Here is a 53078-nt window from a genome sequence, read left to right as displayed (position 1 = left end):
CGGCCGGGCGATCCGCACGTGCACACCTGCGCCACCGCCTCGCACGGGGTCAGCCGTCCTTGTCGCCCGGGCCGGCGCCCTTGCCGCCGGGACCCTTGTCGTCCGTGCCGTCGTCGGCTGCGGGACCCTGCTCCGACGGCTGCCGGTCGGCGGGCGGGTCGCTGCGCGAACGGTCTCCGGGCGCCTCGTTCTGCGCCGGGTCGGTAGACGGGCCACTCTGCTGGTCGTCGTCGTCGTCTTCGTCGTCGTCGTCGGAGTTCTGCGCGGGCGGCGTCGTCTGCTCCGGGGTGGGCGTGGGCGTCGGGGTGGGAGTGGGCGTCGGGACCAGAGCGGCGAGGTCGGCGCGGACGGTCGCGATCCGATTCAGGATGCCGTCGGCCTCCTGCCCCGAGATCTCCCCCGCGTCCCGCCGCGCGAGGACGTCGGCCTCGAGGGCGTCGAGACCGGCGAGCGCGGCGGCGTAGTCTCCCGCGGATGCCTGCGAGGCCAGCGTCTGCACGCTCTGCTGCCAGGCCGAGGGTGCGGTCGCGGGCGGGGTGCACCCGACGAGCGCGAGGGCGACGGTCACGAGCACGGCGCTCGTCACGGGCACGCGACGGATCACGGCGCGACCTCCCGATAGAGATCGTCCATGTGCTGATCGAGCGGCTGCGGCAGCGTCGGCAGGTCGGGGGGCGCTGCGGCGCCCTGACCGTTCGCGAACACGGCGGCGGTGACGGCCCCGAGCGCGAGGCCGACGGCGACGAGGGATGCCACGGTCACGGTGCGCCGCGACGGTCGCCGCGCCGCCCGGTCGGTTCCGGTGTCCCAGACCCGGGTGGGAGCGGTACCCCCCGGCAGTCCGGCCGTCGGAGCGGTCAGACGCGCCGTGCGGTCATCGCCTCCGGCCGGCGCGTCGGGGACGCCGACGTTCGCGAGCGTGCGCAGCGCGACCATGAGGGCGGCGGCGTCCGGTCGGCGCTCGGGCTCGAGCGCGGTCATGTGCTCCAGCACGTCGCGCCAGGGCGGTGGGACGTGGGCGGGGATGTCGGGTGTCGCGACGAGCCGCGCGGCGAGCGCCTCGTGCGGTGTCGCCGACGCCCACGGGCGCCGGCCCGTGAGGGCCTCCAGCAGGACCAGTCCGAGGGCGTAGACATCGCTCCGGGGCGAGGCCGGCATCCCGCGCGCCTGTTCCGGGCTGAGATAGGCGGCGGTGCCGATGACGGTGTCGGCCCGGGTCACGCGGGTGGCGCCCACGAGCGAGGCGATGCCGAAGTCGGCCAGCGTGGCCCGCGGCGTCTCGCCGGTGTGCGCGGCGGGCCGGATGAGGATGTTCGACGGCTTTACGTCGCGGTGGACGATCCCCCGCGAGTGGATGACGGCGAATGCCTCGGCGATCTCGCGACCGATGCGGCTGACCTCGGGCCCGGGCAACGGTCCCCTCGCGATGCGATCGCCCAGGGTCGGTCCCGAGATCAGCTCCATCGCGAGATACGCCGGCCTCGCCCCGAGCCGCGCGTCGTAGAGCGTCACCAGGGACGGATGCGACAGAGATGCCAGCAGGCGGATCTCGGACCGCACCCTCGCGACGTCCGCGGGGTCGGCGCCGTCCCCGTCGATGATCTTGAGCGCCACGGTGCGATCCAGCGCGGTGTCGAGTGCTTCGTAGACGCGCGCGTACCCGCCCCGACCGAGGAGTCGGCCCAGGCGGTAGCGCCCGTCGAAGAGGTCGTCCGCGGCGTCGAGTGCCGCGGTCGGTACCGGTTCCGTCATGATCTGCCTCCGGGGGTCGACCCCGAAGCCGTCAGACGAGGTCGTCGTTCGAGGAGCGCGTGGTCGAGCGGGTGACCTGGGCTCCCCCTGCTCCTTCGGTGCGGGTGACCGTATCGGTTTGGCGACGACGTACCAGCATCACCACGCCGATGAGGAACACGACGACACCGGCTCCCATCATGATGTAGCCGATCATGCTGAGGCTGACGTACTCGTTCGGCAGATTGACCGCGAACGCGAGGATGGCGCCGATGACGAACAGCGCGATTCCGGCTCCGATGCTCATGATGTAACCCCTTTCGAAGGTGGGTACAGCATCCCAACCCCCCACCGGAACCGCTGATGGTCTTGACAACGCCTGTCAAGACCCGTGGCGGTCGAGACGGTCGGGTGTGACATGGATGCCATGACGCAGAACGACGTGACGACGCGATCCAACCGTGGCCAGTGGGAGAACGCGGTCGAAGGCCGCCCCGAGCTGTCGGCGAGCTTCTCGAGCCGCGAGGAGGCGGTCGATCAGGGCCGGGCCCTCGCGGACGATCTCGGTTCGCGCCACCTCGTCCAGGACGCCGAGTCCACGGGTGCCGTCACCGACGAGGAGTGACGCCCCGATCGCAGCCGGAACGACGAAGCGCCGCCCGGGAACGGGCGGCGCTTCGTCGTGCGATGTGCCCTCGACAGGAATCGAACCTGCGACCTTTGGTACCGGAAACCAACGCTCTATCCCCTGAGCTACGAAGGCGGGCACACTCAGGTTAGCACCGCGTGGCGCGCCGACCCGACCCGCGGCGGGGTTCGCACCCCGCCGCGTGCGGCGTCACTCGTCGCCGATGACGCCGATCCCGGTCGCCTGGTGGTCGGCGTTCGGGTCGTCCTTCGAGGGGGCCTTGGCCTCTTCGTCGACGTCGTTCTCCTGGCTGGGCTTGACCGTGGGGTCGTCGCCGAGGTCACCGGCCTCGTCCGAGGTCGGCGCGCTGCGCTCGTCGCTCATGGTGTTCCTCTCGTCGCGGGGTTCCAGCCTCGCAAACCGCCCCCGCCACTGGACACCGGCTTGACCCGCCGCGCCGGTCGGGCTTATCGGTGGAACATCGCGCGGACGCGGCGGGTGAACGGCATCCGGAGCATCACGACACGCCCGTCGACGTCGACCGTGACGATCGACCCCCCGAATCCTCGGCCGGGCATGGGAGAGGCGTCGCCGCGCACGTACGCCTCGGCCACGTCGACGTAGACGGCGAGCAGCTGCGCGCTCTGGTCCTTCGACGACGACGCGTCTACCAGCTGCATGCGATGACCGGTGTCGGTCTCGACCGAGAACCACCGCGACCCGGGCGTGGACACCAGGGCCCAGCGATCCCCTCGCACGAAACGCGCCCACGCGGCGCCGTCGCGCAGCTCCGTGGTGACGGCGAGGTCCGCCTGTGCCACCACGAGCACCTCGAGCATCGCGAGGGCCTCGGCGGCGGTGACGTAGTCGGCGCGGTCGGCACTGAGTCCGCCCCACTCGAATCTGCGCTCGCTCATCCGCCGCCTCCTCGCCACGCACGTCCGCGTCGAGCGTAACCCCGCGCGCGCCGATCGGCTCCGGCGGCCCCGCGCGGGACCTCGTCAGGCGGGACGCAGGCCGCCGTCGGGGTGCAGGCTGCGCAAGGGCACGGAACCGTCGACGATGGCGCGCAGCGCGCGCGGGCTCACCTCGAGCTCGGCGGAGAGGACCTCGATCCCCGTCCCCGACGACACCGCGTCGCGCAGCGCCGACTCCGCCTCGCGCGTGGCCTGATCGACCTCGCCCGCCGAGCTGCGGACGAACGCCGCCAGGCGCGCCTGGGCTAGGCGGATCCACGCGCGTTGCCGCTCACGCGGGTCGGCGACGTCCGCGGACGGGACGCCGGTGGTGGGGTGATCACCGAGATGGTCGGACGTCATGACTCTCCACTCCGGAGGCGGGCGACGACCCGCACGGTCCGGCGGGCTCACCGTCATGCTCGTCCAGAAACGCCCCCACCGCATCCTCCGAGAGGATGATCCCGGGTGAACGGCAGGTGACGTCTCAGCCCCGGGTCGGCTGGTCGAAGTCCCAATCGATCGGCTCGTCGTCGGCATCCCGATCCCTCTCCACCGCGCGCAGGTGCGCGCGGGGGAACAGGCGGTGACCCTTGAGCTCCTCGGCGGCGCGCGAGAAATCGGGCTCTTCGTCGTTCCATTCCATCGGGGCCGACAGCACGTCGTTGCCGACGCCGATGACGAGTTCAGCCTGCGCGACCCTCTTGTCGCCGGTGACGATCGGGATCTGCACGGCCTCGGCCTGCCCCTCTTTCGCCACCGCCGCCGTCAATTCGACCAGGGATGCCGCGACATCGTCGGTGGTCATCACGGTTTCGCCGGCATAGGTCACGCATCGCATGGTTCCACCCTGCGCGAGCAGCAGCACGGACGCAGGCGGGTTGCTCCGCCGCGGCCCGTGGGATAGGGGTCAGTCGCGCCGTTGCACCGAACGCAACATGGCCTCGTCGAGCTCGAACCAGACCGCACGGATCGTGTCGAACTCCCCGAAGGGTTCTGGCTGGGGGTCGCCGAGAGACAGGCGATAACCGCGAGGCAGGTCGTCCACGTGCTGTCCGTCGCGCGGGCCGCCGACGAGCACGTAGATCACGGGGACTCGATCTCCGCGGTGTCGGTCGCCGACGACTCCACGGCGACGCCGTCGACCGCGTCGCTCATACGGTGCAGGAAGGCCACGACGGCGGCGGACTCCTCCGGCGACATGTCGATGACGGCCGCGAGCATGCGATCGTGCATGTTGCCGAGCGTCTGACGCACCTCGGCGTCGGCACGGGGAGTGGATTCGATGAAGATGCTGCGGCGATCGTCAGGGTTGGCGCTGCGCACGATGTGGCCGGAGCGCTCGAGACGGTCGAGGATTGCCGTGGTCGATGCGGTGGAGAGTCCGAGGTAGCGGGTCAGCTCGCCCGGGCGCACGCGCCGCGACGTGTCGCGCAGCAGATAGCGCAGAACCAGCAGCTCGTTCTCGCCCATCGACATCGAGTCGCGGGTGCGGCGACGCATGGCGACCTCGGCGGCGCGGTAGATGCGCAGCGCCTCGAGCACCGCCTTGCTGCGGCGCCGCCGATCGCCCGGCGCGTCGCCGTACCAATAGGTGGTCTCGTCGTCGGGCCCCGCGGGTGTTCGCTCGCGGGACGTGGTTTCGACGTCTGTCATGGCTCACTCCTTCCCGCTCGTCCCCGAACACTACATCACAAATAATAGTTAGACAAACTAGTTACTAAGCGAGTATGTTCTACACGCAGCTAATCGCTTCCGAAGGGAGTTCCTCATGGGCCACTTGTTCTACGGCACGTCTGCCGACTCGATCACCATCCCCGACCGTCTTCTCTCCCACCTCAAGGTCGTGGCCACCACCAAGCTCCGCCGCTCCGAGAGCTTCACCCTCAGCTGGACGCACGTGGACGGCACCCCCGGCCGCTCCACCCTGTGGCTGCAGCCGGCGATCCCCCTGCGCTTCGTCTTCGACTCCGCCGAGCCCGAGTCGCTCAACGCCGCGACGCTGAAGAACATGGCCGACCTGGCCAATTCCTCGGCCGGGCTCGTCGTCGACCTCGAGGCCGAGATCCCCGCCGCCGACGCGGCACCCCGCACCCCCGCGCGCGCCGCGACGGCCCCGACCGCGCGTCGCCGCCCGCTCTCGGTCGCCGCCTGACATGGAGGGCACGATGACGACCACCCCCCTCACCTCCGTGCGGGTCCTGTGGGCCGAGGTCGACACGGGGTTCTGGGTCGCACACCGCGGCGGCGAGTACTTCGGATGCGTGGACGCCGTCACCGGCGGGTACGTCTCGCGCGACGCCCACGGCGTCCCGATCGGACGCTTCGACGCGCTCGACGCCGCCAAGGCGTCGTTGCGCAGCACCGTGCACCCCGTGAACGTCCACCGCCGTGCCCGCTTCGAGCGCGCCGCGATCGTCACCGCCACCGCGATCGGCGGCACGGCCATGGCGTTCGCCCTCACCGCCGGCGCCCTGGCGCCGTACCTGTGAACGGCGCCGCGGACGGCGACCTGCGCGACGACGCCGACGCGTTCGAGGAGGCCGCGACGGCCGAGTTCGCCGCGCGGCACGGCATCACGCCGCTGTGACCTCGCGTCGACCCCCTGGACACGCGCCATGCGCCGTGGAAACGTCGCCACCCACCGGGACGAAGGGAACCCCATGACGAATAACGACGGACACGAAGACCGCGCCACGCCGGACGATGACAGCTCCGGGGCGGGGAGCGAATCGCCCGAGGAGGGCGCCTCCGCGCAGCACGACGCCGACGACGCGGCGACGACCGAGGACTCCCCCACCGGCGAGATCAGCTGACTCCGACCCCGGGCGCTCACCGCCCCGGGGTCGTGCGGTTTCGGGGCGTCGTCAGAACGCGTAGCGAACCCGGCAGTACGGGAGCTTCTGTGCGATCAGGTCGGTGAGGGCCGCCACGCTCTGCGCCTTGAGCGGATGCCGGTACCTCACGTTGACCGCCCCGTTCTGCGATCGCTTCTCTTCTTGCGTCGCGGGGGTCCACAACAGTTCTTCTCCCCGCGGATGCCACCCCAGGTTGACCTCGTGCAGCCCTTCGTTGTGCGTGAGGAAGATCACCTCGCACGCGAGCTGCGCCTTCGCGCGCGGGTGCAGGGCGGCGTCGAGCTGGTCGAACAGCTCGGCCCAGTCGCGCATCCACGTCGGGGTGAGGATGACCGGTGAGAAATTGACGTGCACCTCGTAGCCGGCGTCGACGAAATCGTTGATCGCGGCGATGCGTTCGGCCATCGGCGAGGTGCGCAGGTCGGTCACGCGCGCGGTGCCGGCCGGCATGAGAGAGAAGCGGATGCGGGTCCGCCCCGCGGGATCCCAGTCGAGCAGATCGCGGTTGACGAACTTGGTGGCGAACGACGCCTTGGCCGTCGGCAGCATGCGGAACAGGTCGCACACGTCGCGGACGTTCTCGCTGATCATCGCGTCGACCGAGCAGTCGCCGTTCTCGCCGATGTCGTAGACCCAGGCCTCGGGATCGCACTGATTGGCCTCGGTCTTGGGCCCGCGCGCCGCCACGTGGCGGGCGAGGTGGCGAGTGATCTGGTCGATGTTGGCGAACACCGTGATGGGGTTGCTGTACCCCTTGCGACGAGGGACGTAGCAGTACGCGCAGGCCATGGCGCAGCCGTTGGACAGCGACGGGGCGATGAAGTCGGCCGAGCGCCCGTTCACGCGGGTCGTCACACTCTTCTTGACCCCCAGGACGAGGGCCTCGGTCTTGATCCGCACCCACCGGCCGACGTTCGTCTCGTCGCCGTGCACCTCGGGGATCTGCCAGTGCGAGGCGACCGGGACGATCCGGGCCTCGGGCCACCGCGCGACGATCTCGCGCCCGCGCTCGAGCTCCAGTGCTGCATCCTCGGCGTAGATGCGGGTCACGCGCAGGAGGTTCTCTCGTTCGACGGGCATCGTCCCGTTCTACACCGGGGCTCCGACATCGGAGGCGGACGGGTGCGGTTGGCACCGCGGACACCACCACGTCCGCCGCTGTTCGGGATCGTTCGCCACCTCGTCCCGCACCCGCACACGGGTTCCGCAGCGCAGGCACGGTCGACCGGCGCGCCCGGCGACCCAATGCGCGAAGCCCTTACGGCGGTCCCCCGTCGTCACCTGGTACATCCCCGGCACGGTCGCCGAGACGCGCAGGCATCTCGCGGCCAGCGCGACCAGCGCCTCGAGGTCGGTGGTCCCGAGCGGCGCGAAGGGATGGATGCCGCGCAGGAACGCCAGTTCGTTGACCCACAGGTTGCCGAGCCCCGCCAGGCGCGTCTGGTCCAGCAGCGCCGCGACGAACGGACGATCCGGCTGCTGCGACAACCGGCGCACCGCCTCTGCGGCGTCCCAGTCCTCGCGCAGCGGGTCCGGTCCGAGATACCCGATCGCGTCGGCCTCGCGACGGGTCGGCAGCAATTCGACCACCGGCAGGTCCAGGCCCCACACCTCGCGACCGTCCTCGAGCGACATTCGCACGCGCGCTTGATCGCGCACCGCCGTCGGCAACCGCCGCCCCGGACCGGTGATCGTCCACCTGCCCTGCATGCGCAGGTGGGTGTGCAGGGTGGAACCGTCGTCGAAGCGGGTCAGCAGGTGCTTGCCGTGGGTGTCGTACGAGGTGATGGTCGCCCCGCCGAGGCGACGACCCGCCGCGTTGCCCGAGCGCAGCTCGCCGTCGACCACGCGGGCGCCCCGGGTGGCGGCGTCGAGCCGCTGGCGCAGGCGGAAGACGCTGTCACCCTCGGGCACGATCAGCGGGCCGCGGCGACGCGTCGGTCGTCGCGCGGTGCGAGGTCGGGCCGCAGGCGCGTCCCGAATTCGTGACGCAGGGCGCTGAGCGCGGCGTGCCACCCGGCGAGGCCGTGCACACCCGGCCCCGGACTCGTCGAGGACGAGCACAGGTACACCCCCCGCATCGGCGTGCGCCACGGGTCGGGACGGTAGACGGGGCGGCCCAGCAGCTGGGCGAGGGTGGGCGCCCCGGCCGAGATGTCACCCCCGGGGAAGTTGGGGTTCCATCCGGCGATGTCGACGGCGGTGCGCGACGACGACGCCCGCACCGTGTCGCGGAAGCCCGGGGCGAAACGCTCGATCTGTCGCACGACCGCCTCCTCGCGGTCGGCGGTGCTGCCCGAGGGGACGTGCGTGTACGCCCACAGCACGTGGCCGCCCTCGGGAGCACGGGTGGGGTCGAACAGCGTCGGCTGGGCGGCCAGCACGTACGGGGCGTCGGGCAGGTGCCCGTGATTGACCGCGTTCTCGGCCGCCGCGATCTCGGCGCGGGTTCCGCCGAGGTGGATCGTGCCCGACCGCGCCACGTCGGGGTTCTGCCACGGCACCGGCTCGGACAGCGCGAAGTCGACCTTGGCGACGCCGCCGCCGTAACGGAAGCGTTCCAGAGCGCGACGGTAGGCCGCCGGCATCCGCTCCCCCGCCAGACGCACGAGGGTGCGCGGGGTGGTGTCCAGCAGCACCGCGCGAGCGGGGGGCAGTTCGTCGAGCGAGGTGACCTCGACGCCCGCGTGCAGGACGCCGCCGTGCGCGCGGATGTCGTCGACCATCGCGTCGGCGATGGACTGACTGCCGCCCACGGGGATCGGCCACCCGCGGCCGTGGCCGTAGGTGGCGAGCACAAGGCCGGCGCCCCCCGCCGCGAGACTCGGTTGGTGCAGGATCGTGTGCGCCGAGACCCCGGTGATCATGCTCGGGGCGACCTCGTCGCGGAACCGCGCGTTCCACCACGGTCCGCCCTGCTCGAGGGCGCGCAGCCCGAAGAACACGGCGGCGAGCGGATCGCCCGGCACGCGCAGGAGGGCGTTGCCGGTGAAGTCCGCGACGCCGCGCAGGTGCGTCACGAGCGGTCGCATGAGTCGCTCGTACGCGGGTCCGTCGACGCCGAGCCCATCGGCCGCACGGGAGAGATCGCGCCAGGCCAGACCGGCGCGACCGCCGTCGAGCGGGTGCGCGTACGAGACCTCGGGCACGACGAACGGCACCCGTCGCTCCAGGCCGAACTCACGGAAGAACCAGGACTCGAGCGCGAGCGGGTGGACGGCCGATCCGAGATCGTGACGGAAGCCGGGGAGCGTCACCTCGGCCGTCGACGCGGCGCCGCCGAACTGCGCGGACCGCTCGTACACCGCGACCGCCAGGCCGGCGCGCGCGAGCGTCACCGCCGCCGCCAAGCCGTTCGGACCGGAGCCGACGATGATCGCGTCGTAGCTCTCGCTCATGGCCGCGGGAACTCCTTCTCGGCGGGCGGAGCGCCGCCGACCGCGGCCCCAGCGCCACCGACCCCGGGCGCCCCGCCCTCGGCGAGGAGGGCGAGACGGTGCAGGGTCTCGGCGTTGCGCCACCGCGTGACGGCGTCGAAGACGGTGTCGGGCAGGATTCTGGTCGGTCCGGTCATCGGCTCTTCCTGAAGGCGTACGACGCACGCGTCGCCGCGGGGCTTGACGTCGATCGCGACCCGCGCGACCCCGATCGGGCCGCCGTGCGGCTCCAGCACCACGCGGTGCGGCGGATCCCACACGCGCATCACCGTTCGATCGTTCGTCACGAGGGGCCACGGCCCGAACGAGTGGTGCAGCGTCGCCCCTTCGGCGGGCCAGTCCTCTGCCACGTCGCGGATGCGCGAGGTGCCCACCACCCACAGCGGGTAGAGCCAGCCGTTCGCGAGCACGCGGAAGACGTCGTCGGCGGTGCAGTGCATCAGGCGGACGTTGCGGGCCATGCGCCGATCCTCCCCGTCGAGGCGCTGCGGATGGATGCCGCGAGAAGCCGCCCCGACACCGCCCACGCTACGGTCCCCCACCGACACCGGCCGCGGAGGTTGCGCCCCGGCCCGCGTCCCGGTATCGACCGACCGTCCGCGACGCGCCGCTCAGGCCGCGGCAACGCCCCGCTCGGCCCTCTGCGCCGGCAGGACGAACCACGCGCGCGTGCCCCCCGCCGGTGAGGCGTCGAGGCCCATCGATCCGCCATGCGCGTCGACGATGCGTCGACACGTCGCCAGCCCGATCCCGAGCCCCGGCACGTCCGCACCGTGATTGCGCTGCAACGGCTCGAACACGCGCTCGCGCATCGTCGGGTCGATGACGTCGCCGTTGTCGTCGACGGTGATGCGCCACCCGTCGGGCAGCGCCTCCACACCCACGCGGACGACCGGGACCTTCTCGGCGGCGACGGTGAATTTCACCGCGTTGGCGATGAGGTTCTGCAGCACCACCCGCAGCAGGGTGTCGTCCGCGCGGACGAAGGTCTCGGCATCCACCGTCACCGTCGCCCCCGTCTGGACGACCGCGCCGTCGAGGTCCTCGAGCACGGCGTCGACCGTCTCGGCCACGTCGACCTCGCCGAGGTGCGGCCGTGTGCCCCCCATCCGGGCGAAATCGAGCAGGTCGGTGACCATCGCCGTCATCCGACCGGCCGCGGCCTCCGCGCGCGCGAGAGACCGGGCCGCGCGGGGCGCCGCGGCCATCTCGGGACTGTCCGAGGCCAGCTCGAGGAACCCCGAGAGCGCGGTGAGGGGGTTGCGCAGATCGTGACTGACCTGGGCCGCGAAGCTCTCGAGCTGCGCGTTGGATTCGACGAGGTCGCGCTGCACACGCCGCAGCTCGAGGACGTCGATCACCTGGTGGGCGAGCAGATCGAGGGCGCGGCTGCTGGCATCCGAGAGATCGCCGACCTCGGTGTCGAAGACGCACAGCGTGCCGATCGCCACCCCGGCGGGGGTGATGAGCGGACTCGAGGCGTAGAAGCGCGTGAACGCGATCTCACCCGTGACGAATGCGTTCCGGGCGAAACGGGGGTCCAGGCGGGCGTCCGGCACGACGACGCGTCCCGGCCTCGCGATGACCGCGGCGCACATCGAATCCTCGCGCGCGCACGTGGCCGCCTGGATGCCGACCGCCGCGACCTGGTGCTGCAGACGGTCGTCGATGATGTTGATCACCGCCGTCGGCACCCCGCACACGGTCGCGGCGAGTTCGACCAGTCCCTGCAGATCGGGCTCGGGGGGCTCGCCGACGAGCCGGTACTGGGCGATCGCCTCGCGCCTGGTCACGTCGTGTGCGGTCGACACATCTCCCCCTGCGGTCGTCTGCTCCGCCGATGAGCCTAGCGCGCGGCGGCTACACCGTCATGGCCGGATCGGGAAGGGGCTCGCGCACCCTGGCCGCGACGCGCAGAGTCGGCCCATGAGCACACCGACCCCCCTTCCCGGACCCCCCGCCGAACCCAGCGCCCCCACTCCGTCGGAGCCGACGGCGCCGACCCCCGCCGAACCCACCGTCCCGCTCACGCCCGAGACGCAGTCCGGGCCCGCGTCGACGCACGACGACGGAGCCGGTGCCTTCGCCCGCGACGAGGGCGACGCCGTCGGCTCCGCGGAGATGGATGCCGACAACGCCGTCGAATAGGACATGATCGACGCCGTCGACCCCGGCGGCAGACCCGACTGAACGCGGAGACACGAGAGGGCGGTGCCGATCGGCACCGCCCTCTCGGGTCTCAGACCGGGGTCACGGGTTTCCGCGGGTCCACAGCAGGAGGATCGCCGCGAGCTGGAGGACGATGCACCCCGTGAGGATCGCCACCCGTCGCCGCGGCGTCGACGACCACCGTTCGTCACCCAGAAGGGGCGCCATCGGCATCAGCAGGCGGAACGTGCTCTGCTGCGGGAGGAACACGGCGAGGATGTAGACGCCGTAGCTGAAGCCGTAGGTGACGACCATGAGGCCCAGCTTGCGGACGGGACGCGACCACATCAGGGCGAGGAAGCCCACGATGAGAGCGATGACGAGGATGACGCCCACGACGCCGAGATGAGTGGACGCCTGACGGAACCACGGCGTGAAGGGGGTGAACTCGTCGTTGCCGACGTAGTCGAGCCACCAGCCGAGCTCGGTGCGGATGTAGGCGTTGTGCGTCCCCGTGACGTACTGCGCGATGTGGTTCCACGACAGACCCGCGATCGCGATCGTCAGGCCCGAGGCCATGAGCGAGGCCCACTCGCGCACCGGGAACGGGTCGACCCGGCGACGGAAGAACCGGACGAGGAAGACGATGCCCAGGGCGAGCCCGAGTGCCAGGACGCCCGGCCGCGTGTACGCGGTGACGAGCCCGACCGGCAGGATCCAGAGATAGCGTCGCTTGATGGCCAGCAGCATGCCCGCGAACATCAGCAGCATGAACAGGCCCTCGCTGTAGCCGATGACGAACAGGAACGACATCGGGGCGAACGAGAAGAAGACCACACCCCACCACGCCGGCTGCGGCGCGGTGACGGTGCGCAAGAGGACGAACAGCAGCCAGGTCGCACCGAGGCTCGCACCCAGGCTGAGCAGGATCGCGATCGGCTGCCAGCCCAGACCGGTCGCCCCCGAGAGCACGCGGACGAGGGTCGGGAACACCGGGAGGAAGGCCCAGTTGTTGGGGAGGATGTCGCCGGAGACGTTCATCGGCAGCGACATCGGGTACCCCTGGGCCGCGATCTGACCGTAGCGGTCGGCGTCCCAGCCCGTCAGGTAGTCGAAGAAGGTGCCGAGGCGCTCGCTGTCGGGGCCGAAGCCCCAGCGCGCCGCCTTCGCGATCGAGTAGAAGCCCCACAGCAGGCCGAAGTTGACCACGCGCGCGACGGCCCACAGCGTGAGCACGCGGACGAAGGCGCCCCGCTCGATCGGGACGACGCCCTCGGGCGCACGCAGGACGTCGGCGCCGTATTGACGCAGGGCCCGTCCGACGCGGGAGTCACGGAGACGGTCGAGACGTCGCGGGGGACGCCCGATCACCCTCGACGGTTGCGTCGGGGTGACAAGCTCGCTCGGCGGTGCGCTCACTCGGAACCTTTCACAGGGGAAGACGTGGGCGAGTGACGACGGTGTCTGGCCCGGACAGGTGCAGTTGGGGCAGATCGTACCGGACGAAACCGAGCGTTCCATCCGGTTGACTTCGCGAGTATTCCCCTGATCAGTGGGCGTCGCCCACGATCTTCAGGCCGACGACGCATCCCACGAGTCCGAGGATGAGCAGGATCTTCACCGCCGAGATCGCCTCGGCGCCCGAGATCATCGCCACCACGACGGTCAGGGCAGCGCCGATCCCGACCCAGACGGCATACGCCGTGCCCGTCGGGATCTCGCGCATCGCGTACGCCAGGCCGCCCATCGAGGCGATGAGGGCGACACCGAAGACGACGCTCGGCCAGAGCTTGGTGAACCCCTCGGAACGGCCGAGGGCGGTGGCCCACACGGCTTCGAGGACGCCCGAGACGATGAGGACGATCCATGACATGGCGGTGCTCCCTGGCCAGTCTTGTCGCAGTCCGGGTACTGATCCCTCGTCCGGGGACGCGGGGGGCGTCCGACCTCCAGCGTAGCGAGCGCTCCTGGGCACTGCCCGTGCAGCCGATCCGCTCCCACGCCCTCGATAAACGGCACCTCTCTCGAGACACGCTCACGCGCGGCGTGTCTCGCCAGCACGGGCGTTTGTCGAGCAGGCCGCCGAGGAGGCGGCATCCGGGATCAGATCAGGAAGATGGATGCCGCGCCGGGGTTGTGCGCGTGCACGAGCACCCCGAAGACCACGGCGTCGAACAGCAGGTGCACCGTCACGACGTACCAGAGCGAACGGGTTTTGAGGAACAGGAAGCCCTGCACGATCGCGAACGGGATCGTCAGCAGCGGTCCCCACGCCTGATAGCCCAGCTCCCACAGGAACGACACGAAGACGATCGCCTGGAGCAGATTCGCCGTCAGGTCGGGGAAGTGCCGGCGCAGCAGCACGAAGACCGTGCAGATGAAGAAGAGCTCGTCCCAGATGCCGACCGCCCCGACGCCCACGAACAGGCGGGCGATGAGGTCGGGCGTCGTCACCGCGGGCCAGTTCGTGTAGACACCCGAGGTGATGAAGTAGAACGGCAGGATCAGATACCCCAGCACGATCACCCCGGCCAGCCACGCCCACTGCCACCAGGTCCAGCGGCCGCCGCCGCGCCACGGGAAACGGATCGCGTAATCGCGGTACACGAAGCGCGAAACGACGTAGGGGACGACGACCGCCCCACCGAGGGCGAGGGTGAAACGCACGAACGCGGCGTCGTCGAGCTCGGCCTGCAGCGGGATCAGGCTGACGATGAACTGGCCGATCGCGACGAGCGAGACGTCGCGGGCGATGCTCGGCTCGCTCCCGCGGACGAGGGGCACCCCGTTGCGGCGGTCCACGAGGACACCGGATGCCACGGCGACCGCGAGAAGCAGCCACCCCAGCCAGACGATCTGCGCCACGAACAGCACCGGCGCGGCGAGGCAGACCGCGAGGGCCGGGACGAGCTTGAGCGTCCACGAAGAACGTTCGCGCACCGGCACCGCGGTGTGCGCGCTCACGGCGAGACCCGCGTGTAGGTCAGATCGCGGATGTCACGGCCGACCCGCAGACCCTTGCGCTCGAAGGCGGTGAGCACGCGCCCCTCGAAGCGCGGCGCCCACTCCCCCGGGAACGCACGAGAGAAGGAGGGCGCCTCGTCGAGGACGTCGCGCATCTGGTCGGCGTAGTCCTGCCAGTCGGTGGCCAGACGCAGGATGCCGCCGGGGCGCAGCGCCTGCGACGCGATGCGCGCGAAATCGGGGGCGACGAGCCGGCGCTTGGTGTGCTTGTTCTTGTGCCACGGATCGGGGAAGAAGACCCACAGCTCGTCGACGCTCCCCGCCGGCAGCAGGTGCTCGAGCGCCTCGGGGGCGTTGGCCTCGACCAGACGCAGGTTCTTCACGCCCTCGCGGTCGGCATCCAGCATCGTGCGGGCCAGCCCCGCCGTGAACACCTCGACGGCGAGGAAGTCGGTGTCGGGATCGGCGGCGGCGGCCGAGACGATCTGATGCCCCTGACCCGAGCCGATCTCGACGACCAGACGGGCCGACCGGCCGTACACCCGCGCGGGGTCGACGGCGGTTCCGACCTTGACGCTGGTGGCGGCGGCGGCGCGCTCGACGGGCAGCAGATAGAACGGCGAGAGTTCGGCCCATGCCCGGTCCTGGGCCTCGGACATGCGGCCGCTGCGGCGCACGAACGACACCGGTTTGTCGCGGAACACGGGGGCGGCATCCATGCCTCCCAGGCTATCCGCCGCGTCACTCGCCAGAGTCTGTCGCTCCCCCGCCGTAGAAGCGACGAATTTCGGCGACTCGCGCGAGAGCGCGCGCTTGCGGCCGCTCACGGGACGGTCACGAAATCGATGAGTTCCTCGACGCGGCCCAGCAGAGCCGGCTCCAGATCGCGGAACGTGGTCACCCTCGACAGGATGTGCTGCCAGGCGCGGGCGGTGTCGGCCTGCTCCTCGGCGGGCCAGCCCAGGGCGCGGCACACCCCCACCTTCCACTCGATGCCCCGCGGCACCTCGGGCCACGCGGCGATGCCGAGCGCCCGGGGCGTGACGCACTGCCAGACGTCGACGAAGGGGTGGCCGACGATGCGCACGTGCGCGCCGTGGCGACCCCGCGCGATCTTCTCGGCGATGCGCGACTCCTTCGAGTTCGGCACCAGATGATCCACCAGGACCCCGTAGCGCCGCTCGGCGGTGGGGGGTTCGGCATCCAGGGTCTGCTCGAGCAGATCGACGCCCTCGAGGAACTCGACCACGACGCCCTCGGCGCGCAGGTCCGCGCCCCACACCTTCTCGACGAGCTCGGCGTCGTGCTTGCCCTCGACGAAGATGCGGCTGGCCCGCGCGGTGCGGGCGAGCTGGTCGGCGACGGCGAAGGATCCGGATGCCGTCCGGGTGCGCCCCCGGGGCGCGGCGGTGGGCGCGGTGAGCACCACCGGAGCACCGTCGACGAGGAAGCCGCCGCCGAGGGGGAACAGTCGCGTCCGGCCGAAGCGGTCCTCGAGCTCGACGTTCCCGCCGTCCACGCGGGTCACCGCGCCGACGAAGCCGTCGCCGGCGACCTCCACCACGAGGTCGACGGATGCCGCCACCGGGGCGGGCTTTTTGCGTCCGGCGTCGCGCCAGCCGCGCGCGAGCACGTCGGTGCCGTAGCGGTCGTCCATCGTCTACCTCCGAATCTCAGAGCCTAGGCGGCGCGCCTGCGCGGCAGGTGGGGACGCGCCGCTCCTACCCGCGTGCCGGTGGTCGTGCATAGGGTTGGATGACACCCGGTGCCGAAGGAGGATGGATGCGACACCCGAGGGTGGCCCGAGCGGCCACGGCGTTGCTGATCGCGACGGCAGGGGTGTTCGTCTCCCCGTTCAGCGCGGCGGCCGTGCCGCCGCCGGCGCTCGGCTCGAGCTACGTGCTCGATCAGGCCGACGTCCTCACCGACGCGCAGGAGGCGCAGCTGCAATCCCGCCTCATCGCCCTGGGCGATGAGACGGGCCTGGACCTCTGGGTGGTGTACGTCGACGGGTTCACCGAGCCGCCCGCCGCCCAGGACTGGGCGAACGAGACGGCGAACCGCAACAGCCTCGGACCCCACCAGTACCTGCTCGCCGTGGCCATCGAGGGCGAGGCCTTCTCGTTCTACCTCTCGGGTGACGTCGACGACGGCGAGCTCACCGCCGCGCAGCTCTCCTCGATCGAGCAGGATCGCGTGCAGCCGGCCCTCGAGGCCGGCGACGACGCCGGTGCCGCGATCGCCGCGGCCGACGGCATCCGGTCGGCGCACGCCCAGTCGGGGGGCAATGAACCCGTCCCTCCGCCGACCCCGGCCACGGACTCCGGTCCCGCCCTGGGTCCGATCGTGCTCGTGGGAGCTCTGCTCGCGATCATCGCCGGCGTCCTGGTGTGGCTCGCCGTGCGGCGACGCCGACGCGCGACGACGAGCGCTGCCGCGAACCCGGCCGAGAGCATCGACGACCTCTCGCGCCGCGCGGGGAGCGCGCTCGTCGCCACCGACGACGCCGTCAAGACCAGCGAGCAGGAGCTCGGCTTCGCCCGGGCGCAGTTCGGCGACGAGGCCGCGACCCCTTTCACCCAGGTGCTCGCGCAGGCGAGAGCCGACCTGGACCGCGCGTTCTCGCTGCAGCAGCAGCTCGATGACGACCTGCCCGAGACAGCTGACCAGCGGCGCGCGGCCTATACCGAGATCCTGCGCCTGTGCGCGGGCGCCGATGAGGCTCTGGATGCCAAGGCCGCGGCCTTCGACGACCTGCGCGCCCTCGAGGCCGACGCCCCCGCCGCGCTGAGCGCGCTCGCGGCGCGCCGCGCCGAGGTGTCGGCCGCCGTCGCCGGCGCGGCCGCCGACCTCGCGGCACTCCGCGAGCGCTACACCGATGACGCCCTCGCGCCGATCGCCGACAACCCGGACCAGGCCCGGACGCGTCTCGAACTCGCCGCCTCGCAAGAGGCCGCGGCCGACGCCGCATTGGCGGCGGGCCGCACCGGCGAGGCCGCCGTGGCGATCCGCGCCGCCCAGGCCGCGCTCGCGCAGGCCGCATCGCTGCAAGCGGCGATCGACGACCGCGGCACCGACCTCGACCAGGCGCGGCAGGGCACCGCGGCGCTCGTCGCCGAGCTCGAGGGCGACCTCGCGTCGGCGGCGGCCCTTCCCGATTCCGACGGTCGGGTCGCCGGAGCGATCGCGGCGACCCGCGCGCAGCTCGAGGCCGGCCGGCAGGCGCTGTCGGCGGCACGGACCGACCCCCTGCGCGCGATCGAGACGCTGCAGCAGGCGAACGCCACCATCGATGCGGTGCTCGAGCGGGTGCGCGACGAGACGGAGCGCCGTCGTCGCGCGCAGACGCAGCTCGATGCGACCCTCACGCAGGCCCGCGCCCAGGTGCGCGCCACGGAGGAGTTCGTCACCGCGCGGCGCGGGGCCGTCGGACCCACCGCGCGCACGCGCCTGGCCGAAGCCGGCGCCGCTCTCGTGCAGGCAGAGCAGTTGCGCCACTCCGACCCCGAGGGAGCCCTCGCGCTGGCGCAACGCGCGGCGGGGCTGGCGGATCAGGCCGCGTCGGCGGCACGGAGCGACGTCGACTCTTTCGGCGGCTCGGGCGGAGGCGGCGACCTGATGGGCGCCCTCCTCGGCGGCATCGCCGTCAACACCCTGCTGGGCGGTGGTTCCGGCTCGCGTCGCGGGGGGTTCGGGGGCGGCGGGCTCGGCGGCTTCGGCGCGGGAGCATCGCGGGGCGGCAGCTTCGGCGGCGGGTTCTCGGGCGGGGGCGGTCGCTCGCGCAGCGGAGGCGGTGGCGGGTTCTCGGGCGGAGGTCGCAGCCGCGCCGGCGGAGGACGGGGAGGACGCCGCTGAACCACCCCTCGCGCCCGCACCGTTCGATCACAGACAATTCGTAGCAACCGCCACCAGAATCGACACCGTCGCTTCCAGGAAGGAACACCCCGCATGGCCAAGCAGTCCATCTTCGGTCGCATCTCGACCCTCCTCCGCGCGAACGTGAACGCGCTCCTCGACCAGGCCGAGGACCCGCAGAAGATGCTCGACCAGCTCGTCCGCGACTACTCCAACTCGATCGCCGATGCCGAGTCGGCCATCGCCGAGACCATCGGCAACCTGCGCCTGCTCGAGCGCGACCACCAAGAAGACGTCCAGGCCGCGGCCGAGTGGGGTAACAAGGCCCTCGCCGCCAGCCGCAAGGGCGACGAGCTGCGTGCCGCCGGCAACGTCGGCGAGGCCGACAAGTTCGACAACCTCGCCAAGATCGCGCTGCAGCGTCAGATCACGGCCGAGGGCGAGGCCAAGGCCGCCGCTCCGACGATCGCCGCGCAGACCGAGGTCGTCGACAAGCTCAAGGACGGCCTCAACGGCATGAAGGGCAAGCTCGAGCAGCTCAAGGCGAAGCGCAACGAGCTCACCGCCCGCGCCAAGGTCGCCGAGGCGCAGAACAAGGTGCACGACGCCGTCAAGTCGATCGACGTGCTCGACCCCACCAGCGAGCTCGGCCGGTTCGAAGACAAGATCCGCCGCGAAGAGGCCCTGGCCGCCGGCAAGCAGGAGCTGGCCGCCTCGAGCATCGACGCGCAGTTCAACGCCCTCGAGGACGTGGGCGAGCTGACCGAGGTCGAGGCGCGCCTGGCCGCGCTCAAGGTCGGCGGACCCCAGCGGGCCGCGATCGACGCGCCCAGCCCCGACCAGGTCTGACCGGTTCGACACGCGCACCGCTCGCGCACGCGGGCGGTGCGCACCCGTTCGTCGAGGAGCTCGCATGACCCGATTCATCGTGGCCCCGCAGTGGCAGGGCTCGTCGTCGTCGCGCGCGATGCAGCTGATCGACGGAGCGGAGGCCATCGCCGGCGACCTGCCCCGCGCGTCGACGATCGTCCTCGAGGCACCGCCCGAGGCCGGAGACGCCCAGGGCACGCGCGTACAGCGCCTGAGCGCACTGGTCCGCATGCGCGAGCGCATCCACGAGGCGGTGCGGGCCGCGGACGAGGCCACCGTCGTCGTCGGCGGCGACTGCGGTGTGGCGCTGGGTGCCGTGTCCGCCGTCGCGGGCGACGACCTCGCCGTCGTGTGGCTCGACGCGCACGCCGACCTCAACACCCCCGAGTCCTCACCGAGCGGCGCCTTCCACGGCATGGTGCTGCGCGCGATCACCGGCGACGGCGACCCCCTGCTCCGCCTGGAACCCGGCATCCCCGCCTCCCGCCTCGTCCTGGCCGGAACGCGCGCGCTCGACGCCGAAGAAGAGCGTTTCGCCCGAGAGAACGGCGTCCGCGTGCTCGCACCGTCCGCTCTGGCCGACCCCGACGCCCTCGCCGAAGCGGTCGCGACGACGGGCGCGGCGCGCGTGCACGTGCACGTCGACCTCGACGTCCTCGACCCGGCCGAGATCGCCGGCGTCGCCCTGCCCGAGCCCTTCGGTGCGCGGGCCGCCGAGGTCGTGGCATCCATCCGCCGCCTGCGGGAACGGATGCCGCTGGCGGGGGCGACCCTGACGGAATTCTCGCCCTCGTCCCCCGCCGCCGCCGTCGACGACCTCGGAACGATCCTGCGCCTGGTCGGGGCTCTCGCGTGAGCCCGATCCCGGCACCGCCGACCGGGTGGCGCGAACGCGCCGACCGCGCCGTCGCCCGCGGACGGCGCCTGGACCGGTTCATCCCGGCCGCTCTGCTGGACTCCCGCATCAGCCGCGTCGGGTACCTGTACGGCTGCGCGGTCGGGTGGGTGTGGGGATCGATCTGGAGCACCGGCCGCATCGAGAAGCGGCAGGGCCTGTGGGTGTTCCGCGGTCTGCCGGCCTGGGCGTTCCCGCGGGGAGGGGTGTGCGTGGGCGGGTGCTTCTTGACGGGTGACGAGCGCCCGGGCGACGCGGTGCTGCGGCACGAGGCCGTGCACCGTGAGCAGTGGCGTCGCTACGGTTTTCTCATGCCGGTGCTGTACGCCCTCGCCGGGCGGGACCCCTTGCGCAACCGCTTCGAGATCGAGGCCGGTCTGGTCGAGGGCAACTACGTACCGCGGGGGTACTGAGTCCACGGTCGAGGCGCGCGGGTGCGCGCAACCTCCGCGATGCGCACAGACTCCGCGCGAAGACGCCCCCGCGGACGCAGGAAGCGCACATCACGGAGTTCGTGCACACGCGTGCGGCGCGAGGCCGAGGCGCGGGCGGACCCGAGGCGGAGTCGCGGCCGGATCCGAGGCGCGAGGTCAGCGCGCGGTCGACAGACCGAAGCGCTCAGGGGTGTGGATCGCGAGGGGATCCACCCCGTGCCGGGCGACGAGGTCGTCGACGATCTCGGCCGTGCCGAGATAACCGCCCAACAGGATGACGCGCGTGGCGTCGTCGTCGCCGCACAGCATTTCGCCGGCCCAGCCCGAGACGGCGCGGGCGAGGGCCTGGCCCGGCGCGCAGCCGCGACCGGTGCCCGGGGCGCCCCCGCGGAGGGAGCGGTCGAGCCACGTCAGCGTCATGCGGGCGGGTGCGGCGATGCGGCCGATCCACGACGCATCGGGAACCTCGACGAACACCCGTCCGGTCGAGCAGATCGGCAGGGTCGCCAGCAGCGCCTCGAGCTCGGCGAGCGCGTGCTCGTCGGCGGTCACGAGGTGCTGAACGCGGGTGTGCCGCGACGCGCGGCAGGCGGCGTCGTTGTGCTCGGTGGAGGGGGCCATGATGGCATCCACTCTACCACCGACGAAGGGTTGCCTAACCTGAAACGGGGGAGGTGGTCCACGAATGGATCACTCCACGAGCACCTCGCGCAGGCGCCGGAGCTCGACCTCGGTCATCCCGTGGGCGCGGAGGAATCCCGCGGGCGACCCGTGGTCGCGATCGAGGCGTTCCAGCAGCGAGCGCATCGCGCGGGCCGGTGACCGGGTGGCGAGGTCTTCGGCGTGGACGTTCCCGGGGTGCAGCGCCCGGATCGCCGCCCGCACCTTCTCATTGCGCTCGGCGGGGAGCAGCTTCTCGGTCCGGGCGTAGTCGGCGATCACCGCGTCGCGGTCGACCCCCGCCGCGGCGAGCGCGATGCCGACGGTCACCCCGGTGCGGTCCTTGCCCACCGTGCAGTGCACGAGCACCGGCTGGGCGGTCAGGATGCCACGGACCACCGCGACGACTCGGTCGGCCGAATCGTCGACGATCGCCGCGTAAAGCTCTTCGAGGCTGACGTCGCGTTCGAAGAACGACGCCACCGAGCCGAGGAAGAGGGGCTCGTGCTGCACCTCGACCGAGAGGTCGTCCAGGCGACTGGGCGCGTGCGCGACCTCGGCCGCATCGCGCAGGTCGATCACCCGGCGCAGGCCCAGTCCGCGCAGCGTCGCGAGCCCCGCGTCATCGACCTGGACGAGGTTGCCCGAGCGGTAGAGCACGCCCGAGCGGGTCCGCCCCTCCCCCGCCGCGAGCCCACCCACGTCGCGGAAGTTGGCGGCACCCGACACCAGCGTCGCGGTCACGGCGCGACAGCCGGGTGCACGTGGGCCGTCCCGCCGGACGCCGCGGCCGGGGGCGCGGCATCCGTCCCGCCGACGCCGCCCGCGCGCGGCGGTACCGGGTAGCGCCCGGCGATGGCGACGCGGTTGAAGGCGTTGATCGCCACGAGCACCCAACTGAGTGCGACGTACTCCTGTTCGCTCAGGATGCCGCCCGCCTGGTCGTACACCTCGTCGGGGATGCCGTCCTCGTGGATGAACGTGAAGGACTCGGTCAGTTCCAGCGCCGCGCGTTCGCGGTCGTCGAAGACCCCCGATTCGCGCCAGGTCGCGATCTGCGCGATCACGTCGGCGCTCAGGCCCGCCGCCACGGCCGCGTCGACGTGCACCCGGACGCAGTAGGCGCAGCCGTTGAGCTGGGAGGCGTGGATCTGGACGATCTCGCGCAGTCGCGCGTCGATCCCCGCGTCGGCGGCCAAGCGGCCCACGGTGGTCGAGAACGAGCGCAGCGCCGCGTACGCCTCGGGGGCCGATCTCGACAGATGCACGCGCCGTTCTTCACCCATGGCCACAGCCTACGGCGGCCCGCGCGACGCGGCGCGGGAACCGCGACGCGACGCTGGCGACCCCGCCCGCGAAGATGACAGGCTCTCGGTATGCCCGACCGCGACGAGTTCTCCTTCCTCCCCGGCCAGGCGGCCGACCTCGGCCTCACCGTTCCCGCGGTGCGGCGCGTGGACCTGACCCTCGCGGACGGCCGGCGTCTGAGCGGACTGCGCTGGGGCGAGGCACCCCCCGCGCTGACGCTGCTGCACGGCGCGGGGCTGAACGCCCACACCTGGGACGCCACGCTGCTGCACCTGGGCCTGCCCGCCCTCGCCCTCGACCTGCCCGGCCACGGTGACTCGTCGTGGCGTGAGGACGCCGCCTACGTCGCGCGCGTCCTGGCCCCCGACGTCGTCACCGCCCTCGAGACGTGGACCGACGGCCCGCAGGTGCTCGTCGGGCACTCCCTGGGCGGGCTCACCGCGGCGGCTGTGGCGGCATCCCGCCCCGATCTGGTGTCGAGACTCGTCGTCGTCGACATCACCCCGGGCGTCGACCCCGGCGCGGGCCCCGCGCAGATCCGCGCCTTCTTCGCGGGACCGACCGATTGGGCCAGCCGCGACGAGCTCGTCGAGCGCGCCCTGTCGTTCGGCCTGGGCGGCTCGCGCGAGGCCGCCACGCGCGGCGTCCACCTCAACTCCCGGGTGCGCCCCGACGGGCGCGTGGAGTGGAAGCACCACTTCGCCCACCTCGCCGCCGCGGCCGCCGAGTCCGGCGCCGACCCCTCGACGCCGGACGCCGTGCGGGCGGTCCTGGCGAGCACCGGCTGGGACGACCTCGCCACCGGGCACAACGTGCACGAGGAGGACCCCGCGGGCCTGGCCGCCCTCGTCCGCGAGACCGTCGGGACCACGGACCGCCCGACGCCCTGAGACGCCGACCGGCCGCAGCGGCGACGGCGCCCCGGCCTCGGGGCGGCAACCCTGCGCGCGGCGTCACCGACGGTCGTAGGGCGTCACGAACGACGTCGGGGGAATGCGGGCGAAAGTAGGCTGTTTTCACCCCTGCACGGCATCCGCAGCACCCGGATGCCCACGGCCTGCGAAAGGACCCCCGCAATGCTGCGCCGCACCGCCCTCGCCACGAGCGCACTCCTGATCGGAGCACTCCTGCTCTCGTCGTGCACCGGCACCCCCACCTCGACCGACCCCACCGGGGAGGCCGACCCGAACGCGACCCTCACCGTGCGCCTGTCGTTGGAGCCGTCGAACCTCGACATCCGCCGCACCAGCGGCGCCGCCCTCGAGCAGGCCCTGATCGACAACGTCTACCAGGGCCTGGTCACCCGCAACGCCGACGACGGCAACGCGATCGTCCCGGCCCTCGCCACCGACTACGCGGTGTCGCCGGACGGTCTCACCTACACCTTCACCCTGCGGGAGGGCGTGACGTTCCACGACGGCAGCGAGCTGACCGCCGACGATGTCGTCACCTCCCTCCAGACGGCCAAGGACGACGCCACCATCCAGAACAGCGCCGACCTGGCCGGGGTGACCTCGATCGCCTCGCCCGACGCCGCCACGGTGGTCGTCACGCTCGCACAGGCGAACATCGACTTCCTGTTCGCCCTGACGGGGCGCGCGGGCCTCATCTTCCGCAGCGGCGACACCACCGATCTCCAGACCGCGGCCAACGGCACCGGGCCCTTCCGCGTCGAGAGTTGGAACACCGGTCAAAGCCTGACACTCGCCCGCTACGACGGCTACTGGGGCGAGCGGGCCGGCGTGGCCCAGGTCGTCCTGGACTACATCCCCGACCAGAGCGCCGCGGCCAATGCCGCCGTCAGCGGCGACATCGACGTCGCCCTCGAGATCGACCCCGAACTGCGCGGGCAGATCGAGGGCACGAACGCCTTCACGATCGAGTCGGGCCCGACCACCGACAAGGGCACGCTCGCCTTCAACAATCAGAGGGCGCCCCTCGACGATCAGCGCGTGCGCGAGGCGCTGCGCCTGGCCATCGACCACGACGCCCTCATCGAGACCCTCGGTTCGGGCGAGCCGCTGTACGGCCCCATCCCGCCGCTCGACCCCGGGTACGAAGACCTCTCCGGCAGCGTGCCGCACGACCCCGACCGCGCGCGCGAGCTGCTCGCCCAGGCCGGCGCCGAGAACCTCACCCTGTCGTTGACCATCCCCAACGTCTATCCCACCACCATCCCGACCTTCCTGGTGTCGTCGTTCGCCGACGTCGGGGTGACGCTCACGGTGGACTCGGTCGACTTCACCGCCTGGCTGCAGGACGTCTACACCAACAAGGATTACGACCTGAGCTTCGTGCGTCACGTCGAGGCCCGCGATTTCGGCAACTGGGCCAACCCCGCTTACTACTTCGGCTATGACGACCCCGAGGTCCAGTCCCTGTACGCCCAGGCGCTCGCCACGACCGACGACCAGCAGTCGTCCGACCTGCTGGCCGAGGCCGCCCGCATCGTGAGCGACCAGGACGCCGCCGACTGGCTGTTCCTGTCGGCTCCCCTGACCGCCGTGGGCACCGATGTCGCGAACTTCCCGCAGAACTCCCTCAACGTGCGCCTGCCGCTCGCGGGCGTGACGGTCGCGTCGGAGTGATCCGCTACACGCTGACACGGCTGGGCCTTCTGATCCTGGGCCTGGCCGTGGCGAGCGTGCTGATCTTCGTCTCGCTGCGCGTCCTTCCCGGGGATGTCGCCCAGCTCATCGCGGGCGCCGAGGCGAGTCCGGCGCAGGTCGAGGCGGTGCGCTCGAGCCTGGGCCTGGACGCGCCGCCCTGGGTGCAGTACGCGGAGTGGATCGGCGGGCTTTTCCGCGGCGATCTGGGCTCGTCGCTCATCACGGGCACCCCGGTCGCGGCGGAGCTGTGGGACAAGGCGCGGGTGACGGCTCCCCTCGCGACGCTGTCGCTGACGATCGCCCTGCTCATCGGCATCCCGTTCGGCATCCTCTCGGCCCTCGGCCGACGTCGCGCCGGAGGGACCGCGCTGAGCGTGGGAGCCCAGGCGTTCGCAGCGGTGCCGGTCGTGTGGGCGGGCCTGATGCTGGTCGTGGTGTTCTCGGTGTGGCTCGGCTGGCTCCCCCCGCAGGGCTTCCCCCGCGCGGGGTGGAGCGATCCCGGCGCGGCACTGCGCGCCCTGGTGCTGCCGGCGTTGACCATCGGCATCGTCGAGGGTGCGATGCTGCTGCGCTTCGTCCGCAGCGCCACCCTGCAGGCGGTCGGACAGGACTACGTCCGCACCGCCGCGGCGAAGGGCCTGACCCGCACCCGCGCGTTGCTCGCGCACGGCCTGCCCAACGTGGGCCTGTCGGTGATCACCGTGCTGGGCCTGCAGGTCGCGGGGATCATCGTCGGCACCGTCGTCATCGAGCAGCTGTTCACCCTCCCCGGAATCGGGCGCATGCTCGTCGCCGACGTCGCCTCGCGCGACCTGCCCAAGGTGCAGGGCGAGCTGCTGGCCCTCACCGGCTTCGTCCTGCTCGTCGGCTTCGTCGTCGACCTCGCCCACCGCCTGATCGATCCCCGGCAGAGGGAGGCCGCATGAACACGGCAAAACGTCTGTGGAGCCTGGGCACCGGTCGCTTCGGCATCCTGGTCGTCATCCTCGTCGCCCTCACGGCGACGGTGTCGCTCGTGTGGACGCCCTTCGATCCGGGTGCCGTCGATGCGCGCGCCCGGTGGACCGATCCGTCGTGGCCGCACGTGCTCGGCACCGACAACACCGGTCGCGACATCGCGAGCCTGCTCATGGCCGGAGCCCGCACGACGGTCGTCGTCGCCCTCGGCGCCGGGATCGTGGCATCCGTTCTCGGGATCGCCCTCGCCGCTCTCGGCGCCCTCGCCGCCCGCTGGGTGCGCGAGGGCGTCGCCGTGCTCGTCGACATCCTGATCGCCTTCCCCGTCCTGATCATCGCCATGATGATCTCGGCCGTCTGGGGCGGTTCGCTCGCGGTCGTGATCTGGGCCGTGGGCATCGGATTCGGCGTGAACATCGCGCGCGTGACGCGACCCGAGCTGCGCCGCGTGCTGCACAGCGATTTCGTCCTGGCCGGCCGAGCGAACGGACTGTCGACGTGGCAGAACCTCACCCGGCACCTGCTGCCCAACGTCGCGCCCGTGTTCATCGTGCAGCTCTCGTGGGGCATGGCCGTGGCCGTCCTCGCCGAGGCGGGATTGTCGTACCTCGGCTTCGGCGCCCCCGTCACCCAGCCGTCCTGGGGGGTGCTGCTGAGCGACCTGCAGGCCTACATCGCGGTCCACCCGCTCACGGTCGTGTGGCCGGGGCTCGCGATCACGCTGACCGTCCTGGGGCTGAACCTGCTGGGCGATGCCCTGCGCGAGGCCGCCGACCCGACGCTGGCCGAGCGCACCCCCGCCGCCCGTGTCCACGTCCCGGGGGTGGTCGCGTGAGTCTTGAGGTGAAGAACCTGCACGTCGACATCGGCGGGCGCCGGGTCGTGGACGACGTGTCGTTCTCGGTCCCCGACGGCGCGCGCGTGGGGCTGATCGGCGAGTCCGGATCGGGTAAGTCGCTCACCGCCCTGGCGATCCTCGGCCTGCTGCCCGACGGTGCGCGCGCCGGAGGGAGCGTCGAGTGGAACGGCCGGCAGATCCTGGGCCTGCCCGACCGCGACCTCGCGGCGCTGCGCGGTGACGACATCGGCATGGTGTTCCAGGACCCGCGCACGGCCCTGAACCCCCTGCACACCGTGGGCCGGCAGATCGGCGAGTCCCTCCGCATCCACGAGCGCGTGTCGCGTCGCGAGGCCCGGCGCCGCGCCGTCGACGAAGCCGCGCGCGTCTCGCTGCCCGATCCCGCCGGGGTCGTCGCGCGCTATCCGCACCAGTTGTCGGGCGGGCAGCGCCAGCGCGTCGCTATCGCCATGGCCCTCGCCTGCCGCCCCCGCCTGCTGCTCGCCGACGAGCCGACCACCGCCCTGGACGTCACCGTGCAGGCCGGCATCCTGTCGCTGCTGCGTTCCCTGGTCCAGGATGCCGGCATGTCGCTCGTCTTCATCACGCACGACCTCGCGGTGCTCGCGCAGGTCGCGACCCACGCCGTCGTGCTCTCGCACGGCCGGGTCGCCGAGCAGGGGGCGGTGCGGGACCTGCTCGCGTCGCCGGCGTCGCCGGTCACGCGGGCGCTCGTGCGCGATGCGACGGCGACGCGGTGGCATCCCGAGACCCCTGCCCCGGAAGACGTCTCATGAGCGAGACCCTGATCCGCGCCCGAGGGCTCTCGCGCGACTATCCCGCCCCGCGCGCACGGGGTTTCGGTCGCGCGGCGCGCACCGCCGGTCTGGTCGACGTCGACCTGTCGATCGAGGCCGGCTCGGCGGTGGGGATCATCGGCGAGTCGGGGTCGGGGAAATCGACCCTGGTGCGTCTGCTGCTCGGGCTCGACGAGCCCACCGCCGGCACCGTCGAAGTGAGCGGGCGCCCGGTCGACGCGCGAGGATCGGCTCGATCGCTGCACTGGCTGCGCCGCGCGACCGGCATCGTCTTCCAGGACCCCTACGCGTCACTCGATCCCCGGATGAGCGTGGGACGGATCGTGGCGGAGCCGCTGTGGGCGCTGGGGATCGACGGGGACCGGCGTGCGCGCGTGCGCGAGGTGCTCGCGCAGGTCGGGCTCGAGCCCGACATGGCCGACCGGTACCCGCACGAGTTCTCGGGCGGTCAGCGGCAGCGCATCGCCCTCGCGCGGGCGATCGCCCACCGCCCCCGCATCCTGGTGGGCGACGAGCCGCTCTCGGCGCTGGACGTCACGGTGCGGGCGCAGATCCTCCGCCTGCTCGCGCGTCTGCGTGCCGAGCGGGAGCTGACGCTCGTTCTCGTCTCGCACGACATCGGCGTGGTGCGGACGGTCTGCGACCGGGTCGTGGTGATGAAGGACGGGCGCATCGTCGAGCAGGGCCCCACCGAGCAGGTGCTGCGGCAGCCGCAGGCCGCCTACACCCGGCAGCTGCTGGCATCCATTCCGACTCTGCCGGGCTGAAGCGGGGGACCGTCTCGGCGCGGCCCCCTCCTCCCCCGACGGGTGCGACGCGGGAGGGCCCACCGGATGTCGATCAAGGGATGCCGCGATGTCGGCGGTCGGCGTTAGCCTCACCCCATGACCCCCGGAATCGTCCCCCCGTTCCTGCTCGACCGCCTCGCCCAGACCGACGACCCGCGCCTCGCCCGCGCCGCCGCCGCCGCGCGCAAGACCCTGGCGATGCCGCGGCCTCCCCGCCCGGCGCGCACCCGACTGCGCCTGTCGATCGACGGGGGCGCCCTCGTCGCCGAGGCGGCGCCGGCTCCCGATCGAGTCGTCTCGGACGCGAACAACACCGAGAACCTCCCCGGGCGGCGCGTGCGCAGCGAGGACGACGCCCCCACCGGCGACGAAGCCGTCGACCAGGCGTACGACGGACTGGGGGCGACCTACGACCTCTTCTGGGACGCCTTCGCGCGCGACGGCATCGACGCCGCGGGCGGGTCGCTCCTGGCCACCGTGCACTACGGCGACGACTACGACAACGCGTTCTGGAACGGCGAGCGCATGGTGTTCGGCGACGGCGACGGCGAGGTGTTCGTCGGATTCACCCGCTCACTCAGCGTCATCGCCCACGAGCTCGGTCACGGCGTCACCGAGGCCGCCGGGGGCCTGGAGTACCAGGGGCAGTCCGGAGCGCTCAACGAGTCCCTGTCCGACGTCTTCGGCGCCCTCGCCGAGCAGCACCACCTCGGCCAGCGCGCCGACGAGGCCACGTGGTTGATCGGTGCGGGCATCTTCGCCCCCGACGTCCAGGGCGAGGCCCTGCGCTCGATGAAGGCGCCCGGCACCGCCTACGACGACGACGTCCTGGGTGCAGACCCTCAGCCCGGGCACATGCGGGACTACGTCGACACCGCGGACGACAACGGGGGCGTGCACATCAATTCCGGCATCCCGAACCGCGCGTTCCACCTCGCGGCGACCGCCCTCGGCGGCTTCGCCTGGGAGCGAGCCGGGCTCATCTGGTACCGCGCGCTCACCGCGGGCACGCTCTCGCCCACCGCGGATTTCCGCACCTTCGCGGCGGCCACCCTTGCCACCGCCGCCTCGGAGTACGGTGAGGAGTCGGAGGAGGTCGCCGCCGTCCGCGCTGCATGGGCCGGAGTCGGCGTCATGGAGGATGCCGCAGCCTGAGACCGTCGACGACGAGCGCATCGTCGTCACCGTCGTGCGCTCGGGCGGCATCGCCGGTCTGTCGAAGCAGTGGCGCGCCGAGCCGGGCCCCGATGACGAGCCGCGCTGGCGCGAGTTGGTCGAGCGGTGCCCCTGGGACGAGACGCCGCCCCCGGCGACCGGCACGGACCGGTACCAGTGGCGCATCGAGGTGCACCGGGGCGCGTTCGCGGTCCGCCAGGCGAGGCTCGGCGAGGCCCAGGTCGACGGGCCGTGGCGCGCGCTGGTGGACGAGGTGCGCGACGCGGCCGGGTCGCGGCCGCGCCGACGGTGAGGCGCGCGGGCATCGATCAGCCGAACAGGCGTCGCCTCTTCTTCTTCGACGCGATGCTCTTCTGCAGGTAGACCACGCCGAGCCACCGCCCGAACTTGAAGCCCACGCGCCCCATCCGCCCGACCTCGGTGAAGCCCAGCTTCTCGTGCAGGGCGATCGACGCGTCGGCACCCTTGTCGCTGATCGCGGCGACCATCTCGCGGATCCCCAGCTCCTGGCAGGCGGCGATCAGGGCCTCGAGCAGCGCCCGGCCGAGCCCCTTGCCCGCCGCGGCCTGCCCCAGGTAGATCGAGTTCTCGACGGTGTAGCGATAGGCCGACTTGGACTGCCACGGCTGGACGAGCGCGTATCCGAGGATTTGACCGCTCGGGGACTGCGCGACGAGGAACGGCAGCCCGAGCTTGTCGAGGGTGGCGAACTTGTCGCGCCACTTCGCGATCGACCAGGCCTTCTCGTCGAAGGTCACGACCGAGTTGCGCACGTAATAGTTGTAGATCTCGCGGATGTCGGGGATGTCCGCGGCGGTCGCCGGACGGATCTCGAACGAGAACGGCCGCTCCGGCTCGGGGGGCCGCCGCAGGTGCGACGGCAGCCGCCGGCGGCTCTTCTCGTACTCCTCTTCCAGCACCACGCCACTCTACGGGGCGCCCGGTTTCGCGCGCGTGTCCGGTCGCCCGCGCTCCCCGCGCCGCCCCCGCTCCCCCGCGCCGCCCCCGCTCCCCCGCGCCGCCCCCGCTCCCCCGCGCCGCCCCTGCTCCCCGCGCCGCCCCCGCTCCCCCGCGACGATCCGCCGCCCCACCCCTCCTACGCGACAAAACGACGCGGGGGAACAGCGACGGCGTCGAGCCCGGCGCGGGCGGGCGGGCGGGACGGGGGCGCGGGGCCGCGGGCGGGGAACGGGGGCGCGCGGCGTGCGGGTGGGGGCGCGGGGCCGGGGGCGGGGAACGGGGGCGCGGGGCCGGGGGCGGGGAACGGGGGCGCGGGGCGCCGGGGGGCGGGTCAGTCGGGGAGGCGCCAGTCGACGGGCGCGGCGCCCTGGTCCTCGAGCAGGGCGTTCACGCGCGAGAACGGTCGCGAACCGAAGAAGCCGCGGCGGGCCGACAGGGGCGAGGGATGCGGCGACGAGACGATCGCGGTGGAGCCGAGCAGGGGCGCGAGGTTCATGGCATCCTTTCCCCACAACACCGCCACGAGCGGCCGGCCGCGCGCCGCCAAGACGCGGATCGCGTGCTCGGTGACCCGCTCCCACCCCCACCCGCGATGGGATGCCGGCTCGCCCGGCGCCACGGTCAGCACTCGGTTCAACAGCATGACGCCCTGATCGGCCCACGCCGAGAGATCGCCGTGCGCGACCGGCGCGATGCCGAGGTCGTCGTCGAGCTCGCGGTAGATGTTCGCCAGGCTCCGCGGAACGGGACGCACGTGCGGATCGACCGCGAACGACAGCCCGATGGGGTGCCCCGGGGTCGGGTACGGGTCCTGACCGACGATGAGGACGCGCACGGCGTCGAGCGGGGTGCGGAAAGCGCGCAGGACCAGCTCCCCCGCGGGCAGGTACGGGCGTTCCTCGTCGCGCAGACGCGCACCCAGCGCGGCGATGTCGTCGGCCACCGGCGCGAGCGGCTCGACCCACGAGCCGTCGATGAGCCCCGCCTCGGCGAGCTGGGCGAGGGACTTCGGCGTCACGCCGCGTCTTCTTCGTGCACCGAGCCCTGGTGCGACCACGGGAAGTCGATCCAGAGCGAGGTGTGCTTCCACGCGTAGTCGGGCTGCACGACCGTCGTGGGCTTGGTGTAGATCACGGCCGAACGCGCCGCGGCGCCGTGCCGGTCGAGCAGCTTGATCGCGAGGTCGAGCGTGCGCCCGCTGTCGGCGACGTCGTCGACGAGCAGCACACGGCGACCCGACAGGTACGACAGGTCGAGCGCGGGTGGCAGAACCTCGGGGGCGTCGAGCACGGTGCCCACACCGGTGTAGAACTCCACGTTCAGCGCGCCGCAGTTCTTCACGCCGAGGCCGTACGCGATCGCCCCACCGGGCAGCAGCCCGCCGCGCGCGATCGCCACGACCACCTCGGGAGCGAACCCGTCGGCGACGATCGCGCGCGAGATCCGCCTCGTCGCCTCGCCGAAGTCGTCCCAGCTCAGTCGTTCGCGCTGCTCAGCCACCGCGGGCCCCTCTCGTCGTCTTCCCACCATAGGGCGCGGCCCGGGTCGTCGACGGCGGATGCCGGGGCCCCGGCCCAGAGGTCGGGCCCGTCGTTCCAGCCCTGACGTCAGGCCCCGACGCTCGGGCCCCGACGTTCAGGGCCGGGCGCCCACGGGCAGCAGCATCGCGGTCGTCCCGGGGATGTCGACGAACCCGGTCGCCGCCCAGTGCGCGCGACGGGTCGCGATGTCGGCGTCGTCGACCGCTCCGCCGTCCGCGGGGGCGAACGCCCCCGGGATCACCAGGGCGAGGGTGTCGCCGTCGAAGACGCGGGCCACCGCGCGGACCAGTTCATGGCTGACGAGGGTGCCCACCGCGGCGGGCACGACGTCGATCGACGAGATGACGCACAGACTCTCGGTGAACAACGACGATTCGTCGATCATCGAGATCAGTTCCCGATCGGTGAACGCCGACCCCACCTCGGCGAGGTCGGCACCGGCGTCGCCCAGTTGCGCGCACCACCGCGGGTCCGCGTAGTGGACGCGGTGGAGCGTCGCCGCCGCGAGCACCGGCGCCGCTCCGGACTCGTCCGGGGCGATGGCGACGATCCGCGCGCTCCACACCTCGGGGCCCCGACATCGTCCGGCGAGCTGGAGCGACAGCTGCAACGCCGTGGTCTCGGTCACGAGCTCATCCGGCATGGCGGCCTCGCGATCCGCCACCGGCCTCGACCATCTTCGTCTGACCCTCGTCGCGCATAGCCATCGTCCCCCGTTCGACCTTCCCCACTTCCCGCCGGCGCCCCCGCCCGTCGGAAATGGTTTCCCATCGCGCCTTTTGGCTCGAAGATGAGAGATTGCTAATCTCACTCTCAGACTATTGCCAGCTCGGCCGGCACGCCTATTCCCCCACCAGGAGCCCCGACCCCGTGAGCAGCACCTACATCGAGACGAGCGGTCAGGTCCGGGTCTACGACTCCGCCGTCCAAGCCCACGACGCTCTGCCGCTCGGCACGTATCGCGTGCGTTTCGCCCCGAAGGACGGCTTCAGCCTGGTGCGCACCGCCGACCTGAGCGTCGGAGCCGAGAAGGTCTACGGCCAGCGCGAGGCGAAGGTCGACAAGATCTTCCGCGCGTACGCGCGCCTCGAACGCAACCTCGGCGTGATGCTGTCGGGCAACAAGGGCCAGGGCAAGTCCATGTTCCTGCGGATGGTCGCCCAGCGGGCCATCCAGCAGTCCCTGCCGGTCGTGCTGGTGACCGAGGACGCCGAGGGCATCGTCGACTTCCTCGACACCCTGGACGAGTGCCTCGTCATCTTCGACGAGTTCGAGAAGGTCTTCACCTCGGGGCGGGGGCGCCAGGACGACCCGAACCGGCAGAACCAGTTCCTCACCCTGTTTGACGGCATGTCGGCGGTCAAGCGCATCTACTGCCTCACCGTCAACGACGTGCAGGACGTCAGCCACTACATCGTCAATCGGCCGGGCCGGTTCCACTACCACATGCGATTCGACTACCCCGGTCCGAACGAGGTGCGCGACTACCTGACCGATCAGGCGCCGAACGCCCGCCCGGCGGAGATCGAGAACGCCGCGCTGTTCTCGCGTCGGGTCAACCTGACCTACGATCACCTGCGCGCGATCGCCTTCGAGATGAACCACCCCGACGCGACCTTCGCCGAGATCGTCGAGGACCTCAACATCAAGGCGATCGAGCCGAGCACCTACCGCGTCGAGGCGCGCTACCGCGACGGGTCGATCCTCGCCGACGAGACGGTTATGAACCTGCACGAGCGCAGCGACGTCGCCCGCTCGGTCGAACTGCGCAGCACCAAGCGCACCCTGTTCTTCTCGTTCGCGCCGCGCGACGTGGTGTTCGCCGCCGACGGCACCCTGATCGTCCCCGTCGAGGCCATCGACGCCTGTGACGAGGACGACGAGATGCCCGACGAGCTCCCGGTGTCGCTCACCCTCACCCTGGTCGGGCAGAGCAGCTACGCGTTCGAACGCTGATCCCGCCCTCCGGTGTCGCGCGCGGTGCGGGTCGTGACCCTCTTGTTCACCTCGCGGGTCGCCGAGAACTTCAACACGGCGTAGTCGTCGACGTGACCGCGGGCGTTCGGGTCGTCGCGGATGTTCAGCACGACGTCGTGGCCCTTGTGCGACTGGGCGTAGAACTTGCCGAATCCGGTCAGCGTCACGCGGTTGCCCGCGTTCACCAGATCCAGGATCTCGTCGAAGATCGCGTCGTACGCCAACTGCGTCACGCGCAGCGACAGGCCGGTGCGCTTGGACACGCGCTGGACGAACTCGCGCTTGCTGACCTTCGGTTCTTCGGTCCTCGTGGCGGACATCTCTCACCATCCCTCGTTCTTTGCTCGCAAACGAGCGTATGCAGCAGCCGCGTCCGCCGACCGGGGTTGCGAAAACCCGTGCGACGTCCGCAGGATGCCGCCCCCGCGGAGGCGACCTCACCTCGCTCGGGCCGACGACCTCTCCACGGACGGCGCGCGGTCGACGCCACCGCGGGGTCGACGACCGCACGGCATCGCCGCCACTGCCGCCGGGGGTGAGCCATGCGACGTCGGGCGGGGCCCGACCACCTCGCCCTTCGGGTGGGCGAGAACCCCGCTTTCGGGTCGCGGGGACGGTCGGTTTCTGCTCGTATTCGGGGAGATCCTATCGCCCGGGCGGGGTGGGCGGCATCCCTGTTCTGCGAATGTGACGTCGTCCGCGCTCAGTCCCGCTCGGACACCGGGCTGCCCAGCAGTGCGCGCAGGGGGTAGGAGGTGTCGTCGAGGATGACCTGGCTCGCGCGGCCCGACTGCACGTCGATGAGCACCGGAGCGCGCAGGTTGAGCGTGACGCCCTCGTCCGAGGGGTTGGCCACCACGAAGACGCGCAGCTCGTCGGCCGGGGCGCCGACCTCGTCCGCCATCTCGTCGGTCACCGGAGGGGAGTATCCGGATGCCGCGACCGCCGCGTCCACGAGGAAGAGTCGGAGCTGCTCGGCCACGGCACGCAGCGCGTACAGGCCGTCGGCGCCCTCGATGCGGTCGAGGCGGAACGACGTCACGGGACCCAGGCCCGGCAACGACCGCACGAACTCGACGTCGAGACCGGTGAGGGTGGGCACGATTGTCATCGCAGGAACTCCAGGAGGGTGGCCTGCAGGCTCTTGGCGGTGACCTGCAGGGCGGACTGGTAGACGAGCTCGGCGGCCTGCAGGGCGACGTACACCTCGACGGTGTCGACGTTCTCGGCCTCGACGCGGCGCGCCTCGAGATCGACCGCGGCGGAGGCGTTGGCGGCGGAGGCGCGCTCGATCTGCGCCGTACGAGCCCCGATGGCGCCCCGCGCGGCCGCGAGGTCGGACACGTGCGCGTCGAGCTGCGCGAGCCGGGGGGCGACCGCGGCGCCCGCGCGGAGGTCTGCGGCGATGCCCTTCAACGTCGCGAAGACGCTCGTGGTCCCCTCGCCGAACACCTCGGCGCCGTCGAGGTCGACGCGCACCTTCTCGTTCGCCCCGACGCGACGCTCGACCGAGGCCGCGGGAACGCCCTGGAACGCGAAGGTGTCCGGGTCGAAGGCGGTGCCGGCATCCGTCGTCCCGGCGAAGATCGTGCGCCCGAGCAGGGTGGTGTCGGCCTTGGACAGCAGTTCGCGCCCGAGGCTGTCGAGCTCCGCGGCGATGGCCTCTCGCGCCGCCGGGTTGAGCGCACCGGAGTTCGCGCCCTGCACCGTGAGGTCGCGCGCGCGGGCGAGCAGGTCGGCACTCGCCGCCAGGGCGGTGTCGGCGGATCCGGCCCACGCCAGTGCGTCGGTGATGTTGCGGGCGTATTGCGCGGTGCGGGCCTGCTCGCCGTGCACATTCAGGATGGTCGCCGCCCGGGCGGGATCGTCGCTCGGGGTGCGGATGGCCCGCTGCGAGGCGGCCTGGTCCTGGAGCTTGGCGCGTTCGGCGAGCCCCGCCTGCAGGGTGCGCACGGCCTGCTGGCTGATCGTGCTGCTGGTGATGCGCGAGAGCATGTCGCCTCCGGAGTCAGCGGCCGACCAGGCCGACACGGTTGATGAGGACGTCGAGGGCCTCGTCGACGGCGGTCAGCACGCGCGCGGCGGCCTGATACGCCGTCTGGTAGGTGAGCAGGGTGATGGTCTCTTCGTCACCGTCGACGGATGCCGTCGACTGCTGCCCCGAGAGGGCGGCGATCGCCGCGCGGTCGGCCGCATCCGCGCGCTGCAGGTCACCGGCCACCGAGACGCCGAAACCGACCACGAACCGCGACCACGCGGCGTCGGGTCCCGTCGTCGACGTGTCCAGCTGCGAGAGGCGGTCTGCGACCGAGGTGTCTTTCGGGCCCGCGCCCGGCGCGGACAGGGCCAGCTGATCGACGGCGGTGATCGCCACGCGCAGCCCGCGGGCCGCGGGGACTCCGGCGGCGAAGGTGAAGACGTCGCCGCCCGCGACACCGCTCGCGGTGCGACCGCCGCGGTGCACCTCGTTCACGGCCTGCGCGAGCGACACCGCCACCTCGTCGTAGGCGCGGGCGGCCACCGCGAGCGTGCCCTGCTCCGCGGCGGGGGCGAGCACGCCGATCGTGCCGCCCACCGAGCCGCCGGTCAGCGCGAGCGAAAGGTCGGGGCGGTCGACCCACGCGAGCGTGATGGGACCCGCGGTGGTCATGTCGCGCGGTCCGGAGACCGACAGAGATCGGCTCGTGTCGCCGGCGACCAGGGCGTTGCCGTCCACGCGCAGGGTCATCGTGCCGTCGTCCTCGACACGGCCCGTCGCCCCCACCGCGGCCGACAGTTTCTGCGCGAGGAGGTTGCGCTGGTCGATGAGCTCGTTCGCCCCCCGCTCGGACTGCAGGGCCGAGCGGATCTGACCGTTCAGCGCCGCCACCTGGGCGGCGGTGACGTTGACGGCGGCGACGTCGCGATCGAGCTGGTCGCGCGTCGCCGACCACTGCCCGGCGACCTCGTCGTACCCGGCCGCGATCCGCGCCGCAAGGGCACCGGCGTCGGTGAGGACGACCTGGGCCGTGGCCGGTTCGGGGGTGTTCGCCAGATCCGACCATGCCGCCCAGAAACGGCCGAGACCCGCGGACAGGCCGTCCGTCGACGGTTCCGCCGTGCTCTTCTCGACCGCCGCGGCCGCCGCCGCGCGCACCGACCAGAGCCCGGATGCCGACAGCGCGTCGCGCACGCGGGCGTCGAGGATCTCGTCCCCCAGGCGCGCGACGCCGTCGATGGACACGCCGCCGCCGATGCCGCGGGCCCACGCGCTCGCGGTGCCCGCCGGCGACACCGCCGTCTGCTCGAGACGCTGGCGGGTGTAGCCCGGCGTGGTCTCGTTCGCGATGTTCTGGCCGGTGAGGTTCATGCCCGCGCGCGCCGCGGCAAGGCCCGACGCGGCGACCTGGAGTCCCGAGAAGGTGGACATCGCAGGTCAGACCTGCACGTCGAGCAGTCGCGAGGACGGCGCGGTCAGCCGTGACCCGGTCGCGGCGTACTCCCCCGTCGGCTCACCGAGGCCGGCGATGGTCTCTTGGGTGACGCGCAGCGCCGTGCGCAGGTGCCGGTCGACGGCCGACCTCTTCTGCGCGATCTCGTCGGCCAGTTGCGTCATGACCTCCAGGTGCGACTGCATGACCTCGCGCCAGGCCTCCCCCGGGGCGACCTCGACGAGTTCCCGCAGGGTCATCGCCTCGGGCACACCCCATTCCCGGGCGACTTCGACGAACACGCCGTCGCGCGCGAGGGCGCCGGCGCCGATCGCCTCAATCACGCGCTCGACCTCCGCGCTGGCGTGACGCACCCACCGGGTACGCCCCGTGGTCACCAGCATCTCGAGCTCTTCGAGCTTGAACAGCAGGAGCTCCATCAGCTCCCGCTGGCGCAGCAGATGCACGCTCAGATCGGTCGCGGCCACCACATCACCTCGTTCGGATATCGAGTCCGTGGCGGGTCCGCCCACCACGGGACCGACTATCGCGACGAGGCCGCGCGGGAGTAACCCGCGGGTCCGCCGGCGCTAGCGGGCGCCGCCGCCGCGCAGCACCGACAGCAGCGCGTCCTGCGCGCTCTCGGAACGGGATGCCGACAGGGCCTCGGTGTTCTCGCCGGCCACCGCCACGACGATCTCGCTGCGGTGGATGCGCGTGTCGCGCGGAGCGTCGATGCCGATGCGCACGCCCGTGGCGGTCACCCCGAGGATCGTGACCGTGACGTCGTCGCCGATCAGGATGCTCTCGTTCGGGCGTCGAGTGAGTACGAGCATGTGTGTGGTCGCCTTCCGTGGCTCGCGCTGAGCGCCGTCCTCCCCCGAATATACCTTTCCGCTCGATCACGAGCGTTTTCGCAGCCCCTCAGGGGGCGGTCAGCGCGTTCTGCTCGAGGCGGACCACGCCCACCACGTCGGTCGCGAAGCCGCCGATCGCCGCCTCGTCGTACGACAGGATCGGCATCCCTCCCGCCTGTCCCGCCGTCAGGGTGCGCACCGCGGCGCGCAACGACGGGGCGCACACCAGCACCGGCTCGGCCCCCGCGGCGTCGACGGCGGCCACGGTGCGGCGCACCCCCTCGAGCAGCTGCATGGTCGCCTCGGGACTCAGCACGATCTGCGTGCGTCCCTCGACATGACGCAGACCCTCGAGCATCTGCTGCTCGAGACCCGCGTCGAACATCACCACCCGCAGGCGTCCGTCGCGGGCGAAGCGCGCCGCCACCGCCGGACCGAGGGCGGTACGCGCGGCCTCCACCAGCGAGGGGATCTCGGTGGTCGTCTTCGCGCGCAGCGCGAGCGCCTCGAAGATCCGCCCCAGATCGTTGATCGCCACCCGCTCTGCCAACAGCCCCGCCAGCACGCGCTGGACGACCGCGAGCGGCACCAGCGCGGGGGTGAGCTCGTCCACCGCGGCCGGATTGGACTGCTTGAGGTGCTCGGTGAGCTGACGCACGTCCTCGAGCGAGAGCAGTCGCGCGGCGTGGGCGTGCACGATGTCCGACAGGTGGGTGATGATCACACTCGCGCGGTCGATCACCGTCGCCCCCGCCAGATCCGCGGCGTGCGACATCTCGGTGCGCACCCACTTGCCCTCGAGCCCGAACACCGGATCGGTCACGCTCGTGCCGGGCACGGCATCCAATCCCGTCCCCAGAGCCAGCATGTGCCCGCGCGGCACGAGACCCCGACCCGCCTCGACGCCGGCGACGAGAATCGCGTACGTCTCGGCCGGCAGCTCGATGTTGTCGCGCGTGCGCACCGGCGGCATGAGCGTGCCGACGTCGAGGGCGATCTTGCGTCGCAATGCCTTCACCCGCGCCAGCAGGTCCCCCTGTCCCCCGGCGGCGAGGTCGACGATGTCGGGAGCGAGCGAGATCTCCAGCGCGTGCACCCGCATCCGGTCCATCAGATCGTCCGGCCGCTCCACACTGGCCGCCTCGTGCGCGCGCTCCGCCTCGACGAGGGCCTCGTCGGCGGCGGCGCGGTCGGCGCCGGCTTTGACCCGGGATGCCGCGAACAACAGCCCTACGCCCACCGCCGCGAACGCGAGGAACGGCATGCCGGGGATCAGCCCCATGCCCAGGGCCGCCACCGCGGTGATGATCAGCGCGTTGCGCGACTGCAGCAGCTGGCGTCCCGCCGCGCGGCCGAGCTCGGAATCGGCGTTCTCGCGCGTGACGATCATGCCCGTGGACACCGCCATCAGCAGCGCCGGGATCTGGGTCACCAGGCCGTCGCCGATCGTCAGCAGGCTGTAGGTCTCGATCGCCTCGTCGACCGCCAACCCGTGCATCGTCATGCCGATGACGATGCCGCCGGCGAAGTTGATGACGAGGATGACGATGCCCGCGATCGCGTCGCCCTTGACGAACTTGCTGGCACCGTCCATCGCGCCGTAGAAGTCGGACTCGGCCGCCACCTCGGCACGCCGCGACCGGGCCTGGTCGTCGGTGATCAGACCGGCGTTGAGATCGGCGTCGATCGCCATCTGCTTGCCGGGCATGGCATCCAGGGTGAAGCGCGCCCCCACCTCGGCCACGCGCTCAGCACCCTTGGTGACCACGACGAACTGGATGACGGCGAGGATCAAGAAGATCACCGCGCCGATCACGAGCGAGCCGCTGATCGTAATCTGCCCGAAGGCGGCGATCACCTGTCCCGCGTGCGCCTCGCTGAGGATCAGGCGGGTCGAGGCGACGTTCAGGCCCAGGCGGAACAGCGTCGCCACCAGCAGCAGGCTCGGAAAGACCGAGAAGTCCAGCGGCTTGGTCACGAACATCGCCGTCAGCAGGATGAGCAGCGCGAAGGCGATATTCGCCACGATCAGCACATCGAGCAGGGGCGCGGGCACCGGCACGATGAGCAGCAGGATGATCCCGACGACGCCCACCGGGACGGCCGCCTTGGACAGCAGGTGGGCGATCATCGCATCCGTTCTCTCGACTGGCGGGGATGGCGCTCGACGCAGTTCACAGACCGCGTCCGAGCAGGGCGTCGGGGGGCATGGTGTGCGTACCGCGCCCGGATCCGCGCGCCCGCAGGTGCTGCACGAAGGCGAGCACCTGGGCGACGGCGGTGTAGAGGTGCTCGGGGATCTCGTGCCCCACCTCGACGGCGGCGTGCAGGGCGCGGGCCAGGACGATGTCGCGCACCATCGGCACCCCGGCGTCCTCGGCGCGCTCGCGGATCTTCTGCGCGATGACGCCCGCCCCCTTCGCCACCACGCGCGGAGCGGAGCGGCCCGGCTCGTACCGCAGCGCCACCGCGACGTGCGTGGGGTTGAGCAGCACGACATCGCTGTCGCCGACGGCGGCGATCATGCGGTTGCGGCTCACCGCCAGCTGCCGCGCCCGCCGCTGCGATCGGATGAGCGGGTCGCCCTCGCTCTTCTTGTGCTCGTCGCGCGCCTCCTGCTTGGTCATGCGGGTGTGCTGGCGATTGCGCCGGATGACCACGGCGACGTCGACCGCGGCCAGCACCAGACCGACCGCCACCGCCACCTGCAGCAGCGTCGCGACCCCGCCCCCCGCGATCTGAATCAACCACCCGACGGCGTGCCGACCGCTGACCATGAGCACGGGCACGAGACCGGCCACCACGACCCACAGCGCCGCCCCGATCGCCGCGGTCTTCAGCAGCGCCTTGAGCCCCTCCCACAGCGCCGCCTTGCCGAAGGTGCGGGCGACCCCCGCCGCGAGGTCGAACTGCTCGAAGCGCATCGGGATGCCGCGCACGCGCACGCCCCCCTGCGCCACCGCCGCAACGGTCGCGGCCACCAGCACCACCACCAGCAGCGGCAGGAGGACGCCGCCCACCGTGGTGATCGCCCCCGCCATGGCCTCGACCGCGCGAGAAGGATCGGGATCGCGCGCGGCGGCCCGGATGGCCAGCATCCGCTCGGTCAGGACCCGCGTGGCGGCGTCGATCGTGGCCGGGGTCATGACCGCCGCGGCGCCCACGGCGACCCAAGCGGTGAGGTCCTGGCTGCGGCCGATCTGGCCCTTGCGGATCGCGCGGCGCAGGCGCTCGGGCGTCGCCTTCTCGCTCCGCTCCCCCGCGTCGGCGCTCATCGGGTCACCCCGATCAGCACCTGGGCGGCGTCATCGGCAAGCGACGCGACCACGGCGGGAAGAGCCGCGAACACGAACCCGACCAGCACCAGCGTCAGGGCGATCTTGAGGGGGAAGCCGAGGGCGAAGGCATTCAGCGCGGGGGCGACGCGCGACACCAGCCCGAGGCCGACGTCGGCCAGGAACAGCACGATCAGCAAGGGCCCGGCGATCTGCACCGCGCTCACCAGCATCTGACCGACAGCGCCCGTCAGCACCTCGGCCGGACGCGCGAGGTCGATCACCCCCGACACCGGGACCGCGTCGAACGAGCGGAACAGCCCGCCCAGCACCAGCTGATACCCCTGCGAGGCGAACAGCAGCAGGATCGCCGTCATCTGGAACAGACGGGTGAACTGCGCGCCGTTGACGTTCATGCCCGGGTCGAAGGCCTGCGCGAGCTGGAACCCGCCGAAGGTGTCGACGAGGAAGCCCGCGCTCTGGATCGCGCTGAAGACCACCAGCACCAGGAACCCCAGCAGCGTCCCCACCAGCACCTGACCGGCGGCGGCGAAGAGGAAGCCCCCGGTGCCGAGTCGCTCGTAGCCGGGCACCACCGCGGGAGACACCGCGAGGCCCAGGCCCACCCCCAGCATCGCGCGGATGCGCAGCGGGATCGCGCCGTGATGGAACGGCGGGGCGACGACGAGGAACGCGGTGATGCGCACGACGGCGAGGGCCGTGGCCTCCAGCCAGCGGAAGTCCACCGCGAGGTTCACGCGCCGCCGCCCAGCAGGCTCGGGATGCGGGCGAACAGCTCGTGCGTGAAGGTCACCGTCTCGGCGATCATCCAGTTGCCGCACACCAGCAGCGCCACCCCCACCGCGAGCAGCTTCGGCACGAACGAGATCGTCATCTCCTGCACCTGCGTGATCGACTGCAGCAGCGAGATGGCGAACCCCACCACTAGCGCCGTGATCAGCAGCGGGGCGCTGAGCTTCGCCGCGAGCACCAGCGCCTCCAGCCCGATGTCCATCACCGAGGCGGGGTTCACGTCGCCACCCGATAGGACTGCACCAGAGAGGTGATCACCAGGCCCCACCCGTCCACGAGCAGGAACAGCAGGATCTTGAACGGCAGAGAGATCATCACCGGCGGCAGCATCATCATGCCCATCGACATCAGCGCGCTCGAGACCACCAGATCGATGATGAGGAACGGCACGAACACGATGAACCCGATCACGAACGCGGCCCGCAATTCGCTGAGCATGAACGCCGGGATCAGGGTGTACAGGGGGATGCCGTCGGGCCCCTCGGGGTTGTCCATGCGGGCCGCGCGGAGCATGAGGGCGATGTCGTCCTCGCGCGTGAAGTGCAGCATCCACGTGCGCAGGGGCTGCTGGGCGGCGTCGAACGCCTGGCCGAAGTCGATCTGCCCCGCGGTGAACGGGGTCACCGCGGCCTGGTTGATGTCGGTCAGGACGGGCCACATGATGAACAGGGTGAGGAAAAGGCTGAGCCCCGCCAGCACCTGATTGGGCGGGATCGAGGGCAGCGAGAGCGCGTTTCTGGTGAGGGCGAGCACCACGAAGATCTTGGTGAAGCTCGTCATCATCAGCAGCAGCGCCGGGGCGACGCTGAGCACGGTGATCCCCAGCAGCGTCGTGATGCTGTCGGACGGCGTGCCGTTGATCCCGTTGACGCTGATGCCCCCGGTGGACGCGGAGGCCGTGTGAGCGGTGACCGCGTCGAGCAGGCCTACCAGCAGCACCGCCGCCAGCACCTGCACCGCCCGGGTGCGACGGCGTCGACGCCCGTTCGCGCGCGACGGCGCGGTGACGAAGGCGGTGGGGGGCACGACGACGCTCTCGGGGTGGGGGTCCAGGCCGATCCGTAGCCGGGGTGCGAGCGATCCGTGCTCCCCCGCGACTATCGCGACGCCGAACGCGCCCGGTAACCCGCGCGCAGCGACGGCGGGTCGTCGAGGTCGACACCGCGCCGACGCGCGGGCGCCGCGGCATCCCGTTCATCGGGCACGACGACGAGGGCCCGCGGCTCGGCGGGGGCGTCCGCGGCCTCGACCTCCTGCGTGTCGACGACGTCGACGCCCTTGTCGCTCACCCCGAGGACGTAACGGATGCCGCCGAACTCGGCAACCACGAGCTGCGCCTTGGGCGTGAGCGAGGTGCGCGCGACCAGGGTGATCCGCTCCTCGCGGGGTGCCGCGGGCTGCGCGCCACCGCGCACCCACCCGAGCGCCGACGAGAGGCGGCCGAGGCGGCGCGGGACGAGGGCGGCGAGAGGACCGCGGCCCGCGGCCTGACCCGTCTTCAGACGCCTGCTGAGCCACACCAGCAACCCCAGGACGGCGGCGAGCGAGACGGCCGCGCGCAGCAGCTGCAGTGCCTCGTCCACGCTCACTCCCCGTCGACGGTGTCGATGATGCGCTCCACGCGCACCGCGAAATCACCGTCGGCGACGACGACCGTGCCGTAGCCGATCAAGCGTCCGTTCAGGGTGATGTCGGCGGGCGAGCCGGCGGCCCGGTCGAGTTCGACGACGCGGCCGGGCTCGAGGTTCAGCACATCGCGCACGGCCATGCGGGTGCGACCGATCTCGACGACCAGTTCCATCTCGACGCCGGCGATGCGGCTGAGACGGGTGGGTCCGGCGGTGCGCGAGGCGACGACGGGGTCGTCGATGCGGATGGCCGCGCGCGCGACGATCCGGCCGTCGGCGTCGACGAAATCGAACACCTGCGCGCCGGCGACCGTGAACACCCCCGCGGCCTCGACCTCTTCGCCGTCGCCGAGCGCGCCGGTGCCGAGCACGGCCACCGCCGCCTCGAACACGGGATGCAGCCGGTCCGCGAGCGGGACGCCGACGGAGCCGTCGTCGAGCGCGTCGGGCTCGGCCACCTGCACCGCGATCGTCGCTCCGGGGGTGCCGGTGAAGGCGACCGCGATCGCGCGCCCCGTCGCACCCGGATCCGAGGACGCCGTGGGCAGCACGGGGAAGGCGAAGGGGAGGGTCGCGGCCACCGCGGCGGCCATGGCGTTGGCGTGGAACGTGGTCATCGGCGGGTCTCCTCGGGGATGGCGGTGATCGTGCAGGCCAGGCGCGAGCCCTGCGCCCCGGCGACGGCGCGGGCGACGGGGGTCGTCCCGACGACGAATTCGAGCGGCGTGGTCTCGGGGTGGGCGAAGCGCAACAGGTCGCCCGGGGCGAGATCGAGGACCTCGCCCGCGGCGATGACGCGCGGCGTCACCCGCAGCGTGACGTCCAAGGGGGTGCGCTGCACGTGGTCGGCGGCCCGGCCACGGCGCGGGGCGGCGGCGGCGCCGCGGTCGGTCTCGGCCAGCTGGTCGACGACGACGGCGGTGGGCAGCATGACCGTCGTGGTCGAACGCGACTCGCCCACGCGCAGGTCGAAGCGCGCCACGATCACGGCCTCACCGGGCGAGATGACCTGGAGGTACTGCGGGGTGTAGTGCAGCCCCGAGTAGGTCACCGGCCCCGGCAGCAGCGACCCCAGGCACGTGCTGAGCAGGGCGAAGCCCTCCTGCATGAGCTGGAGGATCAGCGCCGACTCGATCGGGGTGAGCGGGCGCGGCTCGATCGGTGCGGCGGTCCTGCCGCCGAGCATCTGCACGACCCACATCAGCGCGTCGTCCAGGCCGATCTGCATGACGCAGGGCTCCTCGCGATCCGCCGTGGAGCCGGCCACCATCGCGGTGGTCGCCGGCAACGTGTCGGCGTACTCCTGATACGACACCACCTCCACGCCGCGCGGCACCAGGTGCGTGCGCATCCTCACCTTGGCGGTCAGGTGCGAGGCCCACTGTCGAGCGAACGTCTCGAACGCCGCCTCCAGGTGGCGCGCGTGCTCCCGCCCCAGTTGGGCGGGTCGACGGAAGTCGTAGGCCGGGTATCGGCGCAGGGGATCGTCACGGACGACGGCGGTCACGGTGTCCTCCTTGGAATGATCACGAGTCTCAGCCGCCCGAGCTCGCGCTCACCAGACCGGGGATGAGACCCCGCACCTGTTCCTGCTCGGTGGATTCGACGACGATGTCGACGCGGCGGTTCGCCGCCAGGGCATCGGCACTGTCGCCCTCCACCAGCGGCCTCTGGTCCGAGAAGCCGACCGCCTGCACGCGGGAGCCGGCGATGCCCTCGTGCTCGACGAGGAAGCGGGCCACCTTCGTGGCGCGACTGCTGCTGAGCTCCCAGTTGCTGTCGTACGGCGCCGCCGCCGCGCGATGGTCGGCGTGCCCCTCGATGCTGATCGGGTTGCCCGCCGCCGACAACACATCGCCGACGAGGTCGAGCACCGTGTCCGCCTTGTCGGACAGATCCGCGCGGTTGTCGGCGAAGAAGGTCTCGGCCCCGACCAGGCCGATCTTCAGTCCCCGCTCGTCGATGACGAAGTCGACGGTGTCCTGCAACCCCTGGGTCGCGAGCGCGTCGATGAGCTGCTCGCGCAGTCTCTGCATCCCGTCCACTTCTTCCGCCGCGCGCACGGCCACGTCGCGCACCCCGTCCTCGGCGAGCAGTTCCGGGGGGATGACGAGACCCTCGGTGAGGTCTCCCCCGCCCTCGGTCGGGGACTGGCCGAACGCCGCGGCCAGGCCGTTCTTCAACTGCTCGTACTTGGTCTCGTCGACGACCGACACGGCGTAGAGGACGATGAACAGGCACATCAGCACCGTCACCATATCGGCGTACGACACGGCCCACCGCTCGTCGGGCTCGTCGTGCCCGTCGTCCTCGTGCCCTCGGCCCCGCGCGCGCCGCGCGATGCTCACGCCGGATCCTCCGCCGGGGCGGCGGCGGGGGCGGCGCGCTTCCTGCCCGGCTTGTAAGTGGTGAGAGCGAGCAGGCGCTCCTCCAGCAGACGCGGCGGGCTGCCCGCCTGGATCGCGAGGATCCCCTCGCACACCAGCGTCATCCGCTCCTGCTCGAGCGCGGCCATGCGCGACAGGCGACCCGCGATGGGGTTCCACAGGAAGTTGGCCGAAAGTAGGCCCCACAGCGTCGCCACGAAGGCGGCGGCGATCATGTGGCCCAGCTCGTCGGGCTTGTCGAGGTTCTCGAGCACGTGGGTGAGCGAGACGACGGTGCCGACGATGCCGATCGTGGGGGCGTATCCGCCGAGGGCCGCGAAGAACTTCGAGGCGATGCGTCGGCGGCCGGCCACCGCCACGATCTCGTCGTCCATCAGGGTGCGCAGGTCTTCGGCATCCACTCCGTCGGCGAGGGCCTGGACGGCGCGCCGCGTGTATTCGTCGGGGGCGCCGTCGAGCTCGTCCTCGAGGCGCAGCAGTCCCTCGGTGCGCGCCTTCTCGGCGTAGCCGACGAGGAGCGGGATGACCGAGGCCGGCGTCGAGCGGGGCCCGCGCACCATCGCCCCGAGCGACCCGAAGGCCGACAGGGCGTCTTTGACCGTGTGACTGGCGATACCCACGCCGATGGTCGAACCGAGCACCAGGATCATCGGCGCCGGCAGGAAGAGGGCGCTGAGGTGGGCGCCCTCCATCGTGATCATCGCGTAGAGCGCGCCGAAGGCGATCACCACGCCGGCGATGAACGCGAAATCCACCTCAGACCCCGTTCGCTGCGGTCAACGCCGCGGCCTCGGCCAGCACGCGCGCGCGGTACGCAACGATGCGGGCGATGAGTTCGTCGAGGCTCTCCTCGACGTTGTAGACGCGTCCGTCGACCATGTGCAGGGTCGTGTCGGGCGCCTCGTGCACCCGCTCGATCAGATCGGGGTTCACCGCGAACCGCGTGCGGTCGAGGCGGGTGAGCGTGATCATCGGACGGACTCGGCTTTCGATACGGGGGCGGTGGCGACTATCGCGACGCGGGCCCCCGCCGGTAACCCGGGCGGATCGCGTCGTACCGGCGGGGCTCGCGCCCCGAGGTCAGCGCTTGAGGTTGGTGAGCTCCTGCAGCACCTCGTCGCTGGTGGTGATGATGCGGGCGCTCGCCTGGAAGCCGCGCTGGGCGACGATCAGGTTGGTGAACTCCTGCGACAGGTCGACGTTGCTCATCTCGAGCGCCCCCGACAGCAGCGAGCCGAAGCCGGCGCGACTGGCCTCCCCGACCTGGGCGGCGCCGCTGTTCACCGTCGCGCGGAAGGCGGTGCCCCCGGCCTTCTCGAGTCCCTCGGCGTTGGCGAAGGTGACCAGCGCGACCTTGGCGAGGGTCTCGGTGCGGCCGTTGCCGAAGGTGCCGACGACCGTGCCGTCGCTCGTGATCGTGTACGACTTCAGCGTCCCGGCCGCGGCGCCGTTCTGCGCGGTGATCGCCACCGTCGACACTCCCGCGAAGCCCGTGACCGCCGTGAGGTCGACGGTGACGCCGCCGGCGGCGAGAGTGAGGGGCGTCGTCTGCCGACCGTCGGCGAACGCCATCGTGCCGCTCGCCCCGCTCACGGGCTCGGTGACGTCCCAGCCCGCGGCGGTGCGCGAGAAGGTCAGGCTCAGGGTGGTCGCCGCGCCCTGCGCGTCGAACACCTGGATGTCGCGCACGACCCGGTCGCCCACGGCCGCCGTCGAGGGCAGGTTGCCCGTCACGGTCGTGGCGGTGGTGGGACGCGCCGGCGACATCAGTCCGCGCGGGATCGAGATGTCGCCGGTCGCCAAGCCGGGGTTGACCACGCCGTTCTGCGCCGTCCACCCCTGGACGAGCGAGCCGTCGGCCGAGACCATGCGCCCGGCGCCGTCGAACGAGAACCCGCCCGCCCGGGTGTAGAGCGTCTCGCCGGCCGAGCGCACCGCGAAGAAGCCGTCGCCCTGGATCATCAGATCGCCGCTGCGACCCGTGGTCTGCGCGGCACCCTGGGCGAAGGTGGTGCGGATGCCGCCCACCTGCACCCCCAGCCCCACCTGGGCGGGATTGCGGCCGCCGACCTCGCCCGCCGGCATCCCCGCCTCCGCGACCACCTGCGACAGCGAGTCCTCGAACAGCACGGACGAGCCTTTGAAGCCGGCGGTGTTGACGTTGGCGATGTTGTTGCCCGTGGCGTCGAGCATCGTCTGGTGCGAGCGGAGTCCGGAGATGCCGGAGAAGAGCGAGCGGAGCATGAGGGTCTCTTTCGTCGAAAGGGTCAGGCCGAGGCGGTGCGGAGGGAGGTGAGGGCGTCGAGGGCGACGGTGGCGCCGCCGATCGTGAGCTGGGGGACGGGTCCGTCGAAGGATGCCGCGGTCACGACGCCCGTCGCCGGGGCGCCGTTGGCGTCGAGGTAGCCCGCCTGGCGACCGAGCAGCGAGGCGGCGGTCTGGCGCATGTCGAGGGCGAAGGCCTCGGTTCCGGTGCGGCTGAGCGTGGTGAGCTGCTCCATCATCGCCAGCTGAGTGGTCTGCGAGATCATCTGGTTGGTGTCCATGGGGGTGGACGGGTCCTGGTTGGTCAGCTGGGTCACGAGCAGCTTCATGAACGCATCGGCGTCAAGCGCCTTCTTGGGCGCGGCGGGGGCGGTGGCCCCGCTGACGAGCGAGGTCGAGGAGGCCGAGACGGCGTCGACGGACATGGGCGGTCCTTTCAGGCGATGATGTCGAGCCGGCCGCCGGGCGCGGTGGTCGCGCGCGAGGGGGCCGAGGGCGAGAGGGCGGCGGCGGGCTGCGCGGAGGCGCTCGGGGTGCGGCGTTCGCGGGAGTCGGGGGCGGAGTCCTGCGTCCCCGGGTGGTGGGCGGAGGTGTCGGATGCCGTGCCCCCGCCGCCGATCGCCACGTGCGCGGTCGGCGCGATGACGGCCAGGTCGCGGCGCAGCTCGCCGAGCATGGCCCGCAGGGCGTCGCGCGCGAGGTCGGTGGCGGTCAGCAGCTCGATGCGGACGTCGCCGCCCGCGCCGATGTGGGCGCGCAGCGTGATCGGCCCGACCGACTCGGGGGCGACCACGAGCGTCAGGCGGTGCGCGCCCTCGGGCAGCTGCGCCAACCGCAGCAGCGGGGCGACGACCTGCGCGGCGATCGCGCGGGGCGTGGGCTCGGCGGGGGCGGCCGGGGTCGCCACCGGCGTCGGCGGGAGGGGGGTCGACGGGATCGCGCCCGACGGTGGGGTCTCGGCGCGGGCCGGCATGGGGGGCGCGTCCGTCCCGACGGGAGCGTCGGGGAGCGCGCCGAGCGCGAAAGACGCCGCCGCGCGGTCCGGTGCGCGGACGGCGGCCCCGTCCGGCGACGCCGGGGCCCCGGCGGACGCCTCGCCGGCCGCGGCCCTTCCGCTCGACGGCGGCCCCGCCACGACGGGCGACGCGGGGGTCGGCACGGTCGCCGGGGGCGTCGCGAGCGCAGGGGGTGTCGCGGCCGCGGGGGTCGCCGGGGTCGACGCGAGCGCGGTGGTCGTCGCCATCGCCGGGGATGCCGTGGCCGGGGCGGACGGCGGAGTCGATGCGGACTCGACGCCCGCTGCGCCGGGCCCGGCGGGCTCCGCGGGGGCCGGCGTCGCGGCCGGGGACGGGACCGGGCCCAGAGCCGTCGGCGGGGCCGGGAGCAGCAGCTCCGTCGCCACGACCGTCGCCACGTCGGGGCCCGTGCTCGCGGTCGCCGGGTCCGTCCCCGCCGCTGCCGGGCGCGCCTCGCGCGGAACCCCCGCCGAGGTGGTGCCGGTTCCGGTCGGGAGCTCGTCGGACGCGGGGCGATCGGCATCCGCTCTCCGGCGATCCGCGACGCTCGACAGCTCCGACAGCGCGCGCCGCAGACGGTCGCCGAACGCGGGTCCCGCGGGATCCGCCGATACCGGTGCGCGCACACCCTGCCCGGGGGTTCCCGGCTGCGCGCCCGGGGCGCGGACGGCGGTGCTCATACGGCCTCCCCCGCGGCATGCTGCCGCGCGGCGTGGACACGCGCGACATCCCCGCGAAAGGCGCCGCTCATGCGCCGCTCGCGGGCGTCGGGGCGGCGCGGGTGGTCGCGATCTCGTCGAGGGCGTTCTGCTCCGCGCGCAGGCGACCCTCGCCCTCGCGGTCGCGATGCGTGCTCTCGAGACGCTCCAGGCCCTTGAGGTCGCGGCGGGCGCGCACGTGCACGGCCTCGGCCGCGGCGACCTCATCGCGGCGCACCTGCAGAAGCGTCTGCAGGTCGGCCAGGGCGGCCTGCCCCGCCGATCGCGCCGCAGCCAACGCCAGGAGCGTGCCGGGTTCGTCGATCGCGGGGGCGAGGGCGGCCAGGCTCGACGCGGTCTCGTGACGGGCGGCGGCGACCGCGGCCTCGTCGGCACGGGCGCGAGAGAGGTCCTGCGCCGCGACGCGCTCCTGCACGCCGCGCACGCGCAGCAAGCCCGAGAGGGGAAAAGTCATGCGGGCAGTCCTCCGAAGGTGTCGGTCAGGGCGGCGAGCCGTCCCCACGAGTCCGCTGACGTCGTGGGGTCGTCGATCGCCTGGGTGAGGAAGCGCTCGATCGGCTCGCGGTGCGCCAGGGCGGCATCCACCAGGGGGTTCGCCCCGGGGGTGTACGCGCCGATGTCGATGAGGTCGTCGGCGTCACGACGGGCGGCGAGCACGCGGCGCAGGACGACCGCGCGTCGGCGCTGCTCGTCCGAGGTGATCTTGCCCATGACCCGCGAGACCGAACCGAGCACGTCCACCGCGGGGAAGTGCCCGCGCACGGCCAAACGCCGATCGAGCACGACATGGCCGTCCAGGATGCCGCGCGCCGCGTCCGCGATCGGCTCGTTGTGGTCGTCGCCGTCGACGAGCACGGTGTACAGACCCGTGATCGATCCCGTCGGGCCCGTGCCGGCGCGCTCGAGAAGGGAGGCGAGCACCGAGAACGTCGAGGGCGGGTACCCGCGGGTGGCGGGCGGCTCCCCCGCCGACAGACCGATCTCGCGCTGGGCCATCGCCACGCGCGTGAGCGAGTCCATCATCAGCAGCACCTCGCTCCCGCCCGCGCGGAAGTCCTCGGCGATGCGCGTGGCGACGAAGGCGGCGCGCAGGCGCGCCATCGCCGGCTGATCCGACGTCGCGACGACCACCACCGACCGCGCGAGCCCCTCGGGACCCAGGTCGTCCTCGAGGAACTCGCGCACCTCGCGGCCGCGCTCGCCCACCAGCGCGATGACCGTGACGTCGGCGCTCGCCCCGCGCGCGATCATCGACAGCAGAGACGACTTGCCCACGCCCGATCCGGCGAACAAGCCCAAGCGCTGGCCGATGCCGACGGGGGTCATCGTGTCGAGCACGCGCACCCCCAGCCCCAGCTGGCGATCGATGCGGCGACGGCCGAGGACGCTGGGCGCGTCGTGGGCCAGGGCGACCGACCCGGACGAGCGCAGGGCTCCCCCGCCGTCGAGCGGACGACCGGTCCCATCGAGCACCCGTCCGAGCAGCCCCGCACCGGTCGGCACCCGGAACGGCTGGCCCGTGCGGTGCACGCGGGCCCCGGCCCGGATGCCCGCCACCGGCCCCAGGGGCATGCAGCGCGCGCTCGCGCCGTCGACGGCGACGACCTCGGCCTCGATCGGCCGTGCGGTCGCGGTCGCGATGCGCACGCGCTCGCCGATGGCGGCGGGGATGCCGGTCACCTCGAGCCCCAGTCCCGCCACCGCCGTCACCACGCCGGTGCGTTCCGGGCGTGCGGCGTCCAGGGCGCGCCGCCACGCGGGGGTGGGGGCCGTCACGCGGGACCGTCCTCGTCGTCGTCGAGGGCCGCGCGGGCGCGGTCGAGGGCCGCGTCGATGCGGGCGTCGATCCGGCCCTCGCGCAGCTCGACGAGGGCTCCGCCGGGGTCGACCTCGTCCGACGCGGCGATCTCGAAACCCGCGATCCCGCTCGCCGAAGGGGCGTCGACCACGATCCGCGCGTCGCGCGGGTGCAGCAGCACGCGCACGTCCTCGCCCCCCGGGGCCGCGGCCGCGGCGCGGCGCAGCGCGTGGGCGGCCGAGCGGGCGGCATCCGACAGTTCCGCGCCCAGGATCACCTCGGCAAGCTCGATCGCCGCGCGCTCCACGCGCTCGGCGTCGGTGCGCACGAGACCGGCGACCGCCTCGTCCCACCGCGCACGGGCGTGCTGCAACGCGGCGAGCGCCGTGCGCACCGCCTCCCGCTGGCCGGCGGCATCGCGGTCGGCGTCCTCGCGCGCCTGCTGCAGCAGCCGATCGCGTTCGTCGCGGGCCTCGCGGCTGCCGCGGGCGAAACCGTCGGC

At 72.4% G+C, this 53078-nt stretch carries 66 protein-coding genes, 1 tRNA gene, 1 pseudogene and 1 riboswitch (1 of these 69 running past the window's edge); of the genes and pseudogenes, 18 read left to right on the top strand and 50 right to left on the bottom strand.

Features of this window, described 5'->3' with window-relative positions:
• Window positions 1-49 precede the first annotated feature (49 nt).
• Genes ACIPVB_RS06905 through ACIPVB_RS06895 form a run of 3 tightly spaced genes read right to left on the bottom strand, consistent with a single transcriptional unit; the run spans window position 50 to window position 2038 of the window.
• Window positions 50-604, bottom strand: a complete 555-nt coding sequence (locus ACIPVB_RS06905; RefSeq protein ID WP_400367776.1) for a hypothetical protein — start codon at window positions 602-604, stop codon at window positions 50-52.
• Complete coding sequence (locus ACIPVB_RS06900) at window positions 601-1752, bottom strand: serine/threonine-protein kinase (protein ID WP_400367775.1); 1152 nt, start codon at window positions 1750-1752, stop codon at window positions 601-603. The genes ACIPVB_RS06905 and ACIPVB_RS06900 overlap by 4 nt, the downstream gene beginning before the upstream one ends.
• 31 nt (window positions 1753-1783) lie before the next feature.
• Entirely contained in the window at window positions 1784-2038 is a 255-nt protein-coding gene (locus tag ACIPVB_RS06895) for a DUF6458 family protein (protein WP_400367774.1), read from the bottom strand.
• 111 nt (window positions 2039-2149) lie between these two features.
• Between ACIPVB_RS06895 and ACIPVB_RS06890 the strand changes: the two genes are divergently transcribed.
• Window positions 2150-2356: a DUF2188 domain-containing protein gene (locus tag ACIPVB_RS06890; RefSeq protein ID WP_400367773.1), complete on the top strand. Its 207-nt coding sequence runs from the start codon at window positions 2150-2152 to the stop codon at window positions 2354-2356.
• A 65-nt stretch (window positions 2357-2421) separates the two neighbouring features.
• Here ACIPVB_RS06890 and ACIPVB_RS06885 read toward each other — a convergent pair.
• From ACIPVB_RS06885 to ACIPVB_RS06855, 7 genes are all read right to left on the bottom strand, one after another.
• Window positions 2422-2494 (bottom strand) — tRNA-Arg (locus tag ACIPVB_RS06885).
• Window positions 2495-2569: 75 nt separating this feature from the next.
• The gene (locus ACIPVB_RS06880) at window positions 2570-2743 is read right to left on the bottom strand and encodes a hypothetical protein (RefSeq protein ID WP_400367772.1); all 174 of its coding nucleotides are present in this window, start codon (window positions 2741-2743) and stop codon (window positions 2570-2572) included.
• An 83-nt stretch (window positions 2744-2826) separates the two neighbouring features.
• Complete coding sequence (locus tag ACIPVB_RS06875; protein WP_400367771.1) at window positions 2827-3276, bottom strand: hypothetical protein; 450 nt, start codon at window positions 3274-3276, stop codon at window positions 2827-2829.
• An 84-nt stretch (window positions 3277-3360) separates the two neighbouring features.
• Entirely contained in the window at window positions 3361-3678 is a 318-nt protein-coding gene (locus ACIPVB_RS06870; RefSeq protein ID WP_400367770.1) for a hypothetical protein, read from the bottom strand.
• A 124-nt stretch (window positions 3679-3802) separates the two neighbouring features.
• Window positions 3803-4156 (bottom strand): hypothetical protein, encoded by a 354-nt coding sequence (locus tag ACIPVB_RS06865; protein ID WP_400367769.1) that lies wholly within the window; start codon window positions 4154-4156, stop codon window positions 3803-3805.
• A 69-nt stretch (window positions 4157-4225) separates the two neighbouring features.
• Window positions 4226-4405 (bottom strand): hypothetical protein, encoded by a 180-nt coding sequence (locus tag ACIPVB_RS06860; protein WP_400367768.1) that lies wholly within the window; start codon window positions 4403-4405, stop codon window positions 4226-4228.
• Window positions 4402-4971: a MarR family winged helix-turn-helix transcriptional regulator gene (locus tag ACIPVB_RS06855; RefSeq protein ID WP_400367767.1), complete on the bottom strand. Its 570-nt coding sequence runs from the start codon at window positions 4969-4971 to the stop codon at window positions 4402-4404. Before ACIPVB_RS06855 ends, ACIPVB_RS06860 begins: the two co-directional genes overlap by 4 nt.
• A gap of 115 nt (window positions 4972-5086) precedes the next feature.
• On the opposite strand from ACIPVB_RS06855, the gene ACIPVB_RS06850 reads away from it, so the two are divergent.
• From ACIPVB_RS06850 to ACIPVB_RS06840, 3 genes are all read left to right on the top strand, one after another.
• A complete protein-coding gene (locus ACIPVB_RS06850) occupies window positions 5087-5470 on the top strand; it encodes a hypothetical protein (RefSeq protein WP_400367766.1) in 384 nt (127 codons plus the stop codon).
• A 13-nt stretch (window positions 5471-5483) separates the two neighbouring features.
• Window positions 5484-5807, top strand: coding sequence for a hypothetical protein (locus ACIPVB_RS06845; RefSeq protein ID WP_400367765.1), 324 nt, complete (start codon window positions 5484-5486; stop codon window positions 5805-5807).
• A gap of 171 nt (window positions 5808-5978) precedes the next feature.
• Entirely contained in the window at window positions 5979-6131 is a 153-nt protein-coding gene (locus ACIPVB_RS06840; protein WP_400367764.1) for a hypothetical protein, read from the top strand.
• Window positions 6132-6182: 51 nt separating this feature from the next.
• Here the strand turns inward: ACIPVB_RS06840 and ACIPVB_RS06835 are convergent, their stop codons facing one another.
• The 5 genes from ACIPVB_RS06835 to ACIPVB_RS06815 all read right to left on the bottom strand — a co-directional run bounded on the left by ACIPVB_RS06835 (window position 6183) and on the right by ACIPVB_RS06815 (window position 11421).
• Window positions 6183-7253, bottom strand: a complete 1071-nt coding sequence (locus ACIPVB_RS06835; RefSeq protein ID WP_400367763.1) for a spore photoproduct lyase family protein — start codon at window positions 7251-7253, stop codon at window positions 6183-6185.
• Window positions 7254-7262: 9 nt separating this feature from the next.
• Window positions 7263-8087, bottom strand: a complete 825-nt coding sequence (locus ACIPVB_RS06830) for a DNA-formamidopyrimidine glycosylase family protein (protein ID WP_400367762.1) — start codon at window positions 8085-8087, stop codon at window positions 7263-7265.
• A gap of 2 nt (window positions 8088-8089) precedes the next feature.
• On the bottom strand, window positions 8090-9571 hold the full coding sequence (locus ACIPVB_RS06825; RefSeq protein WP_400367761.1) for a phytoene desaturase family protein: 1482 nt from the start codon (window positions 9569-9571) through the stop codon (window positions 8090-8092).
• Entirely contained in the window at window positions 9568-10071 is a 504-nt protein-coding gene (locus ACIPVB_RS06820) for an SRPBCC family protein (protein ID WP_400367760.1), read from the bottom strand. Before ACIPVB_RS06820 ends, ACIPVB_RS06825 begins: the two co-directional genes overlap by 4 nt.
• 150 nt (window positions 10072-10221) lie before the next feature.
• Entirely contained in the window at window positions 10222-11421 is a 1200-nt protein-coding gene (locus ACIPVB_RS06815; RefSeq protein WP_400367759.1) for an ATP-binding protein, read from the bottom strand.
• Between the two features lie 115 nt (window positions 11422-11536).
• Here ACIPVB_RS06815 and ACIPVB_RS06810 point away from each other — a divergent pair, with 115 nt between their 5' ends.
• Window positions 11537-11758, top strand: coding sequence for a hypothetical protein (locus tag ACIPVB_RS06810; protein WP_400367758.1), 222 nt, complete (start codon window positions 11537-11539; stop codon window positions 11756-11758).
• Window positions 11759-11860: 102 nt separating this feature from the next.
• Here the strand turns inward: ACIPVB_RS06810 and ACIPVB_RS06805 are convergent, their stop codons facing one another.
• From ACIPVB_RS06805 to ACIPVB_RS06785, 5 genes are all read right to left on the bottom strand, one after another.
• Window positions 11861-13177 carry a hypothetical protein gene (locus ACIPVB_RS06805; protein WP_400367757.1) on the bottom strand — a complete coding sequence of 439 codons (1317 nt, stop codon included), beginning with the start codon at window positions 13175-13177 and terminating at the stop codon, window positions 11861-11863.
• A gap of 130 nt (window positions 13178-13307) precedes the next feature.
• A complete protein-coding gene (locus tag ACIPVB_RS06800; RefSeq protein ID WP_400367756.1) occupies window positions 13308-13631 on the bottom strand; it encodes a DMT family transporter in 324 nt (107 codons plus the stop codon).
• A gap of 10 nt (window positions 13632-13641) precedes the next feature.
• A riboswitch (guanidine-III (ykkC-III) riboswitch) is annotated at window positions 13642-13706 on the bottom strand.
• A 155-nt stretch (window positions 13707-13861) separates the two neighbouring features.
• Entirely contained in the window at window positions 13862-14722 is an 861-nt protein-coding gene (locus ACIPVB_RS06795; protein ID WP_400367755.1) for a CPBP family intramembrane glutamic endopeptidase, read from the bottom strand.
• Entirely contained in the window at window positions 14719-15441 is a 723-nt protein-coding gene (trmB, locus tag ACIPVB_RS06790; RefSeq protein ID WP_400367754.1) for a tRNA (guanosine(46)-N7)-methyltransferase TrmB, read from the bottom strand. The genes ACIPVB_RS06795 and trmB overlap by 4 nt, the downstream gene beginning before the upstream one ends.
• 104 nt (window positions 15442-15545) lie before the next feature.
• A complete protein-coding gene (locus tag ACIPVB_RS06785; protein WP_400367753.1) occupies window positions 15546-16379 on the bottom strand; it encodes a DUF3097 domain-containing protein in 834 nt (277 codons plus the stop codon).
• A gap of 125 nt (window positions 16380-16504) precedes the next feature.
• Between ACIPVB_RS06785 and ACIPVB_RS06780 the strand changes: the two genes are divergently transcribed.
• The 4 genes from ACIPVB_RS06780 to ACIPVB_RS06765 all read left to right on the top strand — a co-directional run bounded on the left by ACIPVB_RS06780 (window position 16505) and on the right by ACIPVB_RS06765 (window position 20755).
• A complete protein-coding gene (locus ACIPVB_RS06780) occupies window positions 16505-18577 on the top strand; it encodes a TPM domain-containing protein (RefSeq protein ID WP_400367752.1) in 2073 nt (690 codons plus the stop codon).
• 93 nt (window positions 18578-18670) lie between these two features.
• Entirely contained in the window at window positions 18671-19426 is a 756-nt protein-coding gene (locus ACIPVB_RS06775) for a PspA/IM30 family protein (RefSeq protein WP_400367751.1), read from the top strand.
• 64 nt (window positions 19427-19490) lie between these two features.
• Complete coding sequence (locus ACIPVB_RS06770) at window positions 19491-20303, top strand: arginase family protein (RefSeq protein WP_400367750.1); 813 nt, start codon at window positions 19491-19493, stop codon at window positions 20301-20303.
• Window positions 20300-20755 carry a Fe-S oxidoreductase gene (locus tag ACIPVB_RS06765; RefSeq protein WP_400367749.1) on the top strand — a complete coding sequence of 152 codons (456 nt, stop codon included), beginning with the start codon at window positions 20300-20302 and terminating at the stop codon, window positions 20753-20755. The genes ACIPVB_RS06770 and ACIPVB_RS06765 overlap by 4 nt, the downstream gene beginning before the upstream one ends.
• A gap of 177 nt (window positions 20756-20932) precedes the next feature.
• On the opposite strand, the gene ACIPVB_RS06760 is transcribed toward ACIPVB_RS06765, so the two are convergent.
• From ACIPVB_RS06760 to ACIPVB_RS06750, 3 genes are all read right to left on the bottom strand, one after another.
• Window positions 20933-21397: an SIP domain-containing protein gene (locus tag ACIPVB_RS06760; RefSeq protein WP_400367748.1), complete on the bottom strand. Its 465-nt coding sequence runs from the start codon at window positions 21395-21397 to the stop codon at window positions 20933-20935.
• Between the two features lie 69 nt (window positions 21398-21466).
• Window positions 21467-22180, bottom strand: a complete 714-nt coding sequence (locus ACIPVB_RS06755) for a tyrosine-protein phosphatase (protein ID WP_400367747.1) — start codon at window positions 22178-22180, stop codon at window positions 21467-21469.
• Window positions 22177-22722: a carboxymuconolactone decarboxylase family protein gene (locus ACIPVB_RS06750; RefSeq protein WP_400367746.1), complete on the bottom strand. Its 546-nt coding sequence runs from the start codon at window positions 22720-22722 to the stop codon at window positions 22177-22179. Before ACIPVB_RS06750 ends, ACIPVB_RS06755 begins: the two co-directional genes overlap by 4 nt.
• Window positions 22723-22812: 90 nt before the next feature.
• Here ACIPVB_RS06750 and ACIPVB_RS06745 point away from each other — a divergent pair, with 90 nt between their 5' ends.
• The 8 genes from ACIPVB_RS06745 (at window position 22813) to ACIPVB_RS06710 (ending at window position 30222) form a co-directional block, all read left to right on the top strand.
• Window positions 22813-23634, top strand: coding sequence for an alpha/beta fold hydrolase (locus ACIPVB_RS06745; protein WP_400367745.1), 822 nt, complete (start codon window positions 22813-22815; stop codon window positions 23632-23634).
• Between the two features lie 186 nt (window positions 23635-23820).
• Window positions 23821-25332, top strand: coding sequence for an ABC transporter substrate-binding protein (locus ACIPVB_RS06740; RefSeq protein WP_400367744.1), 1512 nt, complete (start codon window positions 23821-23823; stop codon window positions 25330-25332).
• Window positions 25329-26279, top strand: a complete 951-nt coding sequence (locus ACIPVB_RS06735; protein ID WP_400367743.1) for an ABC transporter permease — start codon at window positions 25329-25331, stop codon at window positions 26277-26279. Before ACIPVB_RS06740 ends, ACIPVB_RS06735 begins: the two co-directional genes overlap by 4 nt.
• Window positions 26276-27145, top strand: coding sequence for an ABC transporter permease (locus tag ACIPVB_RS06730; protein ID WP_400367742.1), 870 nt, complete (start codon window positions 26276-26278; stop codon window positions 27143-27145). The genes ACIPVB_RS06735 and ACIPVB_RS06730 overlap by 4 nt, the downstream gene beginning before the upstream one ends.
• Complete coding sequence (locus ACIPVB_RS06725) at window positions 27142-27945, top strand: ATP-binding cassette domain-containing protein (RefSeq protein ID WP_400367741.1); 804 nt, start codon at window positions 27142-27144, stop codon at window positions 27943-27945. The genes ACIPVB_RS06730 and ACIPVB_RS06725 overlap by 4 nt, the downstream gene beginning before the upstream one ends.
• Window positions 27942-28733, top strand: a complete 792-nt coding sequence (locus ACIPVB_RS06720; RefSeq protein ID WP_400367740.1) for an ABC transporter ATP-binding protein — start codon at window positions 27942-27944, stop codon at window positions 28731-28733. Before ACIPVB_RS06725 ends, ACIPVB_RS06720 begins: the two co-directional genes overlap by 4 nt.
• Window positions 28734-28850: 117 nt before the next feature.
• Window positions 28851-29909 carry a M4 family metallopeptidase gene (locus tag ACIPVB_RS06715; RefSeq protein WP_400367739.1) on the top strand — a complete coding sequence of 353 codons (1059 nt, stop codon included), beginning with the start codon at window positions 28851-28853 and terminating at the stop codon, window positions 29907-29909.
• Window positions 29896-30222, top strand: a complete 327-nt coding sequence (locus ACIPVB_RS06710) for a protealysin inhibitor emfourin (protein ID WP_400367738.1) — start codon at window positions 29896-29898, stop codon at window positions 30220-30222. Before ACIPVB_RS06715 ends, ACIPVB_RS06710 begins: the two co-directional genes overlap by 14 nt.
• A gap of 16 nt (window positions 30223-30238) precedes the next feature.
• Here ACIPVB_RS06710 and ACIPVB_RS06705 read toward each other — a convergent pair whose 3' ends face one another.
• The 4 genes from ACIPVB_RS06705 to ACIPVB_RS06690 form a co-directional block, all read right to left on the bottom strand.
• A complete protein-coding gene (locus tag ACIPVB_RS06705; RefSeq protein WP_400367737.1) occupies window positions 30239-30850 on the bottom strand; it encodes a GNAT family N-acetyltransferase in 612 nt (203 codons plus the stop codon).
• Window positions 30851-31221: 371 nt separating this feature from the next.
• Window positions 31222-31908: a uracil-DNA glycosylase gene (locus ACIPVB_RS06700; RefSeq protein WP_400367736.1), complete on the bottom strand. Its 687-nt coding sequence runs from the start codon at window positions 31906-31908 to the stop codon at window positions 31222-31224.
• A complete protein-coding gene (locus tag ACIPVB_RS06695) occupies window positions 31905-32420 on the bottom strand; it encodes a phosphoribosyltransferase (protein ID WP_400367735.1) in 516 nt (171 codons plus the stop codon). Before ACIPVB_RS06695 ends, ACIPVB_RS06700 begins: the two co-directional genes overlap by 4 nt.
• Before the next feature lie 105 nt (window positions 32421-32525).
• A complete protein-coding gene (locus ACIPVB_RS06690; protein ID WP_400367734.1) occupies window positions 32526-33095 on the bottom strand; it encodes a hypothetical protein in 570 nt (189 codons plus the stop codon).
• Between the two features lie 206 nt (window positions 33096-33301).
• Between ACIPVB_RS06690 and ACIPVB_RS06685 the strand changes: the two genes are divergently transcribed.
• Window positions 33302-34387 carry an ATP-binding protein gene (locus ACIPVB_RS06685; protein WP_400367733.1) on the top strand — a complete coding sequence of 362 codons (1086 nt, stop codon included), beginning with the start codon at window positions 33302-33304 and terminating at the stop codon, window positions 34385-34387.
• Here the strand turns inward: ACIPVB_RS06685 and ACIPVB_RS06680 are convergent.
• The 23 genes and pseudogenes from ACIPVB_RS06680 to ACIPVB_RS06570 all read right to left on the bottom strand — a co-directional run.
• The gene (locus ACIPVB_RS06680) at window positions 34369-34728 is read right to left on the bottom strand and encodes an HU family DNA-binding protein (protein WP_400367732.1); all 360 of its coding nucleotides are present in this window, start codon (window positions 34726-34728) and stop codon (window positions 34369-34371) included. The two genes, ACIPVB_RS06685 and ACIPVB_RS06680, sit on opposite strands and share 19 nt — an antisense overlap.
• Window positions 34729-35111: 383 nt before the next feature.
• On the bottom strand, window positions 35112-35519 hold the full coding sequence (locus tag ACIPVB_RS06675; RefSeq protein ID WP_400367731.1) for a flagellar assembly protein FliW: 408 nt from the start codon (window positions 35517-35519) through the stop codon (window positions 35112-35114).
• Window positions 35516-36403, bottom strand: coding sequence for a flagellar hook-associated protein FlgL (gene flgL / locus ACIPVB_RS06670; protein ID WP_400367730.1), 888 nt, complete (start codon window positions 36401-36403; stop codon window positions 35516-35518). Before flgL ends, ACIPVB_RS06675 begins: the two co-directional genes overlap by 4 nt.
• Window positions 36404-36416: 13 nt before the next feature.
• Window positions 36417-37817, bottom strand: coding sequence for a flagellar hook-associated protein FlgK (gene flgK, locus ACIPVB_RS06665; protein ID WP_400367729.1), 1401 nt, complete (start codon window positions 37815-37817; stop codon window positions 36417-36419).
• Window positions 37818-37823: 6 nt separating this feature from the next.
• Entirely contained in the window at window positions 37824-38306 is a 483-nt protein-coding gene (locus ACIPVB_RS06660) for a flagellar protein FlgN (protein WP_400367728.1), read from the bottom strand.
• Between the two features lie 168 nt (window positions 38307-38474).
• Window positions 38475-38654, bottom strand: a pseudogene (gene csrA, locus ACIPVB_RS06655) (carbon storage regulator CsrA); the annotation flags it as partial.
• A gap of 88 nt (window positions 38655-38742) precedes the next feature.
• Window positions 38743-40806 carry a flagellar biosynthesis protein FlhA gene (locus ACIPVB_RS06650; RefSeq protein WP_400367727.1) on the bottom strand — a complete coding sequence of 688 codons (2064 nt, stop codon included), beginning with the start codon at window positions 40804-40806 and terminating at the stop codon, window positions 38743-38745.
• Window positions 40807-40849: 43 nt separating this feature from the next.
• A complete protein-coding gene (locus tag ACIPVB_RS06645) occupies window positions 40850-41950 on the bottom strand; it encodes a flagellar biosynthesis protein FlhB (protein WP_400367726.1) in 1101 nt (366 codons plus the stop codon).
• Window positions 41947-42708 (bottom strand): flagellar biosynthetic protein FliR, encoded by a 762-nt coding sequence (locus ACIPVB_RS06640; RefSeq protein ID WP_400367725.1) that lies wholly within the window; start codon window positions 42706-42708, stop codon window positions 41947-41949. The genes ACIPVB_RS06645 and ACIPVB_RS06640 overlap by 4 nt, the downstream gene beginning before the upstream one ends.
• Window positions 42705-42965 carry a flagellar biosynthetic protein FliQ gene (locus ACIPVB_RS06635; RefSeq protein WP_400368199.1) on the bottom strand — a complete coding sequence of 87 codons (261 nt, stop codon included), beginning with the start codon at window positions 42963-42965 and terminating at the stop codon, window positions 42705-42707. Before ACIPVB_RS06635 ends, ACIPVB_RS06640 begins: the two co-directional genes overlap by 4 nt.
• A 14-nt stretch (window positions 42966-42979) precedes the next feature.
• Window positions 42980-43789 carry a flagellar type III secretion system pore protein FliP gene (gene fliP, locus ACIPVB_RS06630; RefSeq protein ID WP_400367724.1) on the bottom strand — a complete coding sequence of 270 codons (810 nt, stop codon included), beginning with the start codon at window positions 43787-43789 and terminating at the stop codon, window positions 42980-42982.
• Between the two features lie 71 nt (window positions 43790-43860).
• Entirely contained in the window at window positions 43861-44346 is a 486-nt protein-coding gene (locus ACIPVB_RS06625) for a flagellar biosynthetic protein FliO (RefSeq protein WP_400367723.1), read from the bottom strand.
• Between the two features lie 2 nt (window positions 44347-44348).
• Complete coding sequence (locus ACIPVB_RS06620; RefSeq protein ID WP_400367722.1) at window positions 44349-45008, bottom strand: FliM/FliN family flagellar motor switch protein; 660 nt, start codon at window positions 45006-45008, stop codon at window positions 44349-44351.
• Complete coding sequence (locus ACIPVB_RS06615) at window positions 45005-45898, bottom strand: flagellar motor switch protein FliM (RefSeq protein ID WP_400367721.1); 894 nt, start codon at window positions 45896-45898, stop codon at window positions 45005-45007. The genes ACIPVB_RS06620 and ACIPVB_RS06615 overlap by 4 nt, the downstream gene beginning before the upstream one ends.
• A gap of 28 nt (window positions 45899-45926) precedes the next feature.
• On the bottom strand, window positions 45927-46739 hold the full coding sequence (locus tag ACIPVB_RS06610) for a flagellar motor protein MotB (RefSeq protein WP_400367720.1): 813 nt from the start codon (window positions 46737-46739) through the stop codon (window positions 45927-45929).
• Window positions 46736-47533, bottom strand: a complete 798-nt coding sequence (locus ACIPVB_RS06605) for a motility protein A (RefSeq protein ID WP_400367719.1) — start codon at window positions 47531-47533, stop codon at window positions 46736-46738. Before ACIPVB_RS06605 ends, ACIPVB_RS06610 begins: the two co-directional genes overlap by 4 nt.
• 1 nt (window position 47534) lies before the next feature.
• Window positions 47535-47750, bottom strand: a complete 216-nt coding sequence (locus tag ACIPVB_RS06600; protein ID WP_400367718.1) for a flagellar FlbD family protein — start codon at window positions 47748-47750, stop codon at window positions 47535-47537.
• A gap of 108 nt (window positions 47751-47858) precedes the next feature.
• Complete coding sequence (locus tag ACIPVB_RS06595; RefSeq protein ID WP_400367717.1) at window positions 47859-49022, bottom strand: flagellar hook protein FlgE; 1164 nt, start codon at window positions 49020-49022, stop codon at window positions 47859-47861.
• A gap of 23 nt (window positions 49023-49045) precedes the next feature.
• Complete coding sequence (locus ACIPVB_RS06590) at window positions 49046-49468, bottom strand: flagellar hook capping FlgD N-terminal domain-containing protein (protein ID WP_400367716.1); 423 nt, start codon at window positions 49466-49468, stop codon at window positions 49046-49048.
• A gap of 11 nt (window positions 49469-49479) precedes the next feature.
• Window positions 49480-50739, bottom strand: coding sequence for a hypothetical protein (locus tag ACIPVB_RS06585; protein WP_400367715.1), 1260 nt, complete (start codon window positions 50737-50739; stop codon window positions 49480-49482).
• 67 nt (window positions 50740-50806) lie between these two features.
• Window positions 50807-51232 (bottom strand): hypothetical protein, encoded by a 426-nt coding sequence (locus ACIPVB_RS06580; RefSeq protein WP_400367714.1) that lies wholly within the window; start codon window positions 51230-51232, stop codon window positions 50807-50809.
• Entirely contained in the window at window positions 51229-52554 is a 1326-nt protein-coding gene (locus tag ACIPVB_RS06575; RefSeq protein WP_400367713.1) for a FliI/YscN family ATPase, read from the bottom strand. Before ACIPVB_RS06575 ends, ACIPVB_RS06580 begins: the two co-directional genes overlap by 4 nt.
• Window positions 52551-53078, bottom strand: the 3' portion of a protein-coding gene (locus ACIPVB_RS06570; RefSeq protein ID WP_400367712.1) for a FliH/SctL family protein. 99 nt of this gene lie beyond the right edge of the window; only the last 528 of its 627 coding nucleotides appear in the window; its start codon lies off the right edge, out of view — the gene reads right to left on this strand; the stop codon is at window positions 52551-52553. Before ACIPVB_RS06570 ends, ACIPVB_RS06575 begins: the two co-directional genes overlap by 4 nt.

Origin of the sequence: Microbacterium sp. NPDC090007, from assembly GCF_044748345.1 — a bacterium.
Classification (GTDB): Bacteria; Actinomycetota; Actinomycetes; order Actinomycetales; family Microbacteriaceae; genus Microbacterium.
This window is presented reverse-complemented; position numbering and strand designations above follow the sequence as displayed.

What these genes read in the sequence shown, in the direction of transcription:
- ACIPVB_RS06900 (WP_400367775.1), bottom strand. Translation starts at nt 1,752, where the DNA reads ATGACGGAACCGGTACCGACCGCGGCACTCGACGCCGCGGACGACCTC.
- ACIPVB_RS06895 (WP_400367774.1), bottom strand. Translation starts at nt 2,038, where the DNA reads ATGAGCATCGGAGCCGGAATCGCGCTGTTCGTCATCGGCGCCATCCTC.
- ACIPVB_RS06890 (WP_400367773.1), top strand. Translation starts at nt 2,150, where the DNA reads ATGGATGCCATGACGCAGAACGACGTGACGACGCGATCCAACCGTGGC.
- ACIPVB_RS06880 (WP_400367772.1), bottom strand. Translation starts at nt 2,743, where the DNA reads ATGAGCGACGAGCGCAGCGCGCCGACCTCGGACGAGGCCGGTGACCTC.
- ACIPVB_RS06875 (WP_400367771.1), bottom strand. Translation starts at nt 3,276, where the DNA reads ATGAGCGAGCGCAGATTCGAGTGGGGCGGACTCAGTGCCGACCGCGCC.
- ACIPVB_RS06870 (WP_400367770.1), bottom strand. Translation starts at nt 3,678, where the DNA reads ATGACGTCCGACCATCTCGGTGATCACCCCACCACCGGCGTCCCGTCC.
- ACIPVB_RS06865 (WP_400367769.1), bottom strand. Translation starts at nt 4,156, where the DNA reads ATGCGATGCGTGACCTATGCCGGCGAAACCGTGATGACCACCGACGAT.
- ACIPVB_RS06855 (WP_400367767.1), bottom strand. Translation starts at nt 4,971, where the DNA reads ATGACAGACGTCGAAACCACGTCCCGCGAGCGAACACCCGCGGGGCCC.
- ACIPVB_RS06850 (WP_400367766.1), top strand. Translation starts at nt 5,087, where the DNA reads ATGGGCCACTTGTTCTACGGCACGTCTGCCGACTCGATCACCATCCCC.
- ACIPVB_RS06845 (WP_400367765.1), top strand. Translation starts at nt 5,484, where the DNA reads ATGACGACCACCCCCCTCACCTCCGTGCGGGTCCTGTGGGCCGAGGTC.
- ACIPVB_RS06840 (WP_400367764.1), top strand. Translation starts at nt 5,979, where the DNA reads ATGACGAATAACGACGGACACGAAGACCGCGCCACGCCGGACGATGAC.
- ACIPVB_RS06835 (WP_400367763.1), bottom strand. Translation starts at nt 7,253, where the DNA reads ATGCCCGTCGAACGAGAGAACCTCCTGCGCGTGACCCGCATCTACGCC.
- ACIPVB_RS06825 (WP_400367761.1), bottom strand. Translation starts at nt 9,571, where the DNA reads ATGAGCGAGAGCTACGACGCGATCATCGTCGGCTCCGGTCCGAACGGC.
- ACIPVB_RS06820 (WP_400367760.1), bottom strand. Translation starts at nt 10,071, where the DNA reads ATGGCCCGCAACGTCCGCCTGATGCACTGCACCGCCGACGACGTCTTC.
- ACIPVB_RS06810 (WP_400367758.1), top strand. Translation starts at nt 11,537, where the DNA reads ATGAGCACACCGACCCCCCTTCCCGGACCCCCCGCCGAACCCAGCGCC.
- ACIPVB_RS06800 (WP_400367756.1), bottom strand. Translation starts at nt 13,631, where the DNA reads ATGTCATGGATCGTCCTCATCGTCTCGGGCGTCCTCGAAGCCGTGTGG.
- trmB (WP_400367754.1), bottom strand. Translation starts at nt 15,441, where the DNA reads ATGGATGCCGCCCCCGTGTTCCGCGACAAACCGGTGTCGTTCGTGCGC.
- ACIPVB_RS06785 (WP_400367753.1), bottom strand. Translation starts at nt 16,379, where the DNA reads ATGGACGACCGCTACGGCACCGACGTGCTCGCGCGCGGCTGGCGCGAC.
- ACIPVB_RS06780 (WP_400367752.1), top strand. Translation starts at nt 16,505, where the DNA reads ATGCGACACCCGAGGGTGGCCCGAGCGGCCACGGCGTTGCTGATCGCG.
- ACIPVB_RS06775 (WP_400367751.1), top strand. Translation starts at nt 18,671, where the DNA reads ATGGCCAAGCAGTCCATCTTCGGTCGCATCTCGACCCTCCTCCGCGCG.
- ACIPVB_RS06770 (WP_400367750.1), top strand. Translation starts at nt 19,491, where the DNA reads ATGACCCGATTCATCGTGGCCCCGCAGTGGCAGGGCTCGTCGTCGTCG.
- ACIPVB_RS06760 (WP_400367748.1), bottom strand. Translation starts at nt 21,397, where the DNA reads ATGGCCCCCTCCACCGAGCACAACGACGCCGCCTGCCGCGCGTCGCGG.
- ACIPVB_RS06750 (WP_400367746.1), bottom strand. Translation starts at nt 22,722, where the DNA reads ATGGGTGAAGAACGGCGCGTGCATCTGTCGAGATCGGCCCCCGAGGCG.
- ACIPVB_RS06745 (WP_400367745.1), top strand. Translation starts at nt 22,813, where the DNA reads ATGCCCGACCGCGACGAGTTCTCCTTCCTCCCCGGCCAGGCGGCCGAC.
- ACIPVB_RS06740 (WP_400367744.1), top strand. Translation starts at nt 23,821, where the DNA reads ATGCTGCGCCGCACCGCCCTCGCCACGAGCGCACTCCTGATCGGAGCA.
- ACIPVB_RS06730 (WP_400367742.1), top strand. Translation starts at nt 26,276, where the DNA reads ATGAACACGGCAAAACGTCTGTGGAGCCTGGGCACCGGTCGCTTCGGC.
- ACIPVB_RS06720 (WP_400367740.1), top strand. Translation starts at nt 27,942, where the DNA reads ATGAGCGAGACCCTGATCCGCGCCCGAGGGCTCTCGCGCGACTATCCC.
- ACIPVB_RS06715 (WP_400367739.1), top strand. Translation starts at nt 28,851, where the DNA reads ATGACCCCCGGAATCGTCCCCCCGTTCCTGCTCGACCGCCTCGCCCAG.
- ACIPVB_RS06710 (WP_400367738.1), top strand. Translation starts at nt 29,896, where the DNA reads ATGCCGCAGCCTGAGACCGTCGACGACGAGCGCATCGTCGTCACCGTC.
- ACIPVB_RS06695 (WP_400367735.1), bottom strand. Translation starts at nt 32,420, where the DNA reads ATGGTGGGAAGACGACGAGAGGGGCCCGCGGTGGCTGAGCAGCGCGAA.
- ACIPVB_RS06680 (WP_400367732.1), bottom strand. Translation starts at nt 34,728, where the DNA reads ATGTCCGCCACGAGGACCGAAGAACCGAAGGTCAGCAAGCGCGAGTTC.
- ACIPVB_RS06675 (WP_400367731.1), bottom strand. Translation starts at nt 35,519, where the DNA reads ATGACAATCGTGCCCACCCTCACCGGTCTCGACGTCGAGTTCGTGCGG.
- flgL (WP_400367730.1), bottom strand. Translation starts at nt 36,403, where the DNA reads ATGCTCTCGCGCATCACCAGCAGCACGATCAGCCAGCAGGCCGTGCGC.
- flgK (WP_400367729.1), bottom strand. Translation starts at nt 37,817, where the DNA reads ATGTCCACCTTCTCGGGACTCCAGGTCGCCGCGTCGGGCCTTGCCGCG.
- ACIPVB_RS06650 (WP_400367727.1), bottom strand. Translation starts at nt 40,806, where the DNA reads ATGATCGCCCACCTGCTGTCCAAGGCGGCCGTCCCGGTGGGCGTCGTC.
- ACIPVB_RS06645 (WP_400367726.1), bottom strand. Translation starts at nt 41,950, where the DNA reads ATGAGCGCCGACGCGGGGGAGCGGAGCGAGAAGGCGACGCCCGAGCGC.
- ACIPVB_RS06635 (WP_400368199.1), bottom strand. Translation starts at nt 42,965, where the DNA reads ATGGACATCGGGCTGGAGGCGCTGGTGCTCGCGGCGAAGCTCAGCGCC.
- ACIPVB_RS06620 (WP_400367722.1), bottom strand. Translation starts at nt 45,008, where the DNA reads ATGACCACGTTCCACGCCAACGCCATGGCCGCCGCGGTGGCCGCGACC.
- ACIPVB_RS06600 (WP_400367718.1), bottom strand. Translation starts at nt 47,750, where the DNA reads ATGATCACGCTCACCCGCCTCGACCGCACGCGGTTCGCGGTGAACCCC.
- ACIPVB_RS06595 (WP_400367717.1), bottom strand. Translation starts at nt 49,022, where the DNA reads ATGCTCCGCTCGCTCTTCTCCGGCATCTCCGGACTCCGCTCGCACCAG.
- ACIPVB_RS06590 (WP_400367716.1), bottom strand. Translation starts at nt 49,468, where the DNA reads ATGTCCGTCGACGCCGTCTCGGCCTCCTCGACCTCGCTCGTCAGCGGG.
- ACIPVB_RS06585 (WP_400367715.1), bottom strand. Translation starts at nt 50,739, where the DNA reads ATGAGCACCGCCGTCCGCGCCCCGGGCGCGCAGCCGGGAACCCCCGGG.
- ACIPVB_RS06580 (WP_400367714.1), bottom strand. Translation starts at nt 51,232, where the DNA reads ATGACTTTTCCCCTCTCGGGCTTGCTGCGCGTGCGCGGCGTGCAGGAG.